General features: G+C 46.3%; 52 protein-coding genes and 1 tRNA gene (1 of these 53 only partly in view). 49 read left to right on the forward strand and 4 right to left on the reverse strand.

The genetic code is table 11. The annotated features are described in order from the left end of the window. The 20 genes from spoIIIAC to spo0A all read left to right on the forward strand — a co-directional run. Nucleotides 1-7, forward strand: the end of a protein-coding gene (gene spoIIIAC, locus BM058_RS04495) for a stage III sporulation protein AC (protein ID WP_026700262.1). Its footprint begins 200 nt before the window's first position; 7 of the gene's 207 nt are visible here — the last part of the coding sequence; the start codon falls outside the window, past its left edge; it ends in the stop codon at nucleotides 5-7. 12 nt (nucleotides 8-19) lie between these two features. Continuing rightward, the gene (gene spoIIIAD / locus BM058_RS04500; RefSeq protein ID WP_090925816.1) at nucleotides 20-415 is read left to right on the forward strand and encodes a stage III sporulation protein AD; all 396 of its coding nucleotides are present in this window, start codon (nucleotides 20-22) and stop codon (nucleotides 413-415) included. Nucleotides 416-428: 13 nt separating this feature from the next. Continuing rightward, the gene (gene spoIIIAE / locus BM058_RS04505; protein WP_090925817.1) at nucleotides 429-1,616 is read left to right on the forward strand and encodes a stage III sporulation protein AE; all 1,188 of its coding nucleotides are present in this window, start codon (nucleotides 429-431) and stop codon (nucleotides 1,614-1,616) included. A 4-nt stretch (nucleotides 1,617-1,620) separates the two neighbouring features. After that, a complete protein-coding gene (gene spoIIIAF, locus BM058_RS04510) occupies nucleotides 1,621-2,247 on the forward strand; it encodes a stage III sporulation protein AF (RefSeq protein ID WP_090925818.1) in 627 nt (208 codons plus the stop codon). Then, nucleotides 2,237-2,884, forward strand: a complete 648-nt coding sequence (gene spoIIIAG / locus BM058_RS04515; protein ID WP_090925819.1) for a stage III sporulation protein AG — start codon at nucleotides 2,237-2,239, stop codon at nucleotides 2,882-2,884. The genes spoIIIAF and spoIIIAG overlap by 11 nt, the downstream gene beginning before the upstream one ends. Before the next feature lie 2 nt (nucleotides 2,885-2,886). Next, nucleotides 2,887-3,510, forward strand: a complete 624-nt coding sequence (locus BM058_RS04520; RefSeq protein WP_177195430.1) for a SpoIIIAH-like family protein — start codon at nucleotides 2,887-2,889, stop codon at nucleotides 3,508-3,510. Nucleotides 3,511-3,670: 160 nt separating this feature from the next. Then, complete coding sequence (locus tag BM058_RS04525; RefSeq protein ID WP_090925821.1) at nucleotides 3,671-4,051, forward strand: hypothetical protein; 381 nt, start codon at nucleotides 3,671-3,673, stop codon at nucleotides 4,049-4,051. 45 nt (nucleotides 4,052-4,096) lie between these two features. Next, nucleotides 4,097-4,495, forward strand: a complete 399-nt coding sequence (locus BM058_RS04530; RefSeq protein ID WP_090925822.1) for an Asp23/Gls24 family envelope stress response protein — start codon at nucleotides 4,097-4,099, stop codon at nucleotides 4,493-4,495. A 32-nt stretch (nucleotides 4,496-4,527) separates the two neighbouring features. Further along, nucleotides 4,528-4,923, forward strand: a complete 396-nt coding sequence (gene nusB, locus BM058_RS04535) for a transcription antitermination factor NusB (RefSeq protein ID WP_090925823.1) — start codon at nucleotides 4,528-4,530, stop codon at nucleotides 4,921-4,923. Nucleotides 4,924-4,936: 13 nt separating this feature from the next. Beyond that, on the forward strand, nucleotides 4,937-5,794 hold the full coding sequence (gene folD, locus BM058_RS04540) for a bifunctional methylenetetrahydrofolate dehydrogenase/methenyltetrahydrofolate cyclohydrolase FolD (protein WP_090925824.1): 858 nt from the start codon (nucleotides 4,937-4,939) through the stop codon (nucleotides 5,792-5,794). A 2-nt stretch (nucleotides 5,795-5,796) separates the two neighbouring features. Next, nucleotides 5,797-7,197, forward strand: a complete 1,401-nt coding sequence (gene xseA, locus BM058_RS04545; protein WP_090925825.1) for an exodeoxyribonuclease VII large subunit — start codon at nucleotides 5,797-5,799, stop codon at nucleotides 7,195-7,197. Beyond that, nucleotides 7,190-7,435: an exodeoxyribonuclease VII small subunit gene (xseB, locus tag BM058_RS04550; RefSeq protein WP_090925826.1), complete on the forward strand. Its 246-nt coding sequence runs from the start codon at nucleotides 7,190-7,192 to the stop codon at nucleotides 7,433-7,435. The genes xseA and xseB overlap by 8 nt, the downstream gene beginning before the upstream one ends. Next, nucleotides 7,432-8,319 carry a polyprenyl synthetase family protein gene (locus BM058_RS04555; RefSeq protein ID WP_245736833.1) on the forward strand — a complete coding sequence of 296 codons (888 nt, stop codon included), beginning with the start codon at nucleotides 7,432-7,434 and terminating at the stop codon, nucleotides 8,317-8,319. The genes xseB and BM058_RS04555 overlap by 4 nt, the downstream gene beginning before the upstream one ends. 682 nt (nucleotides 8,320-9,001) lie before the next feature. Continuing rightward, a complete protein-coding gene (locus tag BM058_RS04560) occupies nucleotides 9,002-9,598 on the forward strand; it encodes a hypothetical protein (protein ID WP_090925827.1) in 597 nt (198 codons plus the stop codon). 25 nt (nucleotides 9,599-9,623) lie between these two features. After that, a complete protein-coding gene (dxs, locus tag BM058_RS04565; protein ID WP_090925828.1) occupies nucleotides 9,624-11,513 on the forward strand; it encodes a 1-deoxy-D-xylulose-5-phosphate synthase in 1,890 nt (629 codons plus the stop codon). 3 nt (nucleotides 11,514-11,516) lie between these two features. Continuing rightward, on the forward strand, nucleotides 11,517-12,329 hold the full coding sequence (locus BM058_RS04570; protein WP_090925829.1) for a TlyA family RNA methyltransferase: 813 nt from the start codon (nucleotides 11,517-11,519) through the stop codon (nucleotides 12,327-12,329). 114 nt (nucleotides 12,330-12,443) lie between these two features. Next, on the forward strand, nucleotides 12,444-12,893 hold the full coding sequence (gene ahrC / locus BM058_RS04575; RefSeq protein ID WP_090925830.1) for a transcriptional regulator AhrC/ArgR: 450 nt from the start codon (nucleotides 12,444-12,446) through the stop codon (nucleotides 12,891-12,893). Nucleotides 12,894-12,917: 24 nt separating this feature from the next. Next, complete coding sequence (gene recN / locus BM058_RS04580; RefSeq protein WP_090925831.1) at nucleotides 12,918-14,639, forward strand: DNA repair protein RecN; 1,722 nt, start codon at nucleotides 12,918-12,920, stop codon at nucleotides 14,637-14,639. A gap of 115 nt (nucleotides 14,640-14,754) precedes the next feature. Next, the gene (gene spoIVB, locus BM058_RS04585; protein WP_090925832.1) at nucleotides 14,755-15,969 is read left to right on the forward strand and encodes a SpoIVB peptidase; all 1,215 of its coding nucleotides are present in this window, start codon (nucleotides 14,755-14,757) and stop codon (nucleotides 15,967-15,969) included. Nucleotides 15,970-16,266: 297 nt separating this feature from the next. Further along, entirely contained in the window at nucleotides 16,267-17,058 is a 792-nt protein-coding gene (gene spo0A, locus BM058_RS04590) for a sporulation transcription factor Spo0A (protein WP_245736834.1), read from the forward strand. Nucleotides 17,059-17,195: 137 nt separating this feature from the next. Here spo0A and BM058_RS18135 read toward each other — a convergent pair whose 3' ends face one another. After that, complete coding sequence (locus BM058_RS18135) at nucleotides 17,196-17,360, reverse strand: hypothetical protein (protein ID WP_177195431.1); 165 nt, start codon at nucleotides 17,358-17,360, stop codon at nucleotides 17,196-17,198. 109 nt (nucleotides 17,361-17,469) lie between these two features. On the opposite strand from BM058_RS18135, the gene steA reads away from it, so the two are divergent. Genes steA through BM058_RS04605 form a run of 3 tightly spaced genes read left to right on the forward strand, consistent with a single transcriptional unit; the run spans nucleotide 17,470 to nucleotide 20,020 of the window. Next, nucleotides 17,470-18,573, forward strand: a complete 1,104-nt coding sequence (gene steA / locus BM058_RS04595; protein ID WP_090925834.1) for a putative cytokinetic ring protein SteA — start codon at nucleotides 17,470-17,472, stop codon at nucleotides 18,571-18,573. Beyond that, nucleotides 18,570-19,250 (forward strand): glycosyltransferase family 2 protein, encoded by a 681-nt coding sequence (locus BM058_RS04600; protein ID WP_177195432.1) that lies wholly within the window; start codon nucleotides 18,570-18,572, stop codon nucleotides 19,248-19,250. Before steA ends, BM058_RS04600 begins: the two co-directional genes overlap by 4 nt. Continuing rightward, on the forward strand, nucleotides 19,208-20,020 hold the full coding sequence (locus BM058_RS04605; RefSeq protein ID WP_090925836.1) for a hypothetical protein: 813 nt from the start codon (nucleotides 19,208-19,210) through the stop codon (nucleotides 20,018-20,020). The genes BM058_RS04600 and BM058_RS04605 overlap by 43 nt, the downstream gene beginning before the upstream one ends. Before the next feature lie 11 nt (nucleotides 20,021-20,031). On the opposite strand, the gene BM058_RS04610 is transcribed toward BM058_RS04605, so the two are convergent. Continuing rightward, complete coding sequence (locus BM058_RS04610) at nucleotides 20,032-20,271, reverse strand: DUF2627 domain-containing protein (RefSeq protein ID WP_090925837.1); 240 nt, start codon at nucleotides 20,269-20,271, stop codon at nucleotides 20,032-20,034. A 261-nt stretch (nucleotides 20,272-20,532) separates the two neighbouring features. On the opposite strand from BM058_RS04610, the gene lpdA reads away from it, so the two are divergent. The 9 genes from lpdA to BM058_RS04655 all read left to right on the forward strand — a co-directional run bounded on the left by lpdA (nucleotide 20,533) and on the right by BM058_RS04655 (nucleotide 28,679). Continuing rightward, nucleotides 20,533-21,954 carry a dihydrolipoyl dehydrogenase gene (gene lpdA / locus BM058_RS04615; RefSeq protein ID WP_090925838.1) on the forward strand — a complete coding sequence of 474 codons (1,422 nt, stop codon included), beginning with the start codon at nucleotides 20,533-20,535 and terminating at the stop codon, nucleotides 21,952-21,954. Between the two features lie 25 nt (nucleotides 21,955-21,979). Next, nucleotides 21,980-22,996, forward strand: coding sequence for a thiamine pyrophosphate-dependent dehydrogenase E1 component subunit alpha (locus tag BM058_RS04620; protein ID WP_090925839.1), 1,017 nt, complete (start codon nucleotides 21,980-21,982; stop codon nucleotides 22,994-22,996). Beyond that, on the forward strand, nucleotides 22,987-23,970 hold the full coding sequence (locus BM058_RS04625) for an alpha-ketoacid dehydrogenase subunit beta (protein WP_090925840.1): 984 nt from the start codon (nucleotides 22,987-22,989) through the stop codon (nucleotides 23,968-23,970). Before BM058_RS04620 ends, BM058_RS04625 begins: the two co-directional genes overlap by 10 nt. 12 nt (nucleotides 23,971-23,982) lie before the next feature. Next, entirely contained in the window at nucleotides 23,983-25,239 is a 1,257-nt protein-coding gene (locus BM058_RS04630) for a dihydrolipoamide acetyltransferase family protein (RefSeq protein ID WP_090925841.1), read from the forward strand. Nucleotides 25,240-25,337: 98 nt separating this feature from the next. Then, nucleotides 25,338-25,760: a BrxA/BrxB family bacilliredoxin gene (locus BM058_RS04635; RefSeq protein WP_281244669.1), complete on the forward strand. Its 423-nt coding sequence runs from the start codon at nucleotides 25,338-25,340 to the stop codon at nucleotides 25,758-25,760. A gap of 689 nt (nucleotides 25,761-26,449) precedes the next feature. Next, nucleotides 26,450-26,806, forward strand: coding sequence for a hypothetical protein (locus BM058_RS04640; protein ID WP_090925842.1), 357 nt, complete (start codon nucleotides 26,450-26,452; stop codon nucleotides 26,804-26,806). A gap of 106 nt (nucleotides 26,807-26,912) precedes the next feature. Next, a tRNA-Arg gene (locus BM058_RS04645) sits at nucleotides 26,913-26,987 on the forward strand. Nucleotides 26,988-27,069: 82 nt separating this feature from the next. Further along, a complete protein-coding gene (locus BM058_RS04650; RefSeq protein ID WP_090925843.1) occupies nucleotides 27,070-28,089 on the forward strand; it encodes an aromatic acid exporter family protein in 1,020 nt (339 codons plus the stop codon). Between the two features lie 38 nt (nucleotides 28,090-28,127). After that, on the forward strand, nucleotides 28,128-28,679 hold the full coding sequence (locus tag BM058_RS04655) for a L,D-transpeptidase (RefSeq protein ID WP_090925844.1): 552 nt from the start codon (nucleotides 28,128-28,130) through the stop codon (nucleotides 28,677-28,679). A gap of 40 nt (nucleotides 28,680-28,719) precedes the next feature. On the opposite strand, the gene prli42 is transcribed toward BM058_RS04655, so the two are convergent. Further along, nucleotides 28,720-28,812 (reverse strand): stressosome-associated protein Prli42, encoded by a 93-nt coding sequence (prli42, locus tag BM058_RS18725; RefSeq protein ID WP_177195433.1) that lies wholly within the window; start codon nucleotides 28,810-28,812, stop codon nucleotides 28,720-28,722. Nucleotides 28,813-28,920: 108 nt separating this feature from the next. Between prli42 and BM058_RS04660 the strand changes: the two genes are divergently transcribed. The 11 genes from BM058_RS04660 to cimA all read left to right on the forward strand — a co-directional run bounded on the left by BM058_RS04660 (nucleotide 28,921) and on the right by cimA (nucleotide 41,562). Further along, entirely contained in the window at nucleotides 28,921-30,054 is a 1,134-nt protein-coding gene (locus BM058_RS04660; RefSeq protein WP_090925845.1) for a M20/M25/M40 family metallo-hydrolase, read from the forward strand. Nucleotides 30,055-30,131: 77 nt separating this feature from the next. Beyond that, nucleotides 30,132-31,328: a DNA polymerase IV gene (locus tag BM058_RS04665; RefSeq protein WP_090925846.1), complete on the forward strand. Its 1,197-nt coding sequence runs from the start codon at nucleotides 30,132-30,134 to the stop codon at nucleotides 31,326-31,328. A gap of 121 nt (nucleotides 31,329-31,449) precedes the next feature. After that, a complete protein-coding gene (locus BM058_RS04670; protein WP_090925847.1) occupies nucleotides 31,450-33,810 on the forward strand; it encodes a hypothetical protein in 2,361 nt (786 codons plus the stop codon). After that, on the forward strand, nucleotides 33,807-34,100 hold the full coding sequence (locus BM058_RS04675) for an EscU/YscU/HrcU family type III secretion system export apparatus switch protein (protein WP_090925848.1): 294 nt from the start codon (nucleotides 33,807-33,809) through the stop codon (nucleotides 34,098-34,100). Before BM058_RS04670 ends, BM058_RS04675 begins: the two co-directional genes overlap by 4 nt. Before the next feature lie 86 nt (nucleotides 34,101-34,186). Continuing rightward, a complete protein-coding gene (locus tag BM058_RS04680; RefSeq protein ID WP_090925849.1) occupies nucleotides 34,187-34,624 on the forward strand; it encodes a YaaR family protein in 438 nt (145 codons plus the stop codon). Nucleotides 34,625-34,816: 192 nt separating this feature from the next. Next, a complete protein-coding gene (locus tag BM058_RS04685; protein WP_090925850.1) occupies nucleotides 34,817-35,278 on the forward strand; it encodes a low molecular weight protein-tyrosine-phosphatase in 462 nt (153 codons plus the stop codon). Beyond that, nucleotides 35,275-36,129 (forward strand): fructosamine kinase family protein, encoded by an 855-nt coding sequence (locus tag BM058_RS04690; RefSeq protein WP_090925851.1) that lies wholly within the window; start codon nucleotides 35,275-35,277, stop codon nucleotides 36,127-36,129. Before BM058_RS04685 ends, BM058_RS04690 begins: the two co-directional genes overlap by 4 nt. A gap of 243 nt (nucleotides 36,130-36,372) precedes the next feature. Continuing rightward, nucleotides 36,373-38,205 carry an asparagine synthase (glutamine-hydrolyzing) gene (asnB, locus tag BM058_RS04695; RefSeq protein ID WP_090925852.1) on the forward strand — a complete coding sequence of 611 codons (1,833 nt, stop codon included), beginning with the start codon at nucleotides 36,373-36,375 and terminating at the stop codon, nucleotides 38,203-38,205. Nucleotides 38,206-38,426: 221 nt separating this feature from the next. Further along, nucleotides 38,427-38,921, forward strand: a complete 495-nt coding sequence (locus BM058_RS04700; protein ID WP_090925853.1) for a PTS sugar transporter subunit IIA — start codon at nucleotides 38,427-38,429, stop codon at nucleotides 38,919-38,921. 50 nt (nucleotides 38,922-38,971) lie between these two features. After that, on the forward strand, nucleotides 38,972-39,808 hold the full coding sequence (locus BM058_RS04705) for a PRD domain-containing protein (RefSeq protein WP_090925854.1): 837 nt from the start codon (nucleotides 38,972-38,974) through the stop codon (nucleotides 39,806-39,808). 128 nt (nucleotides 39,809-39,936) lie between these two features. Continuing rightward, on the forward strand, nucleotides 39,937-41,562 hold the full coding sequence (cimA, locus tag BM058_RS04710) for a citramalate synthase (RefSeq protein WP_090925855.1): 1,626 nt from the start codon (nucleotides 39,937-39,939) through the stop codon (nucleotides 41,560-41,562). A 120-nt stretch (nucleotides 41,563-41,682) separates the two neighbouring features. Here cimA and BM058_RS04715 read toward each other — a convergent pair whose 3' ends face one another. Continuing rightward, complete coding sequence (locus BM058_RS04715) at nucleotides 41,683-42,516, reverse strand: undecaprenyl-diphosphate phosphatase (RefSeq protein WP_090925856.1); 834 nt, start codon at nucleotides 42,514-42,516, stop codon at nucleotides 41,683-41,685. A gap of 181 nt (nucleotides 42,517-42,697) precedes the next feature. On the opposite strand from BM058_RS04715, the gene BM058_RS04720 reads away from it, so the two are divergent. The 6 genes from BM058_RS04720 to BM058_RS04745 all read left to right on the forward strand — a co-directional run. After that, nucleotides 42,698-43,243 carry a TlpA family protein disulfide reductase gene (locus BM058_RS04720; protein WP_090925857.1) on the forward strand — a complete coding sequence of 182 codons (546 nt, stop codon included), beginning with the start codon at nucleotides 42,698-42,700 and terminating at the stop codon, nucleotides 43,241-43,243. Between the two features lie 66 nt (nucleotides 43,244-43,309). Continuing rightward, on the forward strand, nucleotides 43,310-44,401 hold the full coding sequence (locus tag BM058_RS04725) for a DUF3866 family protein (protein WP_177195434.1): 1,092 nt from the start codon (nucleotides 43,310-43,312) through the stop codon (nucleotides 44,399-44,401). Beyond that, nucleotides 44,391-44,921, forward strand: a complete 531-nt coding sequence (locus BM058_RS04730) for an NUDIX hydrolase (RefSeq protein ID WP_090925859.1) — start codon at nucleotides 44,391-44,393, stop codon at nucleotides 44,919-44,921. The genes BM058_RS04725 and BM058_RS04730 overlap by 11 nt, the downstream gene beginning before the upstream one ends. Before the next feature lie 81 nt (nucleotides 44,922-45,002). After that, nucleotides 45,003-45,641 carry a stage II sporulation protein M gene (spoIIM, locus tag BM058_RS04735; protein WP_090925860.1) on the forward strand — a complete coding sequence of 213 codons (639 nt, stop codon included), beginning with the start codon at nucleotides 45,003-45,005 and terminating at the stop codon, nucleotides 45,639-45,641. A gap of 114 nt (nucleotides 45,642-45,755) precedes the next feature. Continuing rightward, complete coding sequence (gene fur / locus BM058_RS04740) at nucleotides 45,756-46,241, forward strand: ferric iron uptake transcriptional regulator (protein ID WP_090925887.1); 486 nt, start codon at nucleotides 45,756-45,758, stop codon at nucleotides 46,239-46,241. Between the two features lie 206 nt (nucleotides 46,242-46,447). Next, nucleotides 46,448-46,652, forward strand: a 205-nt coding sequence (locus tag BM058_RS04745; RefSeq protein WP_143082976.1) for a helix-turn-helix domain-containing protein, incomplete at its 3' end; no start/stop codon positions are given.

The following is a 46,652-nucleotide window of genomic DNA, read 5'->3' on the forward strand; positions in this document are numbered from 1 at the left end:
GGGATAGGGGGCGGTCGCCGTGGAGATCATTCAGATCGTCGGTTTCGGATTAATTGCTGTTTTTTTAATCATCATCGTTCGAGAACAAAATCCGGCGCTTGCCTCGGCCATTGCACTGGCAGCAGGCGGCATGATTTTTTTGTTTGTGACTGTGCCGCTGCAGTCGGCGGTGGAGCTCATTGCCACACTTTCCGGACAAGCCGGCATCAATCAGATGTACATCCAGACATTACTGAAAATCATCGGTATTGCTTATCTTGCGGAATTCGGTGCCCATCTGGCAAGGGATGCAGAACTGGAATCCATTGCAGCCAAAATAGAACTGGCCGGCAAGATGCTCATTATTATGCTGGCGGTACCGATTTTTCAGGTATTGATTGAAACGGTGATGTCCCTGCTCCCAGGCGGCGTCTAAGGATGTGAATGATATGAAAGCGCAGGCCGTGCTCCTTCTATGTCTCCTTTTTTCTCTGTTTCTGCCTGCTGAAACCACCGCAGTTACAGGTGTGGAAGAAGGCCGGGAAGAGATGCAGGATATAAAGGAAAATCAAATAGAAAATGTAAATATGTCAGACATAAAAGAATATTGGGAGAACATTAATAATGAATATGGCTCCTTTCTTCCTGAATCGCAGAAAGGATCGCTGAAAGAGTTTATTACCGGTGAAAAACAATTCGCTCCGAAAGAGTGGGGCACCGCCTTTTTAAAGTACATTTTCCATGAAGTGACGGCCAATGGAAAGCTGATGGGGACGCTTCTCATTCTGGCCGTGTTAAGTGCCGTGCTTAAAGCCGTTCAGAATGCATTTGAAACGGAGGTAGTAAACAAAGCAGCATACGCTGTCGTTTTTCTCGTGTTTATTGTCATTGCCTTGAACAGTTTCTATCTCGCTATGGATTACGTGAAAGAAACAGTCGGAGGCATGGTCCATTTCATGATTGCCCTTCTTCCTTTAATGCTTGCCCTGCTTGCCACCAGCGGAGCGGCGGCTTCTTCTGCTCTTTTTCATCCGCTGGTTGTTTTCCTTGTACAATCGAGCGGCATGCTGATTGAGAACATTATTTTGCCTCTGCTGTTTTTTTCCGCTGTTTTAAGTATTGTCAGCAGTTTGAATGAGCACATCAAACTGACAAAACTGGCAGAGCTCCTCCGCAGAACAGCGATGGGGATTCTGGCCGTATTTTTCACTGTTTTTCTCGGAGTGATATCGGTTCAGGGAGCTACGACTGCTGTAACAGACGGCGTTGCCATCCGAACAGCCAAGTTTATTGCAGGAAACTTTGTACCAGTCATAGGAAGAGTGTTCACCGATGCTGCCGATACGGCGCTTGGTGCCTCTGTACTTCTAAAAAACACCGTCGGTCTTGCCGGTCTTGCGATTCTATTTCTTCTCTGCGCGTTTCCTGCCATCAAAGTGCTTGTCATCAGTTTCATTTTCCATTTCACGGCAGCGCTGGTACAGCCCCTTGGCGACGGCCCTCTGCTGGAGGCATTATCGGTTCTTGGAAAGACTGTTCTGTCGATGTTCGCAGCTTTGGCAGCCGTATCCTTTATGTTTTTTCTGGCGCTGACATTAATTATTATCTCGGGAAATATTTCTTTGATGGTGAGGTGAGAACTTGGATATTTTTCAAGAGTGGATGAGTCATTTGATCATTTTTCTGCTGGCAGCATTTCTGCTTGAACTGCTGCTGCCATCTTCCTCTTTTCAAAAATACGCCAGACTCGTATTATCCTTCATTTTGATGCTTCTGATCATTGAACCGCTTATGAACCTTGCATCCATCGATGCAGAACAGGAGCTGGAAAAAGCACTTGGAAAGTGGCGGAATGAATCATTTCCGGAACTGTCGATGGAAACAGAAATCAACCAGCAGAAAAATGAAATAGAATCGGGACAAGATGCATATATTTCAAAACAGGTATCCGCGCGGCTCAAACAAGAGTCGCAGGAAGAAATCCGGAATAAGTGGGGATGGGAGGTGGAGAGCATATCGGCAGAATCAATCGACGACAAGAAAGCAGCGTCGTTTTCCGTTCACGTTAGTCTGCGTGAAGCAGAAAAAAGGGAAGGAGAGAGCAGCGTGGTGGAACCGGTTCGTATTGAAATAGATAACGAGAGTCCATCTCAAAATAATAGAACCGGGGAAGCAGATGAAATCCGGACGTACCTGTCCGATACCTGGGGTATTCCAGAAGAGCAGGTGGAGATTTCAATAACTGAGGAGGGGGAGAGTGTCAGATAACCAAACCATCACCCCCGCAAAAAAATGGAAAGAATGGCTCAAGCCCGGAAAAGATGCTTCTTCCAAAAAGTCTTTTCCTTTGTATCTTGGTATCCTTCTGCTTGCCGGCATTATTTTTATGGCGGCAGGAGCCTTTCATGATGAAAATGACCAGCTGGAACCACCGGCGCAGGAGCCCGAAGAGACAAAGCAGTTAACGCAGGAAGGGTCCACGGATTCGGGGTTGAGGGAAGTAGAAAAAGAGATGCAGAAGCGGTTAAAAAGCATGCTGGAAAATATATCTGGTGTAGAAAATGCAACGGTTATGCTGAATCTGGAAGGAACCGAAAAGAAAGTATATGAAAAGGACCGTACAATCAGCCAGCAGACGTCGAATGAAGAAGATCCTGAAGGCGGGACAAGAGTCCAGGAAGAAGGGACAACAGAAGAACAGACGGTTATTGTACAGCAGGACGGTGAAGAATCACCACTGCTTTTGTATAAAGAGAAACCTGAAGCAAAAGGGGTGCTTGTTGTTGCTGACGGTGTGGAAGATTTGAAAGTCAAGGAATGGGTGGTCGAAGCTGTAACGAGAGTCCTGGATATTGCACCTCATAAAGTGTCTGTCCTCCCGGACGACCAAATGGAAGGAGAATGAAAATGGTATTAAAAAAGCAGACAGTATGGCTGATGACAATGGTCAGCTTAACGATTGTGCTGGCAGTCTATTATGTTACTTCCCCCGAAGAAACAGCCCGCGACAACGAACAGGATGGCGGGCAGGGAGAAGAAGAAGCAGCTTCTGTAATGGAAGAAGAAGGGCTGTCTGAATGGCTCTCGGATGAAGATGTGGAAACAGCCGTGGAAGAGACGGAACCCGCAGCCGATGAAACATCCAATCAGGAGGAGCAGATTTCAGAAGAAACAACGGACAACCTTTTCAGTGAATTCCGTATGGAAAGAGATGAATCAAGAAGCCGCCTGCGGGAAGAATATACAGAAACGATTGCTTCAGAAGATTATTCCGCAGCAGAGAAAAGTGAAGCATACGAAAAAAGAGAACAACTTCAGGAACAGCAGCACCGCGAAAGTACGCTGGAAAATTTGATACAGGCAGAAGGATATGAGGAAGCCGTTGTTATTCCACGGGAAGAACATACCCGGATTGTTGTTGCGGCGGAGTCACTGTCGGAAACCGAAGCGGCGGATTTGAACCGAATTGCTCATGAACAGTTGGGGGCAGAGGATGTGGTCATCGGCCACAGAGCGGCTGCGCAGAATTGAAGAGCAAAAAACCTGCATTTCCATCCCCCGCACGGGTGGCTGCAGGTTTTTCTTTTTGCACAGGGAATGGAGGATATAATGAAAAAACAGTACCATCATGATATAATTTAAAAGGATAGTGTGATACAGGAACAGTAAAGAAAATGAGGAGAGATTATTCATGGAATGGGTGGATTTAACCGAAGGCGCCAAAGCGGTGCTGGAACAGACAAGAAATATGAAAAATGATCAAATACAGATCGTTGAATTTGAAGTCGGATTTGAAAATCAATACGGGGAAGGAGACAATCAGTATACCGTTTCCATCCAGGAAGATGATTACGCCAACTTGAAGAAATTCACAAAAGAAAATGAATACGGGGACAAATACCACATGGCCCGTAACAAAAATATCGTAAAAATCATTCTGCTTGAAAATGATAAAATTCCCGATAATTTATCGGAATTCCCGGTATTCCGTCAGTATAAATTTGATTACCTCCAGAAGAATGAAGAAGCAGAGGAAGAGCAACGGGATGAGGATAAAGAGGATCAACAGTAACGACAGGCCTCTCTGAAGCTGAAAAAAGATCCGGAGGTGAAAAGCATGAGTGAATACCGGACAATAGATCTTGAAGAAGAAAAAAATGAACTGGGGAAAATTGAAATATCCCCCGAGGTGATTGAAGTAATCGCCGGCCTTGCAGCTTCGGAAGTAGAAGGAGTACATGCACTTAGAGGTAATTTTGCAACAGATGTAGCCGAACGGCTCGGTAGAAAAAATCACGGGAAAGGTGTAAAAGTAGAACTTCTGGAAGAAGGAGTGAAACTTGATATTTCCCTGCAGCTGCAATACGGCGTTTCTGTTCCGGAGGTGGCTGCTGAAGTTCAGACAAATATTCAACAGGCGCTGCAGACTATGACCTCCATTACAGTTGAAGCCATTAATGTGCATGTGCTTGGTATTCAGCTGGAGCTTGCGCATGAAACAGAACAGCAGGTATAAGAAGGCACGGATAAAAAGAAGGAGTCAACGAAATGAATCGACGTTTAGCAAGACTGAGGGCGGTCCAGGTGTTATTCCAGATAGACCTTACAAACGCAGAGTGGAAACAGGCACTGGATAACACTCTCGAGGACGATGAAACAGCAGACGATTATCTGCTGGAAGTACTGCAGGGAACACTGCAGCATAAAACAGCAATTGATGAAACCATTAAGGAACATCTTGAGCATTGGACACTGGATCGGGTTGGAAATGTCGATAGAGCAGTGCTTCGTGAAGGTGTTCACGAAATGAAATATATGGACGATATTCCCTTACACGTCAGTGTCAATGAAGCTGTAGAAATTGCGAAAGCTTTTGGTGGAGAAGAATCAGGGAAATTCGTGAACGGTGTGTTATCAAGCATTCTGAAAAGTTACGAATCATGAAGGAGGAACACCCATGACAGCGGAATTAATAAGTGGTAAAGAAGTAGCGGCCGATCTTCGCAGCCGGATTAAGGAGGAAGTCCAGTCCCTTGCTGATACTGTCGTTCCGGGTCTGGCAGTTATTCTTGTTGGTGATAACCCAGCCTCCAGGTCTTATGTAAGAGGAAAGGAAAAGGCTTCTGCTGAAGCAGGGATATATTCTGAATTGACGGAGATGGCTGCTGATGTTCCGGAAGAGACACTTTTGAACAAAGTACGGGAGTATAATGATAATCCCGCTATTCACGGTATTCTCGTGCAGCTTCCGCTCCCGGAGCATATCTCGGAGAAAAAAGTAATTGAAACCATATCGCCGGAAAAGGATGTCGATGGTTTTCATCCAATCAATATAGGACGTATGATGACAGGTCAGGATGCTTTTCTCCCCTGTACTCCTTACGGCATCATGCAGATGCTGTATTACAAAAACATTTCAGTTGAAGGAAAGCACGCTGTGGTTATCGGACGCAGCAACATCGTCGGAAAACCCATCGGACAGATGTTGTTAAATGAGCATGCCACTGTTACATACTGCCATTCAAGAACGGCGGACCTGAAACAATTCAGCCAAGAAGCTGATATCATCATAGCCGCCGCCGGCAAAGCGGAGTTTATTACACAGAATTATATTAAAGAAGGCGCCGTCGTCATTGACGTGGGTATGAATAGAAAAGACGATGGTTCGCTTTGTGGAGATGCCGATTTTGATGATCTGAAAGAAAAGGCATCTTTTATTACCCCGGTGCCGGGTGGTGTCGGGCCGATGACGATTACAATGCTCCTCTACAATACGCTGCAGTCGGCTAAGAAACATACTTCAGGTGAGCAGTAAAGATGAATCTGGACGAGCAGTGGCTGACAGTCTCTCAACTTACCACCCGGATAAAGAAGACGATTGAAATGAATGACCAGCTTCAGCAAATCTGGCTTCGGGCTGAGATTTCCAATTTCAAGAAACACAGCCGCGGTCACATGTATTTCACCTTAAAAGACGAAAAAGCCAAAATCTCAGCAGTAATGTTTGCGGGAAACAACCGGAAATTGAATTTTGTTCCGGAAAACGGAATGAAGGTGCTGCTTCAGGGGAACATATCTGTTTATGAACCATTTGGGCAGTACCAGCTTTATGTCCGGGAAATGGAGCCTGATGGAATCGGGCAGCTCTATATCAGATATGAACAATTGAAAAAAAGCCTTGAGGAAGAAGGGCTTTTTGCAGAAGAAAGGAAGAAACCGCTTCCTGCCGTCCCAAAAGAGATAGCTGTTATCACCTCTTTGACCGGAGCAGCGGTAAAAGATATCATGACGACATTAAAACGAAGGTTCCCGCCTGCACGCGTTACTCTTTTCCCGGTGCTCGTTCAGGGCCGGGAAGCTCCTGCTTCCATTGTGCATGCGATGGACCAGGCAGAGGAGATGGGGATTTTTGATGTCATACTTTTTGGCAGAGGCGGGGGATCAATTGAAGAACTATGGGCATTTAATGAAGAAATAACAGCCCGTAAGATTGCAGCATTGTCGACGCCGGCTGTATCGGCAGTTGGTCATGAAACAGATTTCACTATTGCTGATTTCACAGCAGATGTACGGGCTGCTACACCGACAGCGGCTGCAGAGCTTGCTGTACCGGTGCTTTCCGATTTGTTATCGGGTTTGTCCCAGTTAAAATCAAGACTGGTGCGGGCCGTGCAGGCTGACACAAACCAAAAGAGAGAACATCTGAAACGTTTGAACCGGTCTTATGCTTTCCGTTATCCTTCCCACCTGTTACAGCAAAAAGAACAGGAGCTTGACCGGATGCTCGAGAGGATGAACAAAAGTCTCGAGAATCACGGAAAAAACAAGCAAGAATCGCTGCAGTCTCTGACCAAAAGGCTTCACCGCCGGCATCCAAACCAGCTTCTTGAGAAAGAGACCGAGAGGCTGGCCTCCCTACAGGCCCGTGCAGACAAAGCGGCGGGCCGTGTGGTACAGGACAAGCACGGACAGTTTAAGCATGTTCTTCAGAAACTCCGTATACTCAGTCCTCTCGATATCATGGAAAGGGGTTATCACGTAGCATATACAGAAACAGGCAGTCTTCTGACTTCTATCTCCCAGTTGGAAAGCGGAGATGATATAACGGTATATCTTCGTGACGGACAAATTGAGGCGGGGGTAAAACAAGTCACAGATACCAAACTGAAGGACAAAATGGATAAAAACAACGGGGAAGGAGGCAGAAGACATGAGTGAAGAGGAGCAGCAGGAAGAAATGTCGTTTGAACAGGCGATGGAAAAGCTTGAGAAAATCGTGGAAAAACTTGAAGAAGGAGAAGTTCCTCTTGAAAAGGCGATAGCTATGTATCAAGAAGGGATGTCTCTATCAAGCACGTGTCATGAAAAGCTGCGGAAGGTAGAGAATCAAATGGACCGCATCGTAGAAGAAGACGGGGAAATAAAGCCTCTGTCCGGCGAGGAGGAAACAGAGTGACGCTGACTGAGTTAAAACAATTCATGGATACCCACAAAAAAGAGATTGATGTGCGGATGCCTGATTATATTGAAACAATGAAAGGTCCGCAGACGCTGAAGGAAGCCATGACGTATTCCATTCAGGCGGGCGGCAAGAGGGTGCGCCCGCTTTTAATGCTGGCGGCGGTATCTGCTTTTCGGTCTGTGGAAGAACAGGACTATCAGGCAGCCTGCAGCGTGGAAATGGTTCATACATATTCCCTTATCCATGACGACCTTCCGGCAATGGATGATGATGATTACAGACGTGGTATGCTCACAAACCATAAAGTTTACGGGGAAGCCTTTGCAGTACTTGCCGGAGACGGTCTTTTGTCAAAAGCTTTTGAGATGATCAGCACACTCACACATATAAGTAATGACCGGAAAGTAAGGATGGTCATGGAGCTTGCGCAGAGCTCAGGCCTTGAAGGAATGACGGGTGGACAGGCATCTGATCTGGAAGGGGAAAACAAAACGCTTGAATTAAAAGATCTTGAATACATTCATGATCATAAAACAGGTGCACTTCTCACCTATGCTGTTACAGCAGGGGCCTTGCTTGGAGATGCTCCGGAAGAAGATATAAAGAAATTGAAGCAGTTCTCCAGGGAACTCGGTCTCGTTTTTCAGATCAAGGATGATATCCTTGATATAGAAGGGGACGAAAACGAAATGGGAAAAGCACCGGGAAGCGATGAAGGAAGAAACAAAAGCACGTACCCAAGTCTGCTCACCATGAGCGGGGCAAAAGAAAAACTCGTGTTTCATGCGGAGAAAGCTAAATCATTTCTTCCAGGGTCCTCTTCCTATACCTCACTCCTGAAAGATTTTGTCGATTATGTGGCAGAGCGCGCACACTGATGGAATCATTTGTGCCTGCTTTCGGTTTCATGGTATAATAAAGACAACAAAACTGGATGGTGCAGTATTCTAGTCGATTCTCCATTCTCGAGGGCGGGCCTAAAAATCCGCTGAAGGGCATATCGATGAAGTTCCTGGTTTTGGCTCGAGGCGCCCAGCCTTGGGTCGATGCTGGGAGTAAAGGCGTAAGGGCGATCCACAACGGCATGTGGGCGTGAACCCTTTCGCCGCGGAGGCCTTTTGTAATAAAAGGTAAGACCTGCAGTGCGGGCCAAGGGAAGGTCTGCTTGCAGCGTAGCCTGCCTTGAGTGGAGCAGTGGGGAAGAAGGCGAATAGGAAGATAATAACGCTTGGCCGGCGGTTATCTTCCTATTTTCTGAAACCTGCTCTGCAAAAGAGGCTAAGAGAGTGGCACGGAATTGCCGAGGAAAACTCCTAGACTGTTCCAGATGGACGGTTGGAGTGGATTGCAGTGTGTTCTAAGTGGCAATCCAGTCTGATGTGCGGTAACGTCATCAACCTGTCTTTAAAGGGAAACCGCCGGAACGGCGACGTTCCGGCAGACCGGTGGGAAAACCTACTGGACCTAAGACACAATGTTTACGCTTCACACCGACCATCCGGTTTTTACATACCTTTATTATAACCAAGGTTGTCAAAAAATATCAGGTGATAGATGAAAATGAGAAGTGTTTGGAAAGATTCAATACGATGGAGTGGTTTAATTGCCGTTATCACACTGGTGTTAGCGGCTATTTTTTCAATGGTATCCACGGCATTTCTGTCCGGGGTCGGATGGGCCGTCGGCATGTTAATCGTCTTTGTCATTATAATGACCGGCGTGTTTTTTGATATGATCGGTGTGGCAGCTACAGCTGCTTCAGAGAAACCGTTTCATGCTATGGCTGCCAAAAAAATACCGGGCGCTTATCAGGCCATGCTCGTAACGAGGAATGCTGATAAGGTGGCCAACTTCTGCGCTGACGTTGTAGGAGACATTTCCGGTGTTGTCAGCGGCACGGCGGCTTCCGCTGTTGTCCTGCAGCTCACGTTTGCAGCGGGTTCCGGGGATGGCAGCACGCTGCAGTTTGTACTTAACGTTATTTTCACAGCAGTGGTGGCGGCGCTTACAGTGAGCGGTAAAGCCCTCGGCAAAACGTTTGCAATCACAAAGTCAACAGAAATCATATACCAGGTCGGTAAAATTATCTATCTCTCTGAAAACAAGCTGAAAATAAAGATATTTAAAAAGAAAGTACGCAATATGAAAAACACTTAATACTCCGAAAGTGAGGGTTCACTTGATGGACGTAAACACTATAAAGGATCCGGCATTCATTCAAGACTGCAGCCGGCATGAACTGCAGGAACTGGCCGGGGATATACGAAACTTCCTTATTGAGCAGCTTTCTGTGACTGGAGGTCATCTGGGGCCGAACCTGGGGGTTGTGGAATTGACACTCACCCTTCACGCACTATATCAAAGTCCAAAAGATAAACTGGTATGGGATGTCGGTCACCAGACGTACGTTCATAAGGTTCTTACCGGCAGAGCCCCGCAGTTTGAAACGCTTCGGAAATACCAGGGCTTATGCGGTTTCCCTAAACGAAATGAAAGCATTCACGATATCTGGGAAACCGGTCATGCTTCTACATCCCTGTCGGCGGCGATGGGTATGGCCGTGGCCAGAGACATTAAAGGAACAGATGAGCAGGTGGCAGCGATTATTGGTGATGGCGCCCTGACCGGTGGTATGGCGCTTGAGGCCTTGAATAATATCGGTCACCAGCAGACGAACATGACCATTATATTGAACGATAATGAAATGTCCATCGCACCGAACGTTGGAGCTCTCCACAGCATTCTCGGACGCCTGCGGACGATGGGAAGGTATCAGAAAGTAAAAGATGATCTGGAATACCTCATTAAAAAAATCCCTGCTTTTGGGGGAAGGATCGCTTCAACCGCGGAGCGGCTGAAAGACAGCTTGAAATATCTTCTTGTGTCCGGCATGTTCTTTGAGGAACTTGGCTTTACATATCTGGGACCGGTGGATGGTCATGACTTTGAGGATCTGAACTCCAACATTAAGTATGCCCGGGACACGAATGGCCCTGTCATCGTTCATGTCCTGACGAAAAAAGGAAAAGGATATGGACCGGCGGAAAATGATGCTAAAGGTACCTGGCATGGACTGGGACCTTATAAAATCGAATCGGGTGAAGTGGTCAAAAAGCCCGGTCCTCCTGCTTACAGCGCTGTTTTCAGCGGTACGCTGCAGCGCATTGCCGCCGAAGACACAAGAGTGGTTGCACTCACAGCCGCCATGCCCGGGGGCACGAAGCTGGATCAGTTCGCCGAAGCATTCCCGGACCGTATGTTTGATGTCGGTATCGCTGAACAGCATGCCGTAACGATGGCAGGCGGACTTGCCACACAGGGGATGAAGCCGGTATTCGCTGTATATTCCACATTTTTGCAGCGCGGATATGATCAGCTGGTTCATGATATATGCAGACAGAACCTGAATGTATTTTTTGGTATCGACCGGGCCGGTCTTGTCGGCGCAGACGGTGAAACACACCAGGGCGTATTTGATATCGCGTATCTGCGGAGTCTCCCGAACATGAAAATTTTAATGCCGAAAGATGAAAACGAACTGCAGCATATGATTTATACCGCTTATCTGTACGATGACGGACCGATTGCTGTTCGTTATCCGCGCGGGAATGGTTATGGTGTGGATATGGATGAGGATCTGCAGCAGTTGGAGATCGGAAAGTGGGAAACGCTGCGTGAGGGAAAAGATGCGGTCATTCTCTCCTTTGGAACAATGCTTCCTGCCGCTTTTGAAGCAGCAGAGCAGCTTGCTGATGATAATATCTCCGTACGGGTGGTCAACGCCTGTTCCGCTAAACCTCTGGATGAAGCCATGCTGAACCGGCTGCACGAAGAGAATATTCCGGTACTCACCCTTGAAGAAGCGGCACTGAAAGGCAGCTTTGGAAGTGCTGTGCTTGAACATTTTCATGACCACGGTCATCACGGGATGGTTGTAGAAAGAATGGGAGTTCCAGACTGGTACATTGAACACGGCAGTGTCCCGGAACTTTACGAAGAAATAGGGCTGACTGCAGAAGAAGTGCAGAAAAAAGTACAGTCTCTTCTCCCTAAAAAGCAGAAAAGAGCGTGACGCATGAGTAAGGAAAGAATTGATATACTGCTGGTGGAACAGGGTTTTTTTGACTCCCGCGAGCAGGCGAAGCGGGCTGTTATGGCTGGTATCGTGCTGGCTGAGGATGAACCGGTGGACAAACCGGGCACAAAAGTCAGCCGTGCCGCAGAACTTCGACTGAAAGGAAAAGAGCAGCCTTATGTGAGCCGAGGTGGTCTGAAACTGGAAAAAGCGCTGGATGTGTTTCAGATTGATATGGAAGGAAGGGTTTTTCTGGACGTCGGAGCTTCAACAGGAGGTTTTACGGACTGTGCGCTGCAGCACGGAGCCTCTTATGTTTACGCTGTGGATTCCGGGACCAACCAGCTTGCCTGGAAGATTCGCAATGATGAGAAGGTAAAGGTGCTGGAAAAGTATAATTTCCGGTATGCCGACCCGCTTGACTTTCAGCCGCGCCCGGACCGCGCGGCTGCTGATGTATCCTTTATTTCCTTGAAACACCTTCTTCCCCCTCTTTCTTCCATACTTGCCGAAGACAGCCGGCTGAGTCTTCTCGTTAAGCCTCAGTTTGAAGCAGGGCGGGAGCAGGTTGGAAAAAAGGGCATCGTCCGGGACCCCGCCGTTCACAAAAACGTCCTGCATGACATTACAGCATTTGCAGAAGCAAAAGGTTTTCATCCTGCATCGCTTGATTATTCGCCTGTGACAGGCGGAGACGGCAATATTGAGTATCTGCTGTATCTTGAATGGCATCCCCGTAAATTTTCACAAACTCATGCAAGCCGGGATATAACCCGTGTAGTAGAGCAGGCCCATTCCTCCCATTCTCCATGAGTTTGCGTTCCTGTCCATTTTCCTGTGCTAATTTTTAATCATGTTATTGTATAAATATAAAAAATTGGTTATGATAAACCTGCATATTAAAAATGGACAGGCGGGGATTTTATAATGAATAAAGGACAACGACATATTAAAATCAGGGAATTCATTTCCGAATACGATATTGAAACACAGGATGAACTGGTCGACCGGCTGAAAAGAGGAGGTTATAACGTTACGCAGGCAACTATCTCACGAGATATCAAGGAACTGCACCTTGTGAAAGTTCCGACTGCCGACGGACGGTATAAGTACAGTCTGCCGGCGGACCAGCGTTTCAATCCGCTTCAGAAGCTGAAAAGAGCCATGATCGACAGCTTTATCGGCATCGATCAAACCGAAAACCTGATTGTCATGAAAACTCTTCCCGGCAATGCCAATGCCGTAGCTGCTCTGATAGACAACCTGGACTGGGAGGAAATCATGGGAACTATTTGCGGAGATGACACGATCTTGATTATCTGCAGGGAAAAAGATCAGACGAGCGAAATGATCGATCGGTTTTTGGATATGCTTTAATTTCATTTGGATCGAGGTGCTGTCATGCTCGAAGAGGTTACGATAAAAAATTTCGCCATCATTGAAGAACTAACCGTTCGATTTACGGACGGGCTGACGGTCCTTACCGGAGAAACAGGTGCTGGTAAATCCATTATTATTGATGCCATCGGTCTGTTGATCGGCGGACGGGGATCTGTGGATTATGTGCGCCACGGAGAGGACAGGGCCGAAATTGAAGGACTGTTTCATGTTGATTCTTCACACCCTGCGCGGGACGTGCTGGAACAAACCGGAATTGAAATGGAAGAAGACATGCTCATTTTGCGCAGAGATATCACAAGTAAAGGCAAAAGCATCTGCAGAATAAATGGAAAACTGGTAACGCTGGCTGTTCTCAGGCAGGTCGGGCAGTCTTTGGTGGACATTCACGGACAGCACGAACACCAGGATCTGATGCAGCCGGAAAAACACCTTTTTGTTCTGGACCGTTATGCCGGAAAAAAGGTCAGGGATACATACAGGGATTATCTCCAAAGGTATCGCAGATTTACAAAGCTGAAAAACGACTGGAAAAAATGGCAGGAAAATGATCAGGAAACGGCCAACCGGCTGGATTTTATCCGGTACCAACTTGATGAAATCGAAAAAGCGGAACTGGTTCCCGGTGAAGATGATGAACTTGAAAAAGAAAAGTACATGCTTTCCAACGGAGAAAAACTCTATACCCAGCTTGGTCACGCCTATGAAAGTCTTTACGGGGACGGCAGAGGTATGGACTGGGCAGGACTTGCTGTCACCCACGCGGAAGAAGCAGCATCGATTGATGATGACATGCAGCCGATTCTTGAGTCATTACAGACAACATATTATACGCTGGAAGAAGCTACGTTTTCTCTCCGGGAAAAGATGGATGCCATTTCCTTTGACCCCGAACGGCTGAATGAAATTGAAGCCAGACTTGAGGAGCTGAAAAAGCTCAAGCGTAAATACGGAGACAGTGTCACCGACATTCTTGCCTTTGCTTCAAGACTCGAAGAAGAAATCGAGTCGTTGTCCAATAAAGAAGAAAAGCTCGAAGAAATGGAAAAAGAACTGCATGAAACCGCGCTTGATCTGCAGGCTGAAGCTGATACACTCACGGATTTGAGAAAGCAGGCAGGAGAAAAGCTGGCAGAAGACGTGAAACAGCAGCTTCAGGATCTGTTTATGGAAAATGCGGATATGCAGGTGCGCGTGACACCGGCTTCCAGCGGTTCATCTTATGAATGGGAGCAGAGTGTTTCTGTTTTTAATGAAAATGGACAGGATAACGTGGAATTCTTGATGGCAGCTAATGCCGGGGAGCCGTTGAAACCACTGTCTAAAACAGCTTCGGGCGGGGAATTGTCCAGAATTATGCTCGCTTTAAAAACCATGCTTTCGGGATATCAAAATGTAATGAGCATCATTTTTGATGAAGTGGATACGGGTGTGAGCGGCCGCGTCGCCCAAGCGATTGCTGAAAAAATATACAACGTATCAACTGGTGCGCAGGTATTGTGTATCTCCCATCTCCCTCAGGTCGCCGCTATGGCGGATACGAATTTGTATATCGAAAAGCAGGAGCAGAACGACCGTGTAACCACCAATATAAAACCGCTTGAAGACCTGCAGAAAACGGATGAAATTGCCAGGATGATTTCGGGCGTGGAAGTGACCGAATTGACAAGAGATAACGCCAATGAACTGTTATCGATGGCGGAAAAAATCAAAACCAATTCATGAAAAGCCCACCTTTTCTGGTCGGCTTTTTTGTTTATCCTCCTTATAAATCATGTTCAAAGAGGCAACATTAGAACTACGGCAGAACAACAAAAGCGGGGATGAGGAGGATAACGATATGGATTGGGGGAGAAGAGCGGCAGGACTTTTTTTATTGGCTCTGTTTGCAGCGCTGCTCATGAATGATTCGGTGCAGTCTTATTTAAAAATACCAAATCATGTAACAACATTTGAAAAAGCCGCCGACTATATAGAAAGTACAGGAAAGACAAATGACGTGGAGTGGAATGTTACAGATATAACTCCATCATCAGCAGCCGTAAAGGCAGGTGAACTACCCGCAAAACGGACGGAGATAAGTAAAATTCCCGAGCTTCGGGTAATTCCCGGCGGCCATTCCATCGGGCTCAAGCTGCAGTCCAAGGGAGTTATGATTATCGGTTTTCATAATATTTCGTCTAATGAAAGACGTTATTCACCAGCAGAAGAAGCCGGATTAAAAGCCGGCGATCAAATTATTGAAATGAATGGAGAAAAAGTCCGGAACCTCGAAGATGTTGTCAGAATGGTGGAAAATAAAGACGAAAACAAAATAAAGGTGAAAGTCAAACGGGAAGAAGAAACCCTTGAAAGAAAAATTCCCCTCCATGAAGGAAAGAATGGAAAGGTAATGGGAGCCTATATCCGCAACGCCGCTTCAGGAATCGGCACGTTAAGTTTTTATGAACCAGAGGATGGTAAATTCGGTGCTTTGGGACATGTCATAGCTGATGCTGACACTAATAAACCGATTTCAGTTGATGACGGTGCTATTATGAAATCAAACGTAACTTCAATTGAACGTGGCAGTGACGGGAATCCAGGTGAAAAACAGGCATCACTATCAGGAGAGAAGGAACCGCTTGGAAGCGTGACGAAAAATACGTCTTTTGGCGTGTTCGGGACATTAACGCCGGATAAAATCGATCATCGTGAACCAATGCCGGTAGCGTTTGCCGATGAGGTGAAAACAGGACCGGCACAGATATTAACCGTGTTGGAAGGGGACAAAGTTGAGGCTTTTGATATCGAAATTGTGCAGTCCATGCCGCAGATGAAAGCTGCCTCAAAGGGCATGGTTATCAAAGTCAAGGACGAGGAACTGATGGAAAAAACAGGAGGGATTATTCAGGGAATGAGCGGCAGCCCTATCATTCAGGAAGGAAAAATCGCCGGGGCAGTCACTCATGTCTTTGTAAATGACTCCTCTTCCGGTTACGCTTGTCACATTGAATGGATGCTCGAAGAAGCAGGAATAGATACATTTCAAGAGCAGCGGAATAATGCTGCATGATAAAAGGAGGCGGGCAGATAAGTCCGTCTTTTTTTGTGTATATGTTCATCCGTCGAATGCCAATTTTTAAATGTTGAAAAGTGTGGTATTCTAAATATATAAAGATTATTCGACAAAAATACATTTTAAAATGTGTCAAACGTCGAATGAAGTCGCAAATTTAAGAAAAGTGGAGAAAACACCATGTTATCAATTTTTTTAAAGAAATTTGAAAAAATTGAAGGGTTATCGGTATTGTTGTTGAATTAGATTACTGAGAGCGAAACCTTGTAACTAAAAATGAGGAGGTACATGCTATTGAGTAGTAACATTAAAGTATGTGTGGCTGACGATAACAGAGAACTGGTCGGCCTGCTGAATGAGTACATCGGCGCTCAAACAGACATGGAAGTGACAGGATACGCGTACAATGGCCAGGAGTGTCTGAAAATCGTAGAGGACTCCAGTCCGGATGTGCTCGTACTCGATATTATTATGCCCCATCTCGACGGTCTTGCTGTTCTTGAGAAGTTGTATACGGCTTCGGCTCCTATGCCTAAAATTATTATGCTGACCGCCTTTGGTCAGGAAGAAGTAACAAAAAAGGCGGTAAACCTTGGCGCGTCTTATTACGTGCTTAAACCTTTTGATATGGAGACACTGATCTCCAACATCAGGGAAGTGAGCCGGGAGCAGATGTCTTCTTTTGTACCGAACAGCAGTGTTATCAGGGAAACACAGGATAAACCGGCCACGCTCAATTTAAGTCAGAGCATCACGAACATTATTCATGAGATTGGTGTTCCTGCCCATATTAAAGGGTACATGTATCTGCGCGAAGCAATTACAATGGTGTATAATGACATTGATCTGCTCGGTTCGATTACGAAAGTGCTGTATCCGGATATTGCTAAAAAATACGACACCACCTCAAGCAGAGTGGAGCGCGCGATCCGCCACGCGATTGAGGTAGCGTGGAGCCGTGGCAATGTGGACTCCATTTCACGAATGTTCGGTTATACCGTCAACGTCTCCAAAGCCAAGCCCACCAACAGCGAATTTATAGCGATGGTCGCTGACAAATTACGGCTGGAACATATGGTTAGTTGAACGGTGCTTCAATTATACATGGTAAAACCCCTTCTATTTACTGAGTACTCAGTAAATAGAAGGGGTTTTTTGGTTTATCAAATTTGTTGTGGCATAGCCCGGCATTCTGGCAAGGAAAAGAAGTTATTCATTTTATCTTAATCCTGGATATAGGACTGAAATAAAGCAGCCAGCCTGTCATTAATCGGCCTCATCTGTTCAATCCGCTCTTTTTCCGGATTATATTGAATCGTGTAGTGCTCTCCATTATAAGAACTGACATACATGTCAAAACCGTGCCTTGATTCCATGTACTGAAACAAATTTTCCCCTCCTTCTCGTGTCCGTTGTGTCTAACGTGGCATCTTTCTCCCACTTTTATGCATGTTCGGTCCTGCTTTATGTCCATACTAGAAGAAGGAGGCGGATAAGGTGGAGAAATGGAAAGGAAGAGCGAAGTATCATGAGCGGACCAAAAAGCTTGTAAAGACGATTACACCGGGAGATATTGCTGTTCTTTCCCATGAAGATATTGATGCCGCGGCGGCGGACAGTTTAATACGTGCAGGTGCCGGTGCAGTGCTGAACATGAAAGTATCCATGAGCGGCAGTATTCCGCAGGACGGTGTGCAGCGTCTCCTCGACAGTAATATCGCCGTTTTTGATATACAAACAAAACGAGTCGGGCCTTGTATTCATGAGAGAGAGATTGAAATTATCGAAAACAGACTGTTTCTCCCTTACAGCGGGAGGTTTCTGGAAATGGCGGTTCTCACGCGTTATACAGAAAAACGGTTGGCAGACCTTCAAAAACAGGCGGAAGCAAAACGGGAACAATTACTGGAATCTTTCATCAAGAACAGCCTCACCCATGCCCGGCAGGAACTGACTTCATTCCTGGAGCAGTGGCATCAATGGGAAACCGGCAGTTCCCTTTCCGGCAGAGACGTCTGTATTGTAATCCGGGGAGCGGATTATATGAAAGACCTCGAATATGCCAAAAAACATATCCTTCCAACAGATTTATGCCCGATTGCGGTGGACGGGGCGGCTGATGGTATGAGGGAAATCGGGCTGTGCCCCGATTATATAATTGGTGACATGGATTCTGTAAGTCCGGAGTCACTGCATTGCGGTGCGCGTCTTTTTGTGCATCAAGGGCCTTGTGGAAAAGCCCCGGGGTTTAGTCAGATAAATCATTGTAATCTGGATGCGGAAACAATACAGTTCATTGGACTAAGCGAAGATGCTGCTGCTGCATTTGCCTTAAAAGAAGGGGCATCGAGAATTTATATGGTGGGTGGCCACCGTGATATGGAAGAGTACTTTTGTAAAGGAAGAAAAGGTATGGGATCTTCGTTATTAATGCGGATGCTTGCAGGGAGCCGGTTCATTGATCTAAAAGGGGTCCACCATGCGCAGAAGAGGTATGATAAATGGTGGAAAAAGAAAGAAAAATTCAGGAGCCGGTATCCTTTTCATTTGAAAGAAAAAACAGCGCTCCGCCGACTGGAAGGAGGACGTTCAAAAACATGAATGTCAGTGTCATCATACCTGCTTTTAACGAAGAACATCACATTCGTAAAACAATCCACGCTGTCCGGCAGGGTGGATGGGCCGGTGAAATTATCGGAGTCAACGACGGCAGCAGGGACCGAACTGGTCGGATGCTGGAACAGTCATGCGACACAGCCATTTCGTTCATAAAAAATCACGGAAAAACCGCAGCAGCAAAAGCGGGCTGGATGGCAGCCAGTGGAGACGTGATCGTCACATTGGACGCAGATCTAAGGGAAAGTGCGGTGCACGGTATGGCACTGCTCGAACCCTTGTACCTTGGAACAGCAGATCTGGTGATTGGAACGGCTCACTCCCGGAAACAGGAAGGAATGGGCATTCTGAAAAAAAGGGTGCAATATGTTCTGAAAGAACGGTGCGGTCTTTCTTTAAATATGCCGTTGTCTGGACAGCGGGCTTTTTTCCGGAAACATCTTGATCTGTTTCAACACCTTAAGGCCGAGCGTTTTGGGTTGGAAACAATGATGAATCTTCATGCACATGAGACAGGATTATTGATTCAGGAGGTAGAGGCTCCTTTTATTCATCAGGGAAAGGGGGCAGGACTAACCGGCTTCATCCACCGGGGCAGACAGTGGCTGGAGGTGGAACGTTGTTTGAGGAAATACGGACGATCACCCTCCACTCCTCGATAATAATTATATACTGGGCAGCGGTTTCCCGATTGTTCTACTGGAAGGAATGGAACGTTAGAAATTACCGGGGAGAAACAGTTCCGTTTTCAGCGGGGGCTTTCCTGTTTTTGTTCGTATGGATGTATGTCATGACGTATGAGCGGACTCCGGAGGCCGGTGTATTTCTTATGTATACTGCTGCTGTATGCACAGCGGGCTGGCTCGATGATAGAAAGGGGGAGCTGTATCCGAAAGGAATCCGGGGGCATATTCGATATTTGAAAAACAAGAAAAAGCCTACAACCGGTGTTGTGAAAATAATTATAACGTTACCGGCTGCGGTTGCTGCAGCGGTTTCGGCCGGGGAACAGCCGTTGGAGATGGCTGTTGCTTTCATGTTATTTGTTCTCTCTCCCCATGTTTGTAATCTGTTCGATACGAGGCCGCTCCGGGTATGGAAATGGTCAGTTTGTCATGCCGTGCTGTTTCTGTTCCTCATAGGAGGAAGCTTCACAGTACCGCTGACTGCCATAGGAGTGGGAATAATCGGAATTGCAGCGTGGGCTGTGATGGAAGGGACAGAGCGCACTCTTCTTGGGGATAACGGAGCAGCGGCTGCAGGAGCGGTTCTTGCCTGGACAGCCGTTTTAATACTCCCTTTTTGGATTCAATTGTCCATTGTGATGGTCTATCTTCTTCTTACGGTACTTTCAGAATATATTTCCTTCCACCGTGTCATTTCCCGTTTTCCGCTATTGGCCGTGCTGGATAAAGCCGGGAGAAAAAAATAAAGTATATCCGGCTATTTTGATTTCACCCTGCGGCTGATGCCTGGTTTATTTCTTTTACGGTCCCGGTGCAGCACGAATCCGGAAATAAACCAAATACCAAATACCAGCAGTAGTGCACCGGCGGTAAATTGCATCCATAGAGCTGGAAACGGGGGCTGCTGCATTTGAAACAATGTATCTCTCATCAATTTTATACCGAGCACGGACAAAAATCCTGGTATAACAAGTATGAGCAAAGCAATGATGCGCATGGGCATTCTCCTTGTTTGAATCGGATGGTGCATCCTGAAAAGTGCAGGATGTCTGCGGCAGAGACACCTAACCTATTTTCAAATTTATTTTAAGGGATGAACAGCGGAGGTGCAAGTTTTAAATACCTGTACATGAAGGAAGCATAAAATGTTAAAATGAAGTATTGAAAAGATGTTTTACCTGATTGCTGGAAGATATCCTGCTGAATATGCTACAGTTTTCATATAGATATATGTAACAATAGATGAGGAGGAACCAATGTGCCCAAAGAATATGACCTGGTCATTATAGGAGCTGGTACAGGCGGATATACGGCAGCCGTCAAAGCAGCAAAAGAAGGTCTCAAAACGGCTGTTGTCGAGAAGGATCGGGAGGGAGGGACCTGTCTGCATCAGGGATGTATTCCAAGTAAAGCTCTGCTCAAAAGTGCAGAGATGTACAGAGAAATGCAGGAAAGCGCACAGTACGGCATTTCTGCCTCTGACGTCACCCTTCAATTCGACAAGGTCCAGAGCCGGAAAGACACTGTAGTCGAGCAGCTTCACCGCGGTGTTAAAAGTCTGATGAACAAAGACAGCATCGATATTTATAAAGGAACCGGACGTATATTGGGACCTTCCATTTTCTCGCCGAGAGCAGGGACGATATCAGTGGAACGGAATGACGAGCAGGAAAATGCCATGCTGCTCCCGAAACATGTTATGATTGCTACAGGTTCCAGACCCAGGCAGTTTCCCGGCCTGGAAGCTGATGGAACAACTATTATGACTTCTGACCATGCCCTTGAGCTTAATGAACTTCCGGCTTCTATAATCATTGTCGGAGGAGGCGTGATAGGTGTTGAGTTTGCTTCCATGATGTCAGACTTCGGTGTGGAAGTGACGGTGATTGAGAATACATCCCGATTGCTGCCGCAGGAAGACCAGGACGTAGCAAAGGAAATGGAGAAGTCCCTGAAAAATAGAGGGGTTCATATTTATACGGCCGGCAATGTACTGGAAAAGAAATACTCGGATGAAGATTCGGTCACACTGCAGGTAGAACAAAATGGTCAGCCGTTCGAACTTACTGCCGGGAAAGTTTTACTATGTATCGGCCGGCAAGCAAACATAGAAGATATCGGGATCGAAAATACGGACATCGAGACGGAAAATGGTGTTGTTGTAACAGACGGCGCAGGCCGGACCAAAGAAACACATATATATGCAATCGGCGATGTCCGGGGAGGCATGCAGCTTGCCCATACTGCATCCAGGGAAGGAATTAACGCGGTGGAGGATATGCTGATGCGCATGCCTGAACCAGTGGATCCTGCACGAGTTCCAAGATGTACGTACAGCCGCCCGGAAACAGCTTCCATTGGATGGACGCAGGAACAAGCGGAGAACAGATATGAATACGTGAAGGTTTCACGTGTACCGTTTCAGGCATTAGGACGCGCTGTTGTGCAGGGAAAGACGGAGGGATTTGTAAAGTTTGTCGTTAACGGAGCCAATGATGATCTCCTCGGTGTTCACATGTTCGGCGACGGTGTAACAGAGTTAATATCGGAAGCTTCTCTTGCCATGCTGGTGGATGCGGCGAATACAGAGCTTGCCGAAACGATACATCCCCACCCATCTCTTTCAGAAATATTCGGTGAAGCCGCACTTGCTGTGGAAAATAGAGCTATACATTTTTAATCAAAGAAAACAGGAGGTAGTTTACATGTCCTCACCAACATATGAAAGGCTTGGTTTAACACAAAACCAGGTACTCTCCATGTATGAAACGATGCTGCTGGCGAGAAAAATTGACGAGAGGATGTGGCTCTTAAACAGAGCCGGTAAAATTCCTTTTGTCGTTTCGTGCCAGGGGCAGGAAGGAGCCCAGGTAGGTGCTGCAATGGCACTTGAGACCGAAAAAGACTATATCCTTCCTTATTACCGCGATCTTGGATTGGTACTTCACTTTGGTATGACGCCCGTAGATTTAATGATGCAGGGATTTGCCAAAGGCCCCGATCCCAATTCAGGAGGCAGGCAGATGCCCGGCCATTTTGGACAGAAAGAAAACAGAATTGTCAGCGGATCTTCGCCGGTAACAACCCAGCTTCCGCATGCAGCCGGATTCGGCCTGGCTGCCAAGATGGAGAAGAAAGATTTTGTTACCATGGTGAGTTTTGGAGAAGGATCGGCCAGCCAGGGAGATTTCCACGAAGGGGCCAATTTCGCAGGTATACATAACTTACCGGTCATTTTTTTCTGCGAAAACAACAAATATGCGATTTCTGTACCAATGGACAAACAATCCGGCAGTGAATACGTTTCAGATCGTGCTGCAGGATATGGAATGCCGGGTGTGACGGTAGATGGCAACGATCCGCTTGCCGTCTATGAAGCGGTGAAAGAGGCAGTGGACCGTGCCAGAAACGGGAAAGGGCCGACACTCATCGAAACTCTTACTTATCGTCTTACTCCGCATTCGAGTGATGATGATGACAGCTTTTACCGCTCGAAGGAAGAAGTGGAGCAGGCGAAAAAAGAAGACGCTGTCCATACGTTTTCTTCCTATCTAAAAGAAAACGGCGTGTTAACAGACACCGCGGAACAGGAGATGCTGGAACGTATTAAGCATAAAGTGGACGAAGCGACAGAACGGGCGGAAGACGCTCCTTACGGGACTCCGGAGAGTTTGTTTGATTATGTATACGCAGGACAGGACGGTGAGCGTACATGGCAGTGATGACCTATATTGAAGCTGTAACAACAGCCATGCGCGAAGAAATGACAAGAGATGAAAAAGTATTTGTGCTCGGAGAGGATGTCGGTGCCCGTGGTGGTGTCTTTGGGGCAACGAAAGGTCTTTTTGAAACATTCGGGGAAAAAAGGGTTATTGATACACCGCTGGCGGAGTCAGCGATTGCAGGTGTTGCGATTGGAGCGGCTATGTATGGAATGAAACCTATTGCTGAAATGCAGTTTGCAGATTTTATGCTGCCGGCTGTTAATCAGATTATTTCTGAAGCGGCGAAAACACGTTATCGTTCCAACAATGACTGGAGCTCCCCGATTACCGTGCGGGCTCCATACGGCGGGGGCGTGCACGGCGCGTTGTATCACTCGCAGTCACTGGAATCATTGTTTAATCATGTGCCGGGGCTTAAAATCGTCATGCCCTCCACGCCTTATGACGTTAAAGGACTGCTGAAAGCAGCAGTCCGGGACCCGGATCCGGTCTTGTTTTTTGAACATAAACGAGCGTACCGCTTAATTAAAGGGGAAGTACCGGAAGAGGATTATACACTCCCGATCGGTAAAGCCGATGTGAAAAAAGAAGGAAGCGATGTAACAGTAATCAGTTACGGGCTCTGTCTCCAGTTTTGCCTGCAGGCAGCGGAAAAGCTGGAGGAGGAAGGGATATCCACCCATATTCTTGACCTCCGCACGGTCTATCCTCTTGATCGGGAAGCAGTGATCGAAGCTGCTTCCAAAACAGGAAAAGTACTGCTTGTAACAGAAGACAATAAAGAGGGAAGTCTGATGGGTGAAGTGGCCGCTGTCATTGGTGAACACTGCCTGTTTGACCTGGATGCGCCGGTGCAGCGTCTGGCAGGTCCCGATGTACCGTCCATGCCTTACGCTCCGCCGTTGGAAAAGGACTTTATGATGAACCCGGAGAAAGTGGAAGCAGCTATCCGGGATTTAGCGGAGTTTTAGGAGGAGAGGCACATGTCCGAACAAATTAAAATGCCCCAGCTTGGGGAAAGTGTAACAGAAGGAACCATTACGAGATGGCTTGTTCAACCTGGTGACCGGGTTGATAAGTATGACCCAATTGCGGATGTGACAACAGATAAAGTGAATGCAGAAGTACCTTCTTCGTTCGCAGGTGTTATTCAGGAGCTTGTGGCTGGTGAAGATGAGACGGTTCAGGTGGGAGACTTGATCTGTTATATCCAAACCGCGGAGAAGGGTGCGGATACAGAGAACGAGGACCAACAGAAAGCTTCCGGCGGTCCGGAAGCCAAAGAATCAGAACAAAACACGGAAGAATCGATGAAAAGCCGGTATTCCCCGGCCGTTATGAGGCTGGCCCAGGAGAACGACATCGATCTAACTCAGCTGGAAGGATCAGGACGTGGAGGAAGGATCACCCGCAAAGATGTGGAAAAACACATAGCTGCTGCTCCAACTCCGGCTCCCGAGCCGGCAGAACCAAAAGAAGATCCTGCCCGATATCCGACGTATAAAACCAAACCGCCTGAACAAATGGAGGCATTATCTGAAGACAAAGAAATTCCTCTTACTCAAATGAGGAAAGCAATCGCCTCCAACATGGTGAAAAGCAAAGAAGAAATTCCGCATGCATGGACGATGGTGGAAGTCGATGTGTCCAATATTGTGGCATATCGGGATCGTATTAAAGATGAATTCAAAGAAAAAGAAGGTTTTTCTCTTACGTTCATGCCTTTTTTCATGAAAGCTATCGTGGAAACGCTAAAAGAATTTCCGGAAGTAAATTCTGTCTGGGGCGGCGACAAAATCATTCATAAAAAAGACATCAATATTTCTATTGCGGTTGCGGCGGAAGATTCCCTGTACGTTCCGGTCATTAAGAATGCAGACGAAAAAAGCATCAAGGGACTTGGAAAAGAAGTATACTCTCTGGCCAAAAAAGCGCGTCTCGGCCAACTGAATGAAGATGAGATGCAGGGAGGCACGTTCACCATCAACAATACGGGATCATTTGGATCGGTGCAGTCCATGCCGATTGTGAATCATCCCCAGGCTGCGATCCTGTCGATTGAATCCATCATCAAAAAACCTGTCGTTGTTCAGGATGATATGGTAGCAATCCGAAGTATGGTAAACCTTTGTTTGTCCCTGGATCACCGTATTCTCGACGGTTTAATCTGCGGACGTTTTCTTGCCAGGATTAAAGAAAAACTCGAAGCATTTCAACTGGATCGGGAGCATATTTATTAAGAATCATTTGGAAACCTTCAAGCTCTGTTGCTTGTACTGTTTTAAGCTTATGAGCTACAATAAAAGAGAATCATTTTAGAAATGAAAGGATGATAAACATGGATTTTAACTTCTATGTCAACGATATCGTGGGACCTGCCAGACAGGAAATGGAAGATGCTGGTTATCAACCGCTTGGTACCCCGGAAGAAGTGGAAACCACTCTATCACAGGATGGAACGACCCTTGTAATGGTTAACTCTGTCTGTGGTTGTGCAGGAGGAATTGCACGTCCTGCAGCAGCTTACATGAAAAATTATGAGAAGCAGCCCGACCGTTTTGTTACAGTGTTTGCAGGACAGGATAAAGAAGCAACGGATACGGCGAGATCGTATTTCACCGGCTATGCCCCGTCTTCTCCTTCTTTTGCACTGATTAAGGATGGAGAAATCAAGCGCATGGTGGAACGCCACGAAATCGAAGGACATGAGCCGATTGAAGTCGTTCAGCAGCTTGAAAAAGCACTGGATGAACATTGCTGATGATAACGGAGGAGCTGTATCAAAAGGTGCAGCTCCTTTTCTGTAATATAGAAAATTCACCCCAGGCAGAAGCGGAAGGCGGCGACGCCATTTCAGCAGTTCGCCGGCTAAAACCGGTCACGTCCTGTGACCAACGCCGGCACTAGAACATCCTGTTCGTCGAAGCAGCAGCCGAAGATCCCATCAAACGGAGGCTCACACGATGTGAGTCAGATCGGCGTAGGCACAGGACGTGCCGAACTTAGCCGATCCTCCTTTACCACCATGTAGCTGAGGCGCTGCCCGCGGCAAAGAAGACACGGTGAGCCCCGGCGAACCGATGTCGCCCTTGTGCTCTGGAGTGCAAGCGTCCGCCTGCAGCGGATGCCTTAACGTTTAACGACTTTTGATACATCCCCCTTTTTAGTAAACAGGATGAGTAACAACCTGCTCAGTGGGTGTATCGATGCTGCTGGAATATGGATTGGTAAAGAAATCCTGAAAATATATCGGGACAATCCATAGAGAAAATAGAAAAATCGTTGACATTAATGCAGAAAGGAAGAAATACCGGGAATCAATCCAAAAAAGCAGCGCGTATTACTCCGGCAGCTTTCTTCGTACATGCAGCGAAGGGATTATCTTGCTCTGTGATGCGATGGTGTGGTATTATTACCGTGTCTTGATTATACATAAAGGGCGGAGTGAATATGAACGAGCTGTACCAAAAGATTCAGGAATACTTGAATATGGACACTGAAATTGAATTTGAAGAATTCCGTGATTATTATCAACAGGTTATCCAGTATCTTGATCACGAACAACAGGAACCGGATGAAACGGAGATTTGGCAGTCGCTTTTTGTAGCGGAAAGTATCATGTCCAATGCAGAAAACCGCGCCAAAACCGTTAAGAACAATGCCGAACGGAAAAAATACAGGAAAATGAATGAACGAATGAACCTGTATGCGGGCCACTTCACCAAAAAGCTTAATCAGCTTGGATATACCCAGGACGATATTGAATACCACTTCGATGCCATGCTTGAAGAGGACGTAAGTAAATAAGAAGGCTGCATAAAGAAAGGTCTTTTTATGATTCATTAATTTCCCTTGACGTTTCATCCACCCTTCGTTACAATGGAATATGTCTTGTTAATGAGACAAAAGGAATGCGCCTATGGTGAAAGGGATATCACTCGAGATTCCGGTTCTCGCATTCCAGGTTCGAATCCTGGTAGGCGCACCAACAATAATTTTTACATAGGATGAAACGCTGCACATGGGAATGTGCAGTTTTTTTATGACATGACACAATAAAAGGGGTTCCTATGACTGGGTGGAAGATAGGTTATCGAACAGTAAAGACTTCTGTCGGAGCCGCCTTGTCTATATTCATTGCGCAGCTCCTGTCTCTTGAGTTTTATGTCTCTGCCGGAATTATCACGATATTGTGTATTTCGGTTACAAAAAAAGAATCGTTAAGGGATTCCTGGGAGCGGTTTGCGGCTTGTCTGATCGGTATAGTCTTTGCGGCATTGCTGTTTGAAGGACTTGGATACCATTTTGTATCCATTGCCATCCTGTTTCTGCTTTTTATTCCAACAGCGGTTGCTCTTGGAGTAAGACGCGGCGTTGTGACGAGTGCCGTTATCATTCTTCATTTATACACGTTTGAAAACATTTCCACTTCGATTATTGTAAATGAGATGCTGCTGATCGTTATCGGTATAGGAATTGCCCTTATTATGAACATGTATATGCCGAGCCGGGAGAATGATCTGATCTGGAAACAGGTGTATCTTGAAGATTGTTTCCGTGAGATATGGCGGGAATTTGCCGCTTATCTCAAGGACGGGGATGTGAACTGGGATGGAAAAGAAATCGCAGAAGCTGCATCCATTATAGAAGAAGCCAAAGGCATGGCATTGAATAACATCGAAAATCATTTTTTGCGCAATGATGATTACTTTTATCATTATTTTAAAATGCGGGAAAAGCAGTTTGATGTCATTAAACGGATTCTCCCTTTTATTTCCTCTCTGGATCGAACCGTCATACAGGGAAAAAAAATGGCCCTTTTTCTGCAGGAGCTTAGTGAAGGGGTATCGCCCGGTAACACCGCAGAATATTTTCTCAAACAACTTCATGCTTTAAAAGAGGAAATACAGGAAATGGAACTTCCGAAAACCCGTGAAGAGTTCGAAGTCCGTTCGTCTTTGTTTTACATCCTGAATGAGCTCGAATCGTACCTGCTTGTAAAAAAACGATTTAAGCCGGATTCGACACGCACTCGTTCCGTTTCGGGAAAACGGCTGAATAGAGACCGCAAAAAGAGACAGGCTAGGTAAAAAAAGCTGGTTATCTGCAGCTTGAAGGTGTGGCTGACATGACAGGAGGACGTACACTGCTCGTTATGATTGTATTATCTGTTTTATGGCCTTTAAACCCGGTTCCAGAACCTGGTGATCCTTATATCATTATTAATAAAAACTCGAATACGCTGGCATTTATTGATAACGGGAGCATTGTGAAAGAGTATCCGGTTGCGACCGGGAGAAAAGAGGAACTTACTCCGGAAGGCGAATTCACGATTGTTGTAAAAGCTGTACGGCCGTATTACCGAAAGCTGGATATAAAGGGAGGAGATCCTGATAATCCACTTGGAAGCAGATGGATCGGTTTTGACGCAGAAAACACGAATGGACGTATATACGGCATCCATGGAACCAACCGTTCTTCATCCATCGGAGGCTATGTATCCAATGGCTGCGTGCGTATGCATAATGATGATGTTAATGAATTATTTGAGAATGTCGAAAACGGAGTGAAAGTATGGATTGAAAGCAGTTCAAGATCAATGGAGGCTGCTGCAAAGAAACGGGGAGTGCTTTTTGACAGAAAACCTCTCTATCTAAATGAGGATTTAAAAAGTATGTAAACGGCCCTTGAATCCGGGCCGTTTTGGCAATCGGCACTTTTTAGAAGAAACTTGCGGCGCCGGTGAGCACAGTCCCGAGGACTAATGTTATAATCATAATGTAAATAATGATGCTCTGGAATTTCTTAGGCATTTAAATCCCTCCACAGACGAACTCTTTCTTTGTATTGTACTTAATGCCGCGATAAACCTCAACCATGAATTCAAGTGGAAGAAATCGATGTCACAGGAGATGAACGCCATGATCAATAAAGAGAGACTTACTACCGAAATGATGGAACTGGTCCAGATAGATTCAGAGACCGGATATGAACAGGAAATCGCCGGACAGCTGAAACAGCGGTTCGAATCGCTTGGATGTATCGTGGAAGAAGACGATGCTGCCAGAGTGACCGGCCACGGGGCGGGAAACTTAATCTGTACGTGGCCCGCAGATGAAAATCATACAGAAGCGGATATGATTTATTTTACGAGCCACATGGACACGGTAACACCTGGGGTAAATGTCCAGCCTGTACTGGAAGATGGATTTATTAAAAGCGATGGGACTACTGTACTTGGGGCCGATGATAAAGCAGGCCTTGCTGTCATGCTTGAAACCATCCGGTCGATGCAGGAAGAAAATAAACCGCACGGCCCGGTCCAGTTTGTTATTACTGTAGGGGAAGAATCAGGTTTAAAAGGTGCCAAAGCACTGGACACATCTCTGTTGAAAGCAAAAATGGGATATGCGCTGGATAGTGATGGCAGTGTTGGCCACATGGTAACGAGCGCCCCTTATCAAAGTAAGCTGGATATTAAAGTGAACGGTAGAAAGGCTCATGCCGGTCTTGCCCCGGAGAAAGGAATTTCTGCCATCACAGCAGCAGCCAAAGCTGTCAGCAGAATGCCGCTTGGACGCATTGACGAAGAAACAACAGCTAATATCGGAAGGTTTGAAGGAGGCGGCCCGACCAATGTCGTATGTGACGAAGTATCAATCCTGGCAGAGGCCCGTTCTTTATCCGAAAAAAAGCTGTATACCCAAGTCGAAAAGATGACGTCGGCTGTTCAAACCACCGCGGAAAATATGGGAACCACCGCGGAAGTGGAGGATACCCTGATGTACAGCGGGTATAAACTGAATGAGGAAGATCAGGTTGTCCAACTGGCCTTTAAAGCAGCTGAAACAATAGGTTTAGAACCAAAAATGCTTCAAAGCGGCGGAGGTAGTGATGCCAATATTATAAGTGGTTACGGCATTCCGACCGTTAATCTAGCTGTTGGATATGAGCATATTCATACGACGGATGAAAAAATACCGGTTTCTGAACTGCAGAATCTTGCCGAGCTGGTAAGGACCATTATAGAGCAGGCTGCTTCCCCGGAGTGTTAATGGGAAGTCTTTGGGGGGCGTATTGTCGTTCAAAGTTGAATGGGAGGCTGTTATACGCCGGCTGAAGGAGGCTGGAAATGGAGGGGAAATCCTGGAATGGAAAAATTGTGTTTCATGTTGACATGAACAGTTTCTACGCGAGCGTGGAGCAGACCTATGACCCTTCGCTCCGCGGCAGACCGCTTGCTATCGCGGGCAACCCCCGAGAGCGCAGAGGTATCGTTGTTACAGCCAGCTATGAAGCCAGAAAATACGGTGTTAAGACAACTATGCCTGTATGGGAAGCCTTAAAAAAATGTCCGGACCTGCTGTTACGAAAACCGGACTTTAAAAAATACAGAAAGGCGTCGGCCGGGATATTTGAACTGCTGCAAGAATATACAGACATCGTGGAGCCGGTTTCGATAGATGAAGGTTATATGGATGTGACAGAAGCTTTCCAAAAGAGAGACGTTGTAGAGCTTGCTGTGGAAATACAAAATAGACTGCAGCGGGAACTGGGGCTTCCTGCAAGTATAGGAATAGCTCCGTGTCGATTTCTTGCGAAAATGGCCAGTGACATGAAAAAGCCGCTTGGTATTACGATACTGAGAAAACGGGATCTCCCCCAAAAATTGTGGCCGCTCCCTGTGGAAGAAATGCATGGCGTAGGGAACAAAACTGCTGAAAAGATGAAGCGGATGCAGATTACAACAATTGGTGAACTCGCTTCCGCTTCCAGGGAATCTCTGAAAGACCGGTTTGGCGTAAATGGAGTGAAACTTCATGAACGTGCGAATGGAATCGATCCGCGCGACATTGATCCGGAAGCCGCCAATGAAGTTAAAAGCGTAGGTAAATCAACAACGACAGCTTATGATGTTACACAAAGACAGGTACTTCTGGATATTCTGAAAGATTTGTCCTCCAAAATGGCAGAACGAATGAAACGAAAACAGGTGTGTTCCAGTAATATCCAAATCACAATCCGGTATAACAATAGAACGACCATAACAAGAAGCAGAAAACTTTTGAATCCGTTATGGAATGAAGAAGATATCTATCACGAGGCTGCAGCCCTATTGGATAAATACTGGGACCATCATCCGGTCAGACTGCTGGGAATTACAGGGCTTGATGTCGTTGGGCTGGATCATGCTTACAAACAGCTTGATCTGTTCACATACGAACAGGAGATACAAAAAGATAAACTTTACCATACGATGGCCGGTCTTGAAGAAAAGTACGGTTCCCGTGTCATTTCAAAGGGTTTCCCGTACCGGCATAAAAAATAAAGAAAGAAACCCCGGAAAATAAGGTGGAGAGATTTTCCGGGATTTTTTATATCATTGTTTATTAAAGAGAACGGTGCAGTGAGCCGATATAACAAAGAGACACAGATACGGGGGTGAAAGGATGCAGGCACCTACATATTCTTTTTCGGGCCAAGGCAGAAGTGGAGCAGACCGGATGCAGGAAGGAGGCGTCTACCGGGGCCGTATTCTCGAACAAAACAGCAAAGGCGGAGCTCTGTTAGATCTGCAGGGAACCAAAATTAAAGCATCCTTTCAGGGCGGGATGCCGGCGAAAAACCAGGTAGCATTCCAGGTTACAGGTAATAAAGAGGGAGCACTCCAGGTCCGGGCTTTACAGGAAGAAAGAGGGGGAAGTACCGTTTCTCTGAAGACGTCAGGTCTTTTAAAGAAAGTGGGAGTGCAGGATCCATCAGATGGAATGACAAAAGCAGCTAAAGTTATGCTGCAGTCCGGATCCCCTTTGACAAAAGACAGTGCCGCATCTGTACAGCGTTTTATGAACGAGGCAGATGGAAGTCTTGAACAGAAATTAAACACGATCAAAGCTGCAGCTGGAAAACAGGTGGACATGACCCCTGCCAATCTCCAGCGCATCCATGACAGTCTGCACAGCAGCAGGCAGACGTCCGATTTTATAAATGAATGGACTTCTTCAAAGACGGAGGCAGCCGTAGATGTTCCGCAGCTGGAAAAAACCGTACAGCGTGCACTGCAGGCAGCATCTGATTCCCAACATAAAGACATTCGTGAAGCAGCAGCCTCCATCAAGCAGCAGCTGCAGCAGGGGGGATCCCTGAATCAGGCTGTACAGGCGGTGAAAAGCAATATTCTTTCTCATCCGGACCTTTCACAGGAAACAGCCGAGGTGCTGAAAAAAACAATACAGGAAGCGGAGTTTTTAGCTGAAACAGGGCAAAAAAGACTGATGCAGGCTCTTCAAAATGTTTTTTCAGAGAAACAGGGGTCGGATTCTGACTCTGCTCAGCTGCTGCGGCATATGCAGCCCCTTCTTTCTTCAACAGTACCGGGGCAGAACAATCAAGAGCTGCAGCAAATGCTGCAGCAATCCGGTGTTACAAAAAATGATATGAACCGTATTGTGAAACTTACAGACCAAATGATGCAGCTGGAGGAATCGGGACGGGGACGAATCATGAATACGATAGATCAGTGGGTGGCTGCTGGTGCAGGTACATCAAGTGAACAGGCATCCGCTGCTTCCACAGGAATGTCGTCCGCCTCTACGGCTGCATCCAGCGCCTTTTATCAGGGAGCGGCCGCTGAGACTTCGTTATCTGCTCCATTTGAAACGAAACCCATGCTGGAAACAACAATCACCAACCGTATGGTGAAAGCGACAGATGAATTTCAGCAGATGCAGAAGAATACGGTCAAACAGCTGGATCAGACCGGAAAGATGCTGGAACAGAACCGGCAGACAGCACCTCAGGCTAAACAGGTACTGGAAGCAGCCATTCACAAACTGGACCGTTCCATTCTTCGAAGTGACTTCACGCTGTTTACTGATATGAAAACGGAACGAAATATGCTTCAGGCAAGCACCCGGCTTACAGAAGCAAAACAGCTTCTATCGAATGGGAAGTTTCAGTCGGCGTGGAAAGTTGTTGATGAAGTTCGTCAATCGGTTCAATCCATGGAATTCAATGCCTCGGAGCAGAAAGTCAAGCAAATGATTACGCGGGAAGAAACAGCTGCCCGAAACACGGGAATGCAGCGGGCTGTGCAGTATACGGTGGATCAGGCACGTGCAGCCATGCAGGAACCGTCCCCGCGTCAGGTGTTTGAGCTTGTCCGTTCACTCGGCCTCAACCGTGAGCAGGAACTAGGACAAATGCTCACGACATCCGGGAGACAACAGCACCAGAACCAAGCCGCGCAGCAGAATATGAAAGAGGCGCTGCTGCAGTTGATGAAACATGAAAATGACGGAAGCAGCCTGCAGCAAAAGTCGGGCCAGACTCTCTCCAATCTGACAGGGCAGCAGCTGATGAGTAAAACCGACCAGGGAAACAATATGCAGCAGCTGTTATTCAATCTTCCTGTTCCGATGAAAGAAAACATGGAGGATTTGCAGGTATACGTGCAGGCGCGTCAGGAAGAGGGAGAAATGGACTGGGAGAACTGCAATCTCTACTTCCTTATTGAGACGGCTTCGCTTGGTGAAACAGGAATCATGCTTCACGCTTCCGACAGACAGCTTGCCATAACATTAAAAAACGACGATCCCGATTTTGAAAAAACAATGGCCCCGCTTGTCGAACAGGCTACCGAATCTATAAACGAAATCGGTTATAATATACAGGATATCCGCTATCAGCCAATGTCCAGGCCCAGGGAGGAGAACACAGAGGATCTGAATCAGAAAGATATATCGGAAGAACGTCCGGAACCATCTGAACACCCATTTGAAACCATGAAAGGATTCGATTATAAAATATGAATCATACCGGTTACTTTAATCACGTTCAACGGAAACTGCAGAATGGCCCTTCTGCGGCCGTCATTAAATATGAAGATGGTGAGGCTCCACGAGTGACGGCCAGGGGTTCGGGAGAAGCAGCCAGACATATTCTTTCTCTGGCAGAAGAGAACGATATTTATCTACAGGAAGACCCGGGACTGCTGGAAAGCCTGCTTGACATGGATCTTGGCGAAAACGTACCCCCGCAGCTCTACTCTGTTATTGCTGAAGTACTGATTCTTATTGAAGAAATGGAAAGAAAATATTAATTCTTTTTTGCCATGATGCCGCTTGTGTTATTGTAAACGGCAGATATGGTAGAATACTCATATAATGTCATGAAGGTCGTGATAGAATGGATATCCAGAAAATTATGCAGACAGGGACAACTCCTCCCTCCAAAAAGACAAAAGAAGCTGCGAAACCAGGTGTCCAGTTTTCTGAAGTGATGGACAACCGTCGAAATGAGAAAGCGTATGAGCGTTTCACTAAAATGATCCAGGACATTGATGACCAAGGCAAAGCTCTAGCGGAGTCACGGACAGTAGATGAACTGAAGAAATATAAAAAACTCGTAAAAGATTTTATGGAGTCTGTGGAGCAGGGGCTGCATCTTGAAGAAAAACACGGTTTTAACCGCCGCGGACGTACGAAAGTGTATAAAATTGTTGAAGAAGTCGATCAAAAGTTGATGGATTTAACAAATTCGGTAATGGATCAGCAAAAGTCCAGTATTGATATCCTGGATAAAGTCGGTGAGATTAAAGGGCTTCTTGTGAACATGTATGTGTAAAACGACACAGCTGTTAAAAATGGGATAACGATGCAGCAACAGCGTTTTCGACGCCTCATTGAAGGATCGGATGCGCTTTTCTTATAGTTGTTTGAAGGGTTTCAGGCACCGTATCGTTATACATGCTCTGCCTTTTTGATTGCATGGACGGGCGGATACGTTATAATAAGGATAAATGAGGTGCCATAAACAATGAGTGTAAACGTATTATTTTTATGTCTCGGCAATATCTGCCGGTCTCCTATGGCGGAGGCCGTATTTCGTGATAAAGTGACAAAAGCCGGGCTGGAAGATGAAATTGTAATTGATTCTGCCGGTGTCGGGCACTGGCATATTGGAAAACCACCACATGAAGGTACGAGGAATATGCTGCACTACCACGGTATCCCGTCAGAAAATATAAAGGCAAGACAGCTGACAAATGATGATGCTGCAGCATTTGATTATATTATCGCGATGGACGACAAGAACATGAATGCTCTTTTGGAAGAGACAAAGGCCTGTCGGAAAAAAATGCTCGATTTTCACCCGGAGAGACAGGGGGAAGATGTCCCGGATCCTTATATGACCGGCGGCTTCGAGGAAGTCTTCGACTTGATACATATGAGTTGCGACGGACTTTTGGAATGGATCCGAAAGAGGGAAAATATATGAAAGAAATGATGCAGGAAGCTCTCCGGGAGGCAGGAGAACAGGCAGAAATAAAAAACGTAAAACAGTTGTCAGGGGGCAGCATCAGCCAGGCCTATCTTGTTGAAACCGCAGCAGCCTCCTATTTTATAAAGTGGCATGAGGAGGCACCGGTCGGCTTTTTCCGTCAGGAAGCGCTCGGTCTCCAGTTTCTTCAGGAAGCAGAAGCCCTTGCCGTTCCGAAAGTTTATACGTGGGGGAAGCATTTTATCGTTATGGACGCTGTAACCGGGACCTCTTCAGCTCATACTGAAGAAGAACTTGGACGAGGCATTGCGGCGCTCCATGCCGTGGAGGGATCCATTTTCGGTCTTGAGGAAGATAATTTTATCGGAGAACTTCCCCAGATTAACGGCTGGGAGGGATCATGGCTTCCTTTTTTAAGAAATAAACGGCTTCTTCCGCAGATTGAACTGGGTCGATCCCTTGGCCGTCTTCAGTCGAGACGTTCGGAGAAAGCATACCGGCTTCTTGATCATCTGGATGAGTGGGTTCCGGATCATAACCGATCGGTGAAAGTGCACGGAGATTTGTGGGGCGGCAACTGGCTGCCCGGCAGACAGGGTCATCCTGTTTTAATTGACCCGGCCGTCTGGTACGGAGATCCCGAATTTGAACTGGCCTTCACTCATTTATTCGGAGGTTTCTCCAATACAATGTACCGGGCCTATGAAGAATTTCATCCGCCTGATCCGTTGTTTGAAGAACGAAAACCGATCTATCAGCTGTATTACCTGCTCGTTCATCTGAATATTTTCGGCGAAAGCTATGGAAGCGCAGTGGATGCAGTATTAAATCGGTATACCAGATTTTAATAGGTTTTCCATGGATGAAGGCATAGTAAAAGGATATAAATCAAAGAAGAAATCCGGTCGACTGGCTTGCATTGGAATCTGAAATGCGGCGGGCTGCCCGGTTTTTTGTGTTGTCTATGCTTACGCCTCATCTGGCTGCTTATACAAAGGAAGACCGCTTGTATTATATCCTTTTGTTCACATATTCCTGTCCCGCTCATACCATGCCAGAGAAGGAGAAATGGGCAGAAAGGGGTTATGGATATGTGCGGGATAACCGGATGGCTCGGCTTTGACAGGGATATGAGACAACACAGGAACGAACTGGAGAAAATGACAGATACTCTGCGTTTCCGGGGGCCGGATGATCAACAGACATACTTGTCCAGTCATATTGGGTTTGGACATACTCGCCTGATCATCATTGATCCGGAGGGCGGCCGGCAGCCAATGGCTGAATGTATAAACGGCAGCCGTTTTGTCATTGTCTACAACGGGGAACTTTATAACACAGAAGAGGTGCGTCGGGAACTGCAGAAACGAGGGCATTCGTTTTCCTCTCATTCGGATACCTCCGTTGTTCTGCACTCCTACGCGGAGTGGGGGCAATCGTGTGTAGACAGATTAAACGGTATATTCGCTTTTGCCGTCTGGAATGAAACCGAAGAAACATTATTTCTTGTGAGGGACCGGCTCGGAGTGAAACCATTATTCTACACCGAAACAAAAAATGGCTTTATTTTCGGTTCGGAGATCAAGGCCCTGCTCGCTCATCCAGACGTGGAAGGAACTGTTGATGAAGAGGGGATTCTTGAGCTGTTCAGCCTTGGACCTTCCCGGACACCCGGCTGTGGTGTTTATAAAAATATTCATGAAGTGAAACCGGCGCACACAGTGGAAGTTTCAAGGAAGGGGACGAAAACCACCCGCTACTGGAAGGTGCAGAGTGTACCACATCGGGATTCGATCGAGGATACAGCAGAAGCGGTGCGGCACCATCTGCAGCAGGCTGCTGTCAAACAGCTTGTATCTGATAAACCAATCAGCACTTTTCTATCCGGCGGTCTTGATTCCAGTGCGTTAACCGCCTTTGCTGCCATGCATCATGAAGATGCGCTTCGGACATTCTCCATCGACTATGAAGATAATGATAAATATTTCAAAGCGGATATGTTTCAGCCGGACAGTGACAGTTATTACATCAATCAGATGACAGAAACATTCAAAACGGCGCACCATTACGAGGTGTTGTCGGTGGATACCCTTGCCGAAAAGCTGGAAGAAGCTGTGCATGCGAGAGACTTACCCGGGATGGCCGATATCGATTCTTCGTTGTTATGGTTTTGCGGACAGATTAAAAAGCACGCGTCCGCCGCTTTATCAGGGGAGTGTGCAGATGAAATTTTCGGTGGATATCCGTGGTTTTATAAACGTGAACTTATGGAACGCGAAGGTTTTCCATGGATGGATTCACTCCATGAACGGCAGTCTCTGCTCCACCCGGATTGGCGGAAAAAGCTCGATTTAAAGGAACACGCTTATCAACGCTATAAAGAAACGATTGAAAAGACCCCGCTCTCAGGGCAGGAAGACAGTGCGGAGAAGGCACATAAGGAAATGTCATGGTTGAATATGCAGTGGTTCATGCAGACTCTTCTGGAAAGAAAAGATCGGATGAGTATGAGAACCGGTCTTGAAGTGAGAGTCCCCTTTGCCGACCATGAACTTGTACAGTATGTGTGGAATATCCCGGCAGACTGGAAAAGAATTGGTGATACAGAAAAAGGTATACTGCGTAAAGCGCTTGAGCCTGTTCTTCCAAAAGATGTATTGTACCGGAAAAAAAATCCGTATCCAAAAACTCATAATCCGCGCTATACCGAGATTATGACCTCCCAGTTAAAGGAAGTTCTTCACGACAAAGATGCCCCGCTCCATGAACTGATTGATCCTGACCGGCTGAAAGAACTTGTATCCGGAAGCGGGTCAGCGTTTTCCCGCCCGTGGTTCGGACAGCTCATGAAAGGACCGCAGCTGCTCGCCTATTTCTGCCAGGTCAACACGTGGCTCAAAACCTATGATATTAAAATCAAATAAGAAAATGTAAAGTAACTGTTTAAGAGGGAAGGCCGCGTACGGGTCTTCTCTTTTTTGAATCAAAATATTGGACGAACAGAAGGGGAACCTGTATAAATGAATCATTACGTATTGCCCTCTTTGACTGTTGTGATATAAGATAAAAACGTAGCACTAAAAGCTTACGTCAGGTAAAACGGATTAAAAGAGGGGAATTCTTCCTCAGAAAGAGGTGAGAACCCATGTTAAAAAAGTTTTTTCAACATAACGATACCAAAACCGCTGTCATCACAGCTCCGGTCACAGGAACTTACATCGACCTCAAGGATGTCCCCGATCCCACTTTTTCCGAGAAAATGATGGGGGATGGCTTTGCGGTGGAATCAAAAGAGGGAAGACTCTCTTCTCCGGTGAAAGGGAGGGTCCTTCAGGTATTTCCGACTCATCAGGCTGTAGGCATTAAATCGGAAGAAGGGTTGGATATTCTGCTTCATATCGGCCTGGAGACAGTGGATAGACATGGCGAAGGATTTCATGTCCATGTACGAGAAGGGCAGCATGTGGAAACAGGCGATCCACTTATCGATTTTTCACTGGAACAAGTCGGGAAGCGGGCTAAAAGTGCAGTCACTCCGCTTATCTTGACGGAAAGTTCACAGATTGCCGCGATGGAACACAAAGATGTAACTGAAGTGACAGCAGGCGAGACACAGGTGATAAGCGTGACAGTGAAATAATCAAGGGTTATTCCGGCTGAAGCTGGTATGACGTAAATGGAGAGGTCGACATGATCGTGCAGAAAGTCTTAAACCATAACGCAGCAGTGGTAATGGATAATGAAGAAGAGAAGGTTGCCATAGGTTCCGGGATAGCCTTTCAGAAGAAAAAGCATGATACCATCGATCCGGAAAAAATCGAAAAACTTTTCGTGCTCTCCCGGAATCAGAATTCGACGTTCACCGAACTTCTCGAGAAGGCCGGCGAATGGGAAACCGGTATCATTCAAGATTTGGTATACTGGATGGAACAACAGCTCGGTATTCACCTTGACAACCATTCCTATGCTCTTCTGTTTGATCATTTGATTCATCTGCTGAAACGTCTTTCAGAAGGCTCACATATAGTAAATTACCTTCTGGAGGAAATCCAGACTTTATATCCGGATGCATTTCGTGCTGCGGAAGAATCGGCCCGAAGGCTTGCCTGGAAGTCCGGATACTCCATTTCCTACGATGAAACAGGGTTTCTGGCGCTGCACCTGTATGCTGCGGACCGGAATAAAACATCACCTGCGGGAGTTAGAGAACGAACCGCTATGCTGCACCGTATGATGACGGTCATGGAAGAATCTTTAAATACAATGTTTCCGCGTCGCACACTGGCGTATGAAGGTTTGGTCAATCATCTGAACGTAGCGATCCAGACGGCTGAACACCAGGAAGAACTTATGAAAGCCCCACCGGATATGGTGAACATGATGAAAGAGAAATATCCGGCAAGTTGTGAAGCTGCCCGCCAGGCTGTGCTGGTTCTGAAAGAGGAGAAGAAACTGACCATCCCGGAAGACGAGAGTGTGTATATCGCGATGCACCTGCAAAGGCTCTTGAACAAGAAAAGCCGGTAAAACCGGGCCCGGGTAAAAAGGCGGATACCCGGTGGAGATAGTCAAGGAAATGTTCATATGCTATACTGGTGGTTATGATTTGACAAGTATTATCTGATGAACACAGCACGCCAAGGGAGGGATGCTTTGTGGTTTCTCAAGTGAAACTATATGACACAACACTGCGCGACGGTACGCAGGGGGAAGGAATCAGCTTGTCGGTGGACGATAAACTGAAAATAGCCTGGAAACTTGACCAACTCGGTGTGAAGTACATTGAAGGCGGCTGGCCGGGAAGCAATCCAAAAGATATGAATTTTTTTGAAGAAGCAAAAAAATTATCGCTTCAATCAGCGGTCATTACTGCTTTTGGCAGTACGAGAAAACCCGGAGTGAAAGCGGAGAATGATCCCAATCTTCAAAAAATACTGGAAAGTGAAGTGGAAGCAGTAGCGATATTTGGTAAAGCATGGGACTTCCATGTCGAGAAAGCACTGCAGACCTCTCTCGATGAGAATATTTCCATGATTTATGATTCTGTCCGTTTTCTGAAAGAAAAAGGATTGGAAGTCATATTTGATGCTGAACATTTTTTTGATGGGTACAAACATAATCAGGACTATGCCCTCAAGGCGCTCACAGCGGCAGAGGAAGCAGGAGCCGATTGTCTTGTTCTCTGTGACACGAATGGAGGATCTCTGCCTTCGGAAATCGCCGGCATTCTGGACATCGTACATGCCCGTACTACTATTTCCACAGGGATTCACTGCCATAATGATGGCGAGCTTGCAGTAGCCAATACTCTCGAAGCTGTAAAAGCAGGGGCCGGACATGTTCAGGGAACCATCAATGGATACGGGGAGCGATGCGGCAATGCCAACCTTATTTCCATTATTCCGAACCTTCAGTTGAAAATGGGAATTCCCTGTCTGGATGATGAGAAAATCTCCCAGCTTACGGAAACAGCTGTATATGTTCATGAGCTTGCCAATCAGACACCGCCGGACAGTCAGCCTTTCACCGGCAAAAGTGCGTTTGCTCATAAAGGCGGCATGCATGTCAGTGCAGTATTGAAACATCCTGAAACCTACGAACATATTGAACCGGAAACAATCGGTAATGAACGGAGAGTTCTTGTTTCTGAACTGTCCGGACAGAGCAATCTGATGTTCAAGGCAGAAGAACTCGGTATTCCGCTGGATAAAACAGACCCTGCTGTGAAAGATATCATGGAAAAAATGAAACAGATGGAGCACAAAGGCTACCAGTATGAAGCAGCGGAAGCATCTTTTGAGCTTTTAATACGAAATGGACTCGGTGAAAATCATGACTATTTCCACCTTGATCATTTTAAGATTATTGCCGAAAAAGAGAAGCAGGGCGCCATTAGTACAGAAGCACTCGTTAAAATGGATATACACGGAGAAAAAGTAATGACAGCTGCTGAAGGGAATGGTCCTGTCAATGCACTCGATTTTGCCCTCCGCAAAACGATAGGCGAATTTTATCCGCTCGTGCACGAAATGTATCTGTCAGACTATAAAGTCCGCGTACTTGACGAAGCGGAAGCAACTGCTTCGACTGTCCGCGTATTGATAGAGTCATCGGACGGAAAAGAAACGTGGAGTACCATTGGTGTTTCCGGAAACCTTGTGGAAGCCAGCTGGCAGGCACTTGTCGACAGTATCCGTTTTTATTTCATGAAACATTCCGACCGGCTCCAAAAGCTTGACTCCCAGCCGGTACACCCAGGTCCCGGGCTGCAGAATCATTAATGGTAACAAACGAAGAAGAGGACTTGGAATGGTTCCAGAAGAAAGATCCCGAATGCGTGTCGTCATTCGGGATCTTTCTTCGCTGATCTAATCTTAATAAAAGCTGCTTCCTGTTACATCTCAACCTCCTGGTGTGGACGGGATGTTGTCAATAAACGTAATGGTCACAATGGCCAGGGCGAAGCAGTACAGAGCAAAATAGAGCAGCCTTCCGCTGTTGAGAAAGTTAATCAACCAGACGATGCCGATCCAGGATGTGACAAAAGAAGCCAAAAAGGCAATCGCAAGCGGCATTGTACCTATGGAAGCCATCCCTCCGACCGTCAAGTCTTCAAAGGCAAGAACAGAAGAGCCGGCAATAACCGGAATAGAAAGTAAAAACGAGTAACGGACCGCTGTTTTACGGTTCAGTCCGGCATACAAAGCAGCAATCAACGTGCTGCCGGAACGGGAAATGCCTGGGATGACGGCAATCGTCTGGGCAAGTCCAACAATAATGCTGTCCATAAACGTCATCTCTGTTTCGGTTCGGTTTCCTATTTCATGGACTCTTTCAATCAAAATGAGAAAGACACCGGTTAATGTTAAAGCCGCAGCAATAAAAAGAGGAGTCTTCATGGTGCCGGCCAGGACGTCTTCGAGCAAAATGCCGAGAAATCCAGTGATGAAGGTAGCTGTTATAATGTAAAGACCGAAGAAAAATTCGGGTCTATCCATGGAACGCCTTTCCTTTATGTAACGAAAAAAAGTCCGGGTTAACTGGATACAGTCACGCCGGAAGTACAGCACAACTGCAACGATGGAACCGAGATGGAGAATGACTTCAAATGACAGACCGGAAAACGTACGGCCAAAAAGAAACTGGGCAATAATAATGTGGGCGGTGCTTGATATAGGCAGGAATTCTGAAATTCCTTGTACGATGCCAAAAATAAGTGCTTCGAGTACACTCATAGATTCCACTCCTTACAGGTTACATTCCCGAAATAATCCATTGTTAGTTTAGCAGAACATCATGAAACAGGAAAGGTAAAATTAAGTGGCAGTCAATCGTCAAATCCCAGTCACATTCCTATGATAGGAATGTGAAAGGAATGCTAGTAAAATAGAGGCGGGGATCAGCAGTAAGATAGAAATGGAGGATGAAGAAGAGATGCTGCAGCGTAAATACATTACTATGCTTGTGCTTGGGGTTTCTGTTTTGGCGGTTGCCTACGTATTGTTTTCCAGTATTTCTTTTCAAAAAGTTGGTGCCGGTATCGGTGAAGCGGCCCCGCGATTTGAACTTCCAATGTATAATGGGGAGGAGGGCAGTTTGTCCCAATATGAAGGAGATGTCATTGTTTTAAATATGTGGGCCTCCTGGTGCAAGCCCTGTACCGAAGAAATCCCGGCTTTGATGGAATTTCAAGAATCCTACCGCGAGAGGGGAGTTACTGTACTGACAGTCAATATGAATTCATTTGAGCGGAATCAGGATGACCCGGAAAGCTTTGTTGATACCTATAATATGAGTCGTTCACCAGCAATGATTGACGAAGATGGGGAAGTGGCTGAACTTTACAATGTCCAACGGCTTCCGACAACGTATATTATTGGACGTGATCGAACGATTGTGGACAAAACGGTAGGACAGGTGGAATTGGATGATCTCAAGAAACTGGTGGAAAATGAACTGTAGCCGGTTCGGAAAATGATGGGAATATACAGCTGGGCATCACGTATAGTAATACCGGGGTGATGCATCTTGTACAAGGCACTCACGGTAAAGGTCATCGATGTTCTGGAAAAAAACACAGATTACCAGAAATTAAAAACAGATGGTGGGTCAGGCAGGGCCTACTTGTATTTATGTTCCTTCCCTCCTGTGAAGAAAGGGGAATACGTAAAAGTCAATACAACAGCAGAGGTTCTTCGTCTTGGCACCGGGGGATGGGATATTGTCTTGTCGACCGAGCATGACAACTATATACTCCCTGGGCGTGGTCATATTATGAAAGCTCGTTACACGCCGTTTCAGCACAGTGTACATTCCGTAGATGATCCGCATCATCCGGATTATGGTATTTTCCAGCAGTCGTTTTCCTTGAAGCAGTTTCCCGTTCTCCTGGCCGAACTTCATAGTATGCTGCCGATTCTACTTGGTGCCGTTTCGATGGAGAATGATAGGCTTAATATCGGGGTGGTACTTTCGGATGAAGCATCTCTTGCCGCCGGGCTGAGTGATCATATGATGGAGTGGAAACAGCGCAGTAACGTATGGGTGGTGACGGCAGGCCAGGCTTTTGGCGGCTGCATGGAGGCGGTCAATGTAGTAAATGCAATGCAGTGGCTTGTCCTCAAGAAAAGAGTCGACCTGCTGATTCTGTCTATGGGACCCGGAACCACAGGAACCAATACACCTTATGGATTCAGCGGCATGGCACTCGCTGAGTGGGCCAATTTGATTGGTTCCCTGGAAGGTATGCCGTTCTGGGTTCCCCGTCTTTCTTTTCATACAACGAGAGAACGCCATTACGGGCTCAGCTATCATACGCTCACTCCGCTCCACTCTTTTACGTATGCCCGGTCCACTCTTGTACTTCCGAGTATGGAAGGACAAAAAAGGGCATACGTAAAACAGCAGCTTCCCCCCCTGTATACGAAGGAACATGTGATAATAGCTGAAGAGAATATCGACAGTTGGTGCGAGAACTGGCTTGAGTGGTACCAGTCAAACGGAAAAAAGGTCATTTCCATGGGGACCGGTGTTACCAGCGATCCTGATTTTATAAAGGGAGTTCTGGCGCCGCTTGCTTACATTTTACGAAAACAGGAGGTAAGAAAAGATGGATTATGAAGAAAAAACACTACATAAAGAATCAATTTATAACGGAAAGATTATTGATGTCCGGGTCCATGAGGTACAGCTTCCGGACGGCCGCACAGGGAAGCGTGAAGTAGTAAATCATCCCGGCGCGGTAGCCGTGATAGCACGTACGCCCTCCGGTAAAATCATTTTAGTGCGGCAGTACCGGAAAGCACTGGAGAAAGAACTGTTTGAAATACCTGCTGGAAAACTGGAGCCGGGGGAAGATCCTGAAATGTCCGCTTTCAGAGAACTGGAAGAAGAAACAGGATATCGTGCACATGGATTGAAAAAAACAGCTTCTTTCTATACCTCTCCCGGATTTGCAGATGAAATCATTCATCTTTATGAAGCAGACCGGGTTACCAAAGGGCAGACATCAACCGATGAGGATGAATTTGTAGAATTGGTGGAAGTATCACTTGAAGAAGCACAGCAGTTCATCAGGGAAGAAAAAATTCATGACGCCAAAACAATGTACGCAGTGCAGCATCTCATGCTCAGCCGGTAGTAAATAATAGAATGGGTAATAGAAGAGTTTCTCTCGTCATAGAGTAAAACAGGTCCGAAAAGCAGGGAGGCTCTTTCTTTTATGATAGAATCGTTGCATCTTTATTTCCGCAGACACTGGATGGAATATCGTTCCCTGTACTGGTTTTCCATCGTATTGCTATTTATGGGTGTTATGTTCGGCGCCATTCTCGTAAACAGCCTTGCCATGGAGTTGAAAAGTGATTTGAATGGCTTTGTCAGCCAATTCTTTTCCCAGTTCCAGGAAGGAGCAGATATGGCTCCGCATCATATATTCCTTCAGAGTCTGTCCCGTCATGCCGGTTATTTGATGCTCATGTGGGTGCTCGGGTTGTCTGTAGCCGGTGTTCCTTTCATTTTGATCCTCTTATTTTTAAAAGGGGTGGTATCCGGCTTTACTATCGGCTTTCTCGTGCAGCAGATGGGAAGCGGAGGTTTCTTTCTCGCATTCACATCTATCTTTTTGCAGAATATGATTATTATACCCTCTTATATTATTATGGCGGTTGTGTCGATTAGTATTTCATTAAGCATGATTAAACATCTTTTCCAGAGAAAAAAATCGGTGCATGTCCCCCGGGTGCTGTTGAAATCGGCAGCGGCAGCGGGGTGTCTGCTTATCGGTATATGTGGTGCGGCAGCTGTAGAAGGGTACATTTCCCCGGTTTTGATAAAAAGTGTGTTAAGCTGGATCCAATGATAATTAATATCATTTAATAATTAATATAAAGTAATTTTTGTTATCATTATCAATTGACACCTTTCTCGAAAATCCCTATAATTTATTATAGTTGATGGAAGAGGGAGGTTCATGATGGAACAGCGCATTGATCGAATCAAAAAACAACTTCATTCTCAAAGTTACAAACTAACACCTCAGCGGGAAGCGACAGTCCGTGTACTTCTGGAAAATGAGAAAGATCACCTAAGTGCAGAAGACGTCTATCTGCTTGTAAAAGAAAAAGCCCCTGAGATTGGGCTTGCCACTGTATATCGCACATTGGAACTACTCAATGAGCTGGAGGTCGTCGATAAAATTAATTTTGGCGACGGCGTATCAAGGTACGACCTGCGCAAAGAGGGGGCCGACCATTTTCATCACCATCTCGTCTGTATTGAATGTGGATCGGTTGATGAAATCCAGGAAGATCTTCTGGGTGACGTTGAAAAAGTAGTGGAATCGAACTGGAACTTTAAAATCAAGGATCATCGTCTTACCTTTCACGGCGTGTGCCACCGCTGCCTCGAACAGGAAGAAAAAGACGAAGAACATACCAGTAAAGAAACCAATGAAGCATGATAAAAACCTTTTCACCGGGAAGAGGTTTTTATTTTTTTAGGTATAATCTTTCTTTCATTAAGAGAAGATATTTTTAGATTGAAAGAAAGGGCTTGATTGTAAAATTAAATGCAACAGCTAAAGGCATAGTTAAAGGTATAGCTAAAGCCATCGTTATTCCGTTATGATGAAGTTGACCAAAACCCAACATAACAGGAGGAATAACGATGACCACTTCCCATGGTACCACAGAAAAGCGGTGTTTTTCTCATCTTTCGGCATTTGATCGAGGACAGATTCAAGCCCTTCGGCAAGAAGGCAAGTCCATGCAGGCCATTGCGGAGGCGATTGGCCACCATAAATCAACGATATCCCGGGAACTAAAGCGGGGAACCACAACGCAAAGAACCTCGGATTTATCCGAATATCAGG

This window comes from Salibacterium qingdaonense, from assembly GCF_900114715.1.
GTDB classification, from domain to species: domain Bacteria; phylum Bacillota; class Bacilli; order Bacillales; family Marinococcaceae; genus Salibacterium; species Salibacterium qingdaonense.

Bases quoted from the DNA above. Each gene is read 5' to 3' on its own strand.
- spoIIIAE (WP_090925817.1), top strand. From the start codon at position 429: ATGAAAGCGCAGGCCGTGCTCCTTCTATGTCTCCTTTTTTCTCTGTTT.
- BM058_RS04520 (WP_177195430.1), top strand. From the start codon at position 2,887: ATGGTATTAAAAAAGCAGACAGTATGGCTGATGACAATGGTCAGCTTA.
- BM058_RS04525 (WP_090925821.1), top strand. From the start codon at position 3,671: ATGGAATGGGTGGATTTAACCGAAGGCGCCAAAGCGGTGCTGGAACAG.
- BM058_RS04530 (WP_090925822.1), top strand. From the start codon at position 4,097: ATGAGTGAATACCGGACAATAGATCTTGAAGAAGAAAAAAATGAACTG.
- nusB (WP_090925823.1), top strand. From the start codon at position 4,528: ATGAATCGACGTTTAGCAAGACTGAGGGCGGTCCAGGTGTTATTCCAG.
- folD (WP_090925824.1), top strand. From the start codon at position 4,937: ATGACAGCGGAATTAATAAGTGGTAAAGAAGTAGCGGCCGATCTTCGC.
- xseA (WP_090925825.1), top strand. From the start codon at position 5,797: ATGAATCTGGACGAGCAGTGGCTGACAGTCTCTCAACTTACCACCCGG.
- xseB (WP_090925826.1), top strand. From the start codon at position 7,190: ATGAGTGAAGAGGAGCAGCAGGAAGAAATGTCGTTTGAACAGGCGATG.
- BM058_RS04560 (WP_090925827.1), top strand. From the start codon at position 9,002: ATGAGAAGTGTTTGGAAAGATTCAATACGATGGAGTGGTTTAATTGCC.
- dxs (WP_090925828.1), top strand. From the start codon at position 9,624: ATGGACGTAAACACTATAAAGGATCCGGCATTCATTCAAGACTGCAGC.
- BM058_RS04570 (WP_090925829.1), top strand. From the start codon at position 11,517: ATGAGTAAGGAAAGAATTGATATACTGCTGGTGGAACAGGGTTTTTTT.
- ahrC (WP_090925830.1), top strand. From the start codon at position 12,444: ATGAATAAAGGACAACGACATATTAAAATCAGGGAATTCATTTCCGAA.
- recN (WP_090925831.1), top strand. From the start codon at position 12,918: ATGCTCGAAGAGGTTACGATAAAAAATTTCGCCATCATTGAAGAACTA.
- spoIVB (WP_090925832.1), top strand. From the start codon at position 14,755: ATGGATTGGGGGAGAAGAGCGGCAGGACTTTTTTTATTGGCTCTGTTT.
- BM058_RS04600 (WP_177195432.1), top strand. From the start codon at position 18,570: ATGAATGTCAGTGTCATCATACCTGCTTTTAACGAAGAACATCACATT.
- BM058_RS04610 (WP_090925837.1), bottom strand. From the start codon at position 20,271: ATGCGCATCATTGCTTTGCTCATACTTGTTATACCAGGATTTTTGTCC.
- BM058_RS04620 (WP_090925839.1), top strand. From the start codon at position 21,980: ATGTCCTCACCAACATATGAAAGGCTTGGTTTAACACAAAACCAGGTA.
- BM058_RS04625 (WP_090925840.1), top strand. From the start codon at position 22,987: ATGGCAGTGATGACCTATATTGAAGCTGTAACAACAGCCATGCGCGAA.
- BM058_RS04630 (WP_090925841.1), top strand. From the start codon at position 23,983: ATGTCCGAACAAATTAAAATGCCCCAGCTTGGGGAAAGTGTAACAGAA.
- BM058_RS04635 (WP_281244669.1), top strand. From the start codon at position 25,338: ATGGATTTTAACTTCTATGTCAACGATATCGTGGGACCTGCCAGACAG.
- BM058_RS04640 (WP_090925842.1), top strand. From the start codon at position 26,450: ATGAACGAGCTGTACCAAAAGATTCAGGAATACTTGAATATGGACACT.
- BM058_RS04650 (WP_090925843.1), top strand. From the start codon at position 27,070: ATGACTGGGTGGAAGATAGGTTATCGAACAGTAAAGACTTCTGTCGGA.
- BM058_RS04655 (WP_090925844.1), top strand. From the start codon at position 28,128: ATGACAGGAGGACGTACACTGCTCGTTATGATTGTATTATCTGTTTTA.
- prli42 (WP_177195433.1), bottom strand. From the start codon at position 28,812: ATGCCTAAGAAATTCCAGAGCATCATTATTTACATTATGATTATAACA.
- BM058_RS04660 (WP_090925845.1), top strand. From the start codon at position 28,921: ATGATCAATAAAGAGAGACTTACTACCGAAATGATGGAACTGGTCCAG.
- BM058_RS04665 (WP_090925846.1), top strand. From the start codon at position 30,132: ATGGAGGGGAAATCCTGGAATGGAAAAATTGTGTTTCATGTTGACATG.
- BM058_RS04670 (WP_090925847.1), top strand. From the start codon at position 31,450: ATGCAGGCACCTACATATTCTTTTTCGGGCCAAGGCAGAAGTGGAGCA.
- BM058_RS04675 (WP_090925848.1), top strand. From the start codon at position 33,807: ATGAATCATACCGGTTACTTTAATCACGTTCAACGGAAACTGCAGAAT.
- BM058_RS04680 (WP_090925849.1), top strand. From the start codon at position 34,187: ATGGATATCCAGAAAATTATGCAGACAGGGACAACTCCTCCCTCCAAA.
- BM058_RS04685 (WP_090925850.1), top strand. From the start codon at position 34,817: ATGAGTGTAAACGTATTATTTTTATGTCTCGGCAATATCTGCCGGTCT.
- BM058_RS04690 (WP_090925851.1), top strand. From the start codon at position 35,275: ATGAAAGAAATGATGCAGGAAGCTCTCCGGGAGGCAGGAGAACAGGCA.
- asnB (WP_090925852.1), top strand. From the start codon at position 36,373: ATGTGCGGGATAACCGGATGGCTCGGCTTTGACAGGGATATGAGACAA.
- BM058_RS04700 (WP_090925853.1), top strand. From the start codon at position 38,427: ATGTTAAAAAAGTTTTTTCAACATAACGATACCAAAACCGCTGTCATC.
- BM058_RS04705 (WP_090925854.1), top strand. From the start codon at position 38,972: ATGATCGTGCAGAAAGTCTTAAACCATAACGCAGCAGTGGTAATGGAT.
- BM058_RS04715 (WP_090925856.1), bottom strand. From the start codon at position 42,516: ATGAGTGTACTCGAAGCACTTATTTTTGGCATCGTACAAGGAATTTCA.
- BM058_RS04720 (WP_090925857.1), top strand. From the start codon at position 42,698: ATGGAGGATGAAGAAGAGATGCTGCAGCGTAAATACATTACTATGCTT.
- BM058_RS04730 (WP_090925859.1), top strand. From the start codon at position 44,391: ATGGATTATGAAGAAAAAACACTACATAAAGAATCAATTTATAACGGA.
- spoIIM (WP_090925860.1), top strand. From the start codon at position 45,003: ATGATAGAATCGTTGCATCTTTATTTCCGCAGACACTGGATGGAATAT.
- fur (WP_090925887.1), top strand. From the start codon at position 45,756: ATGGAACAGCGCATTGATCGAATCAAAAAACAACTTCATTCTCAAAGT.